This window comes from Kitasatospora sp. NPDC004240, from assembly GCF_053603215.1.
This window is the reverse complement of record NZ_JBSGFD010000047.1, coordinates 1-49,800: the sequence shown is the minus strand read 5'-3', so window position 1 is coordinate 49,800 and position 49,800 is coordinate 1. Positions and strand designations below refer to the sequence as shown.

Annotated in this window: 49 protein-coding genes and 3 pseudogenes; 38 read left to right on the top strand and 14 right to left on the bottom strand. The window is 73.3% G+C overall.

Annotated features, from left to right (window positions below; genetic code table 11):
* The 4 genes and pseudogenes from ACWEQL_RS15455 to ACWEQL_RS15440 all read left to right on the top strand — a co-directional run.
* Window positions 1-592, top strand: a pseudogene (locus tag ACWEQL_RS15455) (NYN domain-containing protein); the annotation flags it as partial.
* 126 nt (window positions 593-718) lie between these two features.
* Complete coding sequence (locus ACWEQL_RS15450; RefSeq protein ID WP_452150747.1) at window positions 719-1,717, top strand: ABC transporter ATP-binding protein; 999 nt, start codon at window positions 719-721, stop codon at window positions 1,715-1,717.
* Window positions 1,714-2,523 carry an ABC transporter permease gene (locus tag ACWEQL_RS15445; protein ID WP_452150746.1) on the top strand — a complete coding sequence of 270 codons (810 nt, stop codon included), beginning with the start codon at window positions 1,714-1,716 and terminating at the stop codon, window positions 2,521-2,523. The genes ACWEQL_RS15450 and ACWEQL_RS15445 overlap by 4 nt, the downstream gene beginning before the upstream one ends.
* 27 nt (window positions 2,524-2,550) lie before the next feature.
* Window positions 2,551-3,312, top strand: coding sequence for a hypothetical protein (locus tag ACWEQL_RS15440; RefSeq protein ID WP_452150745.1), 762 nt, complete (start codon window positions 2,551-2,553; stop codon window positions 3,310-3,312).
* A gap of 37 nt (window positions 3,313-3,349) precedes the next feature.
* Here ACWEQL_RS15440 and ybaK read toward each other — a convergent pair whose 3' ends face one another.
* The 3 genes from ybaK to ACWEQL_RS15425 form a co-directional block, all read right to left on the bottom strand.
* Entirely contained in the window at window positions 3,350-3,844 is a 495-nt protein-coding gene (ybaK, locus tag ACWEQL_RS15435) for a Cys-tRNA(Pro) deacylase (RefSeq protein WP_452150744.1), read from the bottom strand.
* A gap of 29 nt (window positions 3,845-3,873) precedes the next feature.
* Window positions 3,874-4,602, bottom strand: coding sequence for an LON peptidase substrate-binding domain-containing protein (locus ACWEQL_RS15430; RefSeq protein ID WP_452150743.1), 729 nt, complete (start codon window positions 4,600-4,602; stop codon window positions 3,874-3,876).
* A 71-nt stretch (window positions 4,603-4,673) separates the two neighbouring features.
* On the bottom strand, window positions 4,674-6,320 hold the full coding sequence (locus ACWEQL_RS15425) for an oxidoreductase (protein WP_452150742.1): 1,647 nt from the start codon (window positions 6,318-6,320) through the stop codon (window positions 4,674-4,676).
* Window positions 6,321-6,393: 73 nt separating this feature from the next.
* On the opposite strand from ACWEQL_RS15425, the gene hisD reads away from it, so the two are divergent.
* From hisD to hisF, 8 genes are read left to right on the top strand one after another with little or no spacing between them, the layout of a single operon-like run.
* Window positions 6,394-7,701: a histidinol dehydrogenase gene (gene hisD, locus ACWEQL_RS15420; RefSeq protein WP_452150741.1), complete on the top strand. Its 1,308-nt coding sequence runs from the start codon at window positions 6,394-6,396 to the stop codon at window positions 7,699-7,701.
* Window positions 7,698-8,798, top strand: a complete 1,101-nt coding sequence (locus ACWEQL_RS15415; RefSeq protein WP_452150740.1) for a histidinol-phosphate transaminase — start codon at window positions 7,698-7,700, stop codon at window positions 8,796-8,798. Before hisD ends, ACWEQL_RS15415 begins: the two co-directional genes overlap by 4 nt.
* 6 nt (window positions 8,799-8,804) lie before the next feature.
* A complete protein-coding gene (gene hisB, locus ACWEQL_RS15410) occupies window positions 8,805-9,398 on the top strand; it encodes an imidazoleglycerol-phosphate dehydratase HisB (RefSeq protein WP_452150739.1) in 594 nt (197 codons plus the stop codon).
* Window positions 9,398-9,541, top strand: a complete 144-nt coding sequence (locus tag ACWEQL_RS15405) for a hypothetical protein (protein WP_452150738.1) — start codon at window positions 9,398-9,400, stop codon at window positions 9,539-9,541. The genes hisB and ACWEQL_RS15405 overlap by 1 nt, the downstream gene beginning before the upstream one ends.
* Window positions 9,542-9,554: 13 nt before the next feature.
* Complete coding sequence (gene hisH / locus ACWEQL_RS15400; protein WP_452150737.1) at window positions 9,555-10,190, top strand: imidazole glycerol phosphate synthase subunit HisH; 636 nt, start codon at window positions 9,555-9,557, stop codon at window positions 10,188-10,190.
* Between the two features lie 20 nt (window positions 10,191-10,210).
* Window positions 10,211-10,936, top strand: coding sequence for a bifunctional 1-(5-phosphoribosyl)-5-((5-phosphoribosylamino)methylideneamino)imidazole-4-carboxamide isomerase/phosphoribosylanthranilate isomerase PriA (priA, locus tag ACWEQL_RS15395; RefSeq protein ID WP_452150736.1), 726 nt, complete (start codon window positions 10,211-10,213; stop codon window positions 10,934-10,936).
* Window positions 10,933-11,373, top strand: a complete 441-nt coding sequence (locus ACWEQL_RS15390) for a RidA family protein (protein ID WP_452150735.1) — start codon at window positions 10,933-10,935, stop codon at window positions 11,371-11,373. The genes priA and ACWEQL_RS15390 overlap by 4 nt, the downstream gene beginning before the upstream one ends.
* Complete coding sequence (gene hisF / locus ACWEQL_RS15385; protein ID WP_452150734.1) at window positions 11,370-12,140, top strand: imidazole glycerol phosphate synthase subunit HisF; 771 nt, start codon at window positions 11,370-11,372, stop codon at window positions 12,138-12,140. Before ACWEQL_RS15390 ends, hisF begins: the two co-directional genes overlap by 4 nt.
* Before the next feature lie 78 nt (window positions 12,141-12,218).
* On the opposite strand, the gene ACWEQL_RS15380 is transcribed toward hisF, so the two are convergent.
* From ACWEQL_RS15380 to ACWEQL_RS15370, 3 genes are all read right to left on the bottom strand, one after another.
* The gene (locus ACWEQL_RS15380; protein ID WP_452150733.1) at window positions 12,219-13,004 is read right to left on the bottom strand and encodes a VOC family protein; all 786 of its coding nucleotides are present in this window, start codon (window positions 13,002-13,004) and stop codon (window positions 12,219-12,221) included.
* Window positions 13,005-13,186: 182 nt separating this feature from the next.
* Window positions 13,187-13,825, bottom strand: coding sequence for a TIGR03085 family metal-binding protein (locus ACWEQL_RS15375; protein ID WP_452150732.1), 639 nt, complete (start codon window positions 13,823-13,825; stop codon window positions 13,187-13,189).
* A gap of 76 nt (window positions 13,826-13,901) precedes the next feature.
* A complete protein-coding gene (locus tag ACWEQL_RS15370; protein ID WP_452150731.1) occupies window positions 13,902-14,519 on the bottom strand; it encodes a hypothetical protein in 618 nt (205 codons plus the stop codon).
* A gap of 189 nt (window positions 14,520-14,708) precedes the next feature.
* On the opposite strand from ACWEQL_RS15370, the gene hisI reads away from it, so the two are divergent.
* From hisI to ACWEQL_RS15285, 17 genes are all read left to right on the top strand, one after another.
* Complete coding sequence (gene hisI / locus ACWEQL_RS15365; protein WP_452150730.1) at window positions 14,709-15,080, top strand: phosphoribosyl-AMP cyclohydrolase; 372 nt, start codon at window positions 14,709-14,711, stop codon at window positions 15,078-15,080.
* A gap of 38 nt (window positions 15,081-15,118) precedes the next feature.
* On the top strand, window positions 15,119-16,639 hold the full coding sequence (locus ACWEQL_RS15360) for an anthranilate synthase component I (protein WP_452150729.1): 1,521 nt from the start codon (window positions 15,119-15,121) through the stop codon (window positions 16,637-16,639).
* A gap of 20 nt (window positions 16,640-16,659) precedes the next feature.
* Window positions 16,660-17,220 carry a Uma2 family endonuclease gene (locus tag ACWEQL_RS15355; RefSeq protein WP_452150728.1) on the top strand — a complete coding sequence of 187 codons (561 nt, stop codon included), beginning with the start codon at window positions 16,660-16,662 and terminating at the stop codon, window positions 17,218-17,220.
* Between the two features lie 32 nt (window positions 17,221-17,252).
* A complete protein-coding gene (locus ACWEQL_RS15350) occupies window positions 17,253-17,885 on the top strand; it encodes a TIGR02234 family membrane protein (RefSeq protein WP_452150727.1) in 633 nt (210 codons plus the stop codon).
* Between the two features lie 138 nt (window positions 17,886-18,023).
* Window positions 18,024-18,275, top strand: coding sequence for an HGxxPAAW family protein (locus ACWEQL_RS15345; protein WP_452150726.1), 252 nt, complete (start codon window positions 18,024-18,026; stop codon window positions 18,273-18,275).
* Window positions 18,276-18,372: 97 nt separating this feature from the next.
* Complete coding sequence (locus ACWEQL_RS15340) at window positions 18,373-18,822, top strand: DUF2752 domain-containing protein (protein ID WP_452150725.1); 450 nt, start codon at window positions 18,373-18,375, stop codon at window positions 18,820-18,822.
* Between the two features lie 289 nt (window positions 18,823-19,111).
* A complete protein-coding gene (gene trpC / locus ACWEQL_RS15335) occupies window positions 19,112-19,918 on the top strand; it encodes an indole-3-glycerol phosphate synthase TrpC (protein ID WP_452150724.1) in 807 nt (268 codons plus the stop codon).
* A 9-nt stretch (window positions 19,919-19,927) separates the two neighbouring features.
* Window positions 19,928-20,077 (top strand): tryptophan biosynthesis modulator TrpM, encoded by a 150-nt coding sequence (gene trpM / locus ACWEQL_RS15330; RefSeq protein ID WP_452150723.1) that lies wholly within the window; start codon window positions 19,928-19,930, stop codon window positions 20,075-20,077.
* A 50-nt stretch (window positions 20,078-20,127) separates the two neighbouring features.
* Window positions 20,128-21,378, top strand: a complete 1,251-nt coding sequence (gene trpB, locus ACWEQL_RS15325) for a tryptophan synthase subunit beta (protein ID WP_452150749.1) — start codon at window positions 20,128-20,130, stop codon at window positions 21,376-21,378.
* A gap of 1 nt (window position 21,379) precedes the next feature.
* Entirely contained in the window at window positions 21,380-22,189 is an 810-nt protein-coding gene (trpA, locus tag ACWEQL_RS15320) for a tryptophan synthase subunit alpha (RefSeq protein WP_452150722.1), read from the top strand.
* Between the two features lie 211 nt (window positions 22,190-22,400).
* Window positions 22,401-22,649 carry a hypothetical protein gene (locus ACWEQL_RS15315; protein WP_452150721.1) on the top strand — a complete coding sequence of 83 codons (249 nt, stop codon included), beginning with the start codon at window positions 22,401-22,403 and terminating at the stop codon, window positions 22,647-22,649.
* A gap of 125 nt (window positions 22,650-22,774) precedes the next feature.
* Window positions 22,775-23,266, top strand: coding sequence for a MauE/DoxX family redox-associated membrane protein (locus tag ACWEQL_RS15310; protein WP_452150720.1), 492 nt, complete (start codon window positions 22,775-22,777; stop codon window positions 23,264-23,266).
* Between the two features lie 49 nt (window positions 23,267-23,315).
* On the top strand, window positions 23,316-24,251 hold the full coding sequence (locus tag ACWEQL_RS15305) for a DsbA family protein (protein WP_452150719.1): 936 nt from the start codon (window positions 23,316-23,318) through the stop codon (window positions 24,249-24,251).
* 149 nt (window positions 24,252-24,400) lie between these two features.
* Entirely contained in the window at window positions 24,401-25,405 is a 1,005-nt protein-coding gene (gene lgt / locus ACWEQL_RS15300) for a prolipoprotein diacylglyceryl transferase (protein ID WP_452150718.1), read from the top strand.
* Between the two features lie 205 nt (window positions 25,406-25,610).
* Entirely contained in the window at window positions 25,611-26,345 is a 735-nt protein-coding gene (locus ACWEQL_RS15295; RefSeq protein WP_452150717.1) for a VIT1/CCC1 transporter family protein, read from the top strand.
* A gap of 411 nt (window positions 26,346-26,756) precedes the next feature.
* Window positions 26,757-31,358 (top strand): glutamate synthase large subunit, encoded by a 4,602-nt coding sequence (gltB, locus tag ACWEQL_RS15290; RefSeq protein ID WP_452150748.1) that lies wholly within the window; start codon window positions 26,757-26,759, stop codon window positions 31,356-31,358.
* Window positions 31,351-32,811 carry a glutamate synthase subunit beta gene (locus ACWEQL_RS15285; RefSeq protein WP_452150716.1) on the top strand — a complete coding sequence of 487 codons (1,461 nt, stop codon included), beginning with the start codon at window positions 31,351-31,353 and terminating at the stop codon, window positions 32,809-32,811. Before gltB ends, ACWEQL_RS15285 begins: the two co-directional genes overlap by 8 nt.
* 190 nt (window positions 32,812-33,001) lie before the next feature.
* Here ACWEQL_RS15285 and ACWEQL_RS15280 read toward each other — a convergent pair whose 3' ends face one another.
* Entirely contained in the window at window positions 33,002-34,021 is a 1,020-nt protein-coding gene (locus tag ACWEQL_RS15280) for a DUF5937 family protein (RefSeq protein ID WP_452150715.1), read from the bottom strand.
* A 34-nt stretch (window positions 34,022-34,055) separates the two neighbouring features.
* On the opposite strand from ACWEQL_RS15280, the gene ACWEQL_RS15275 reads away from it, so the two are divergent.
* From ACWEQL_RS15275 to ACWEQL_RS15265, 3 genes are all read left to right on the top strand, one after another.
* Complete coding sequence (locus tag ACWEQL_RS15275; RefSeq protein ID WP_452150714.1) at window positions 34,056-35,345, top strand: MFS transporter; 1,290 nt, start codon at window positions 34,056-34,058, stop codon at window positions 35,343-35,345.
* A gap of 100 nt (window positions 35,346-35,445) precedes the next feature.
* Window positions 35,446-36,312, top strand: coding sequence for a helix-turn-helix domain-containing protein (locus ACWEQL_RS15270; RefSeq protein WP_452150713.1), 867 nt, complete (start codon window positions 35,446-35,448; stop codon window positions 36,310-36,312).
* Between the two features lie 91 nt (window positions 36,313-36,403).
* The gene (locus ACWEQL_RS15265; protein ID WP_452150712.1) at window positions 36,404-37,861 is read left to right on the top strand and encodes an aldehyde dehydrogenase family protein; all 1,458 of its coding nucleotides are present in this window, start codon (window positions 36,404-36,406) and stop codon (window positions 37,859-37,861) included.
* Window positions 37,862-37,922: 61 nt separating this feature from the next.
* Here the strand turns inward: ACWEQL_RS15265 and ACWEQL_RS15260 are convergent, their stop codons facing one another.
* Entirely contained in the window at window positions 37,923-38,840 is a 918-nt protein-coding gene (locus ACWEQL_RS15260) for a hypothetical protein (protein WP_452150711.1), read from the bottom strand.
* A gap of 103 nt (window positions 38,841-38,943) precedes the next feature.
* Here ACWEQL_RS15260 and ACWEQL_RS15255 point away from each other — a divergent pair, with 103 nt between their 5' ends.
* Window positions 38,944-39,498 (top strand): hypothetical protein, encoded by a 555-nt coding sequence (locus ACWEQL_RS15255; protein ID WP_452150710.1) that lies wholly within the window; start codon window positions 38,944-38,946, stop codon window positions 39,496-39,498.
* On the opposite strand, the pseudogene ACWEQL_RS15250 reads toward ACWEQL_RS15255, so the two are convergent.
* The 3 genes and pseudogenes from ACWEQL_RS15250 to ACWEQL_RS15240 form a co-directional block, all read right to left on the bottom strand.
* A pseudogene (locus ACWEQL_RS15250) lies at window positions 39,482-40,363 on the bottom strand (IS30 family transposase); the annotation flags it as partial. The gene ACWEQL_RS15255 and the pseudogene ACWEQL_RS15250 overlap by 17 nt on opposite strands.
* Window positions 40,364-40,412: 49 nt before the next feature.
* Window positions 40,413-40,583: pseudogene (locus ACWEQL_RS15245) on the bottom strand (IS3 family transposase); the annotation flags it as partial.
* A 120-nt stretch (window positions 40,584-40,703) separates the two neighbouring features.
* Window positions 40,704-40,988 carry a transposase gene (locus ACWEQL_RS15240; RefSeq protein ID WP_452150709.1) on the bottom strand — a complete coding sequence of 95 codons (285 nt, stop codon included), beginning with the start codon at window positions 40,986-40,988 and terminating at the stop codon, window positions 40,704-40,706.
* A gap of 354 nt (window positions 40,989-41,342) precedes the next feature.
* On the opposite strand from ACWEQL_RS15240, the gene ACWEQL_RS15235 reads away from it, so the two are divergent.
* On the top strand, window positions 41,343-42,263 hold the full coding sequence (locus ACWEQL_RS15235) for an LAETG motif-containing sortase-dependent surface protein (protein ID WP_452150708.1): 921 nt from the start codon (window positions 41,343-41,345) through the stop codon (window positions 42,261-42,263).
* Window positions 42,264-42,595: 332 nt separating this feature from the next.
* A complete protein-coding gene (locus ACWEQL_RS15230; RefSeq protein WP_452150707.1) occupies window positions 42,596-43,468 on the top strand; it encodes a hypothetical protein in 873 nt (290 codons plus the stop codon).
* Window positions 43,469-43,741: 273 nt separating this feature from the next.
* On the opposite strand, the gene ACWEQL_RS15225 is transcribed toward ACWEQL_RS15230, so the two are convergent.
* Together ACWEQL_RS15225 and ACWEQL_RS15220 are read right to left on the bottom strand one after the other, a co-directional pair.
* A complete protein-coding gene (locus ACWEQL_RS15225; protein WP_452150706.1) occupies window positions 43,742-43,870 on the bottom strand; it encodes a hypothetical protein in 129 nt (42 codons plus the stop codon).
* 298 nt (window positions 43,871-44,168) lie between these two features.
* Window positions 44,169-45,407 carry an acyltransferase family protein gene (locus ACWEQL_RS15220; protein WP_452150705.1) on the bottom strand — a complete coding sequence of 413 codons (1,239 nt, stop codon included), beginning with the start codon at window positions 45,405-45,407 and terminating at the stop codon, window positions 44,169-44,171.
* 635 nt (window positions 45,408-46,042) lie between these two features.
* On the opposite strand from ACWEQL_RS15220, the gene ACWEQL_RS15215 reads away from it, so the two are divergent.
* Both ACWEQL_RS15215 and ACWEQL_RS15210 read left to right on the top strand, forming a co-directional pair.
* The gene (locus ACWEQL_RS15215; RefSeq protein WP_452150704.1) at window positions 46,043-46,357 is read left to right on the top strand and encodes a transposase; all 315 of its coding nucleotides are present in this window, start codon (window positions 46,043-46,045) and stop codon (window positions 46,355-46,357) included.
* Between the two features lie 46 nt (window positions 46,358-46,403).
* Window positions 46,404-47,024: an IS3 family transposase gene (locus tag ACWEQL_RS15210; RefSeq protein ID WP_452150703.1), complete on the top strand. Its 621-nt coding sequence runs from the start codon at window positions 46,404-46,406 to the stop codon at window positions 47,022-47,024.
* Between the two features lie 52 nt (window positions 47,025-47,076).
* Here ACWEQL_RS15210 and ACWEQL_RS15205 read toward each other — a convergent pair whose 3' ends face one another.
* A complete protein-coding gene (locus tag ACWEQL_RS15205; RefSeq protein ID WP_452150702.1) occupies window positions 47,077-48,459 on the bottom strand; it encodes an FAD-dependent oxidoreductase in 1,383 nt (460 codons plus the stop codon).
* Between the two features lie 315 nt (window positions 48,460-48,774).
* Between ACWEQL_RS15205 and ACWEQL_RS15200 the strand changes: the two genes are divergently transcribed.
* On the top strand, window positions 48,775-49,800 hold a 1,026-nt coding region (locus ACWEQL_RS15200), incomplete at its 3' end, for a serine/threonine-protein kinase (protein WP_452150701.1).

Below are 49,800 nucleotides of genomic sequence, written 5' to 3'. Positions count from 1 at the left end.
CCCGCCCTCGGGCGTCGCGCCCGGGGGCCCCCCGCCCCCCGCCGTCGCCACCGCCACCGTCCCCGGACCCGCCGTCCGGCCCCAGCCGGCCGCCGCGCTCAAGGTCGTCCCCACCCCCAAGGACCTGGCCGGGCGCACCGCCGCCGTCCACCCGGTCACGGCGGCCAACGGCGGCCCGGTGCTGCGCTGGTCCTCCGACCGCGGCTGGGTGGACCGCCCGGCCCCGGACGGCGGCGGCGCCGGCGACGGCCTGCCCACCCTCGCCCAGCTCACCACCGCCGAGCAGCGCTGGGCGGACCGCGAGGAGGACATCACCAGCGTCGGCGGGGACGCCCACGAGGTCGGCCAGGTGTTCGCCCGCCGCTGGACCGAGCGGCTGGGCGACGCCGAGCGGCTCATCGTGCTCTGGCCCGACTACCCGCGCATCCCGCACCGGGTCGACGGCGAGCTGCTGCGCTACGCCGCCCGGTTCGGCCTGCTCGCGCACAAGGACGATCAGATCGACGAGCACGACCGGTACGCGATCCGGGCGGGCTTCTGGAAGGAGCTGGCCGCGAGGGTGCCCGGCGGCGACCTGGTGGTCGACGACTAGCCGCCCTGGTCGCCCTGGTCGCCCTGGTCCCCTGGTCGCCCGGTCGCCCTTGCGGGCCGGTGGCGCCTGTCGGGGAACGGGCCCCCTTGTCCGGTTCCGCCGTTCCACCGCGTAGAGTCTTCGGACGTGAGCGAGACCGCCGGGCGGGCACCCCAGGAGACCTCGCCGTGCTGTGCCGTACGCGACCTGGTCAAGACGTACCGCTCCGGGCGCGGCGCCGCCGCCACCGAGATCAGGGCCAACGACGGCGTCAGCCTGACCGTCCGGCAGGGTGAGATCTTCGGGCTGCTCGGCCCCAACGGCGCCGGCAAGTCCACCCTGGTCCGCCAGCTGACCGGACTGTCGCGGCCCGACTCCGGCTCCATCGACCTGCTCGGCCACGACGTGGTCCGCCACCCCGAGCGGGCCGCCCGGCTGCTCGGTTACCTCGGCCAGGAGTCCACCGCCCTGGACGAGCTGACCGTCGCCCTCGCCGCCGAGACCACCGGACGGCTGCGCGGCCTCGGCCGTGCGCAGGCCCGGGCCGAGACCGCCGAGGTGCTGACCGAGCTCGGTCTGGAACCGCTCGCCCGCCGCCCGCTGGCCAAGCTCTCCGGCGGCCAGCGCCGGCTCGCCTGCTTCGCCGCCGCGCTGGTGGGGGAGCGGCCGCTGCTCGTCCTCGACGAGCCCACCACCGGCATGGACCCGGTGGCCCGGCGGGCCGTGTGGTCCGCCGTCGACCGGCGCCGCCGCGAGCGGGGCACCACGGTGCTGCTGGTCACCCACAACGTGATCGAGGCGGAGACGGTGCTGGACCGGGTCGCCGTGGTGGACGAGGGCCGGGTGATCGCCTGCGACACGCCCGGCGGGCTCAAGGCCCTCGTCGACGGGGACGTCCGGCTCGACCTGGTGTGGCGCACCGAGGCCCCGGTCGAGGTGCCCGCCGTCGCCGAGCTGGCCGAACGCGCCGAGCGCACCGGCCGCCGCTGGACCGTGCGCACCAGCCCCGAGGAGGCCCGCGAGCTGGTCGCCGCCGTCACCAGCGGCCCGGCCTTCGCCGCCCTGGACGACTTCACCCTGGCCACCCCGAGTCTTGAGGACGCCTACCTCAAGCTGGGCGGCCGCCACGGAGGACTGGCGAAGTGACGCTGCTGTCTGTACGACCCCGGGCGGCCGCGACGGTGGCCGGCCCCACACCGCTGGCACCCGCCGCGCGGCTGCTGCCCGCCCTGGCCGCCGTCTACCGGGCCCAGCTGGCCCGGGCCCGGGTGGCCCGGATCCCGCTGCTGTTCGTGGCGACCTTCCAGTCGCTGGGCATCCTGGTGATGATGCGGGGCGTGGTGGAGCCGGGGGAGACCGCAGCCGCCCACTCGGTGGTCGCCGGCTCCAGCGTGCTGGTGGTGGCCTTCGTCGCGCTGAACCTGCTCGCCCAGTACTTCGGCCGGCTGCGGGCCACCGGCGGGCTCGACCACTACGCGACGCTGCCGGTGCCGGCGGCCTCGGTGGTGCTCGGGGCGGCCGCCGCGTACGCCTCGTTCACCCTGCCGGGCGCGCTGGTGACCGCGGTCGCCGGGGCGGTGATGTTCGGCCTGCCGCTGGGGCACCTGTGGGTGCTGCTGGCCGTGGTGCCGCTGGCCGGGGCGGCGCTGTCCGGGCTCGGCGCGGCCTGCGGGCTGCTCGCGCCCCGGCAGGAGATCGCCACCATGCTGGGCCAGCTCGGCATGTCGGCGGCGCTGCTCCTGGGCGTGCTGCCGGTGGAGCACCTGCCCTGGCCGGTGCTGCGGCTGCGCGACCTGCTGCCCTCCACGTACGGCGTGGAGGCCTTCGCCCGGACCTTCACCGCCGACCCCGACTGGGCGCTGGTCGCGGGGGACCTGGCGGTCTGCGCGGGCGTCGGCGTGGTCTCCCTCGCCGTGGCCACCTGGGCCTACCGGCGGGCGACCACCCGCTGACACCCCCGGACGTGAAACGATGGCCGGGTGACCGTACCGAACACACCTCCGGATCCCCACTCCTCGCCCGGCCCGGTGGCCGGGGACGAGCTGCGGGCCGCCGTTCCCCACCCGGTCGACCGGCTCCCGGTGCCGTCGGCCAAGCCGCGCCGGCAGACGGCGCAGGAGCTGCGGATCGGGGCGGCGACGGTGCTGGTCTGCCTGGTGCTCGGCCTGGTGATGGCCGCGCTCTGGGCCTGGCTGGCGCCCAAGGTGCCGCTGGTGGTGGACGGCAGGCGGGTGCTGTACGGCGACCCGGAGGGTGAGCAGCGGGCCGGCGCGGACTCCGTCTTCGCGCTGCTGGGCCTCGGCATGGGCCTGCTGACCGCGCTCGGCGCCTTCCTGCTGACCCGCTCGCGCGGCGGCGGCATCGCGGTCGCCGTCGGGCTGGCGGTCGGCGGGCTGCTCGGCTCGCTGGGCGCCTGCTGGCTGGGCGTACGGCTCGGCCCGGACGCGAATCTGCTGGCCCAGGCCTCCCGGGCCGGCGACGGCGGGCACTTCGACGCGGACCTGCGGCTGGGCGCGCAGGCGGCCCTGCTGGTCTGGCCGATGGCCGCGATGGTGCTGCTGCTGGCCCTCTCGGCGGCCTTCGGCAAGCGCGAGGAGGACCTGCCGCCGTACTGGGCCGGCCCGGACCCGGCGCGCGAGCACGCCGAGCCGTGGCAGGCGCAGGCGCCGCAGAGCGGCCAGGCCCAGCAGTCCGGCCCCGCCCCGCAGGACGCGCCCCCGCAGGGCCACGAAAGGCCCTAGCGACCTGCCCGAGCGCGACCTGCCCCGGCGACCCGCCTCAGCGGCCGATCGGGGCGGTGACCGCGCCGGTGAGGGTGACCAGGTCGGCCGGGGCGAGCTCGACCTCCAGGCCGCGGCGGCCGGCCGAGACGTAGACGGTCGGGTGGCCCAGGGCGCTGTCGTCCACCACGGTGCGCAGCGGGCGGCGCTGGCCGAGCGGGGAGATGCCGCCGCGCACGTAGCCGCTGCTGCGTTCGGCGGCGGCCGGGTCGGCCATCGCGGCGCGCTTGCCGCCGACGGCGGCGGCCAGCGCCTTGAGGTCCAGCTGCCCGGCGACCGGGACGACGCCGACGGTCAGCACGCCGTCGACGTCCGCGACCAGCGTCTTGAAGACCCGCTCGGGGGTGACGCCCAGCGCCTCGGCGGCCTCGCCGCCGTAGGAGGCGGCGGCCGGGTCGTGGTCGTAGGCGTGCACGGTGAAGGGGACGGCGGCGGTCTCCAGGGCGACGGTGGCGGGCGTGCCCTGGCCGCCCTTCTTGGTCTTCCTGGCCATGTGGGCGGCTCCGGCGGCTGGTGGTCGGGTCAGTTCGGGCTGAAGGACTGGCGGGTCAGCTCCACCGCGGGCAGCGACGGCAGCCAGGACAGCACGGCGGTCTCGCGGCGCAGCAGTTCGAGCTCGGTGGTGAGCCGCTGGGCGGTGTCCGGGCAGGCGAGCAGCTGCTGCTTGACCGGGGTTTCGAGGACCGAGGCGGCGGCGACCAGGTAGGAGAGCACCTGCGGGTCGTCCGGCAGCTCCTGGCGGCCCACGGTGCTGGCCTCGCGGGCCCCGGCGAGCCTCTGCTGGTACGCGCGGAAGGCCCGCTCCACGCCGGCGGCCAGCGCGCCCGCGCCCTCGCCGGAGCGCTCCTCGATCGGCTCGATGTCGCCGGTGAGGTACGGCCCGCCGGTGTCCACCGAGCGCAGCCGGAACCGGGTGGTGCCGGTGACCAGCAGCTCGTAGCGGCCGTCCGGCTGCGGCTGGACGGAGGTGAGGTCGGCGACGCACCCGACGTGGAACAGCGCGTCCAGCGGGTCGCCGTCGGCGGTGCCCAGCCCGTCCAGCGGCCCGGCGGGGCCGTCGGCCTCCCGGACCGGCGCGACCTCGCGGCCGTCCTTGATGGCGAGCACGCCGAAGCGGCGGGGCCGGTCCTCGGGGAGGGCGAGCAGGTCGGCGACCAGACGGCGGTAGCGCTCCTCGAAGACGTTCAGGGGCAGCACCAGGCCCGGGTAGAGCACCGTGTTCAGCGGGAAGAGCGGCAGCCGTTCTGTCACGGCGCACAGCGTAGTTGCCCGAGGGGTCCGTCCGCGCCGGGGTTGTTCCCGTCGGGCCGGGGTGTCCGGGATCACCCGCGTTGCAGCAGCCGGGTGGCGCCCGCCGCGACGGTGGTGGCGAGGATCCAGCCGACCAGGACCAGCGAGGTGGCGACCCACTGGGCGGTGCCGCCGGGGTTCCACCCCTTCTGGCCGAGGTCGACCACCGGCAGCAGCTGCCCGAGCGCGTAGATCACCGGGTTCCAGTGCGGCTTCTCGTCGGCCTTGAGCGGCTCCGGCGGGTGCTGCGCGAAGTAGAGGCTGCCGAGCGCCCAGGCGAGCAGCAGCCAGAGGGCGGCGCGGCCGGGGCGGAAGCCGTAGCCGACGGTGACGTCCTGGAGCCGGCCCCAGATCCGGGCGGGCGCCGGCAGGGCCTGGTGGCGGCGGCGCTGCTTGGCGTACAGCACCTCGCGGGCGTCGTCGTCGGCGCCGTCGCGGCGCAGGGCGGCGGCCAGCTGCTCGTACGACTCGGGCTGGAAGTCGACCGCGGAGCCCTCCAGCCAGGCGATCCGCTGGCGTATCGAGAACGGGGCGGCCGGGCGGAGGTTCTCGTAGGTGAAGCCGGTGAGCCGCACGTGCTTGCCGCGCGGCCAGCTGTCGGGGGCGTCGACCAGGTTGCCGACCCGGGCGCGGGAGAGCGAGACGGTGCCGGTGGGCGGGGCCGGGCAGGTGAAGCGCAGCTCGGGGGTCTGGATGCGGCGCAGCGAGAGCTCCTCGCCGGCCTCCAGGTGGAACTCGGCGCCGGTGATCAGGCAGGCGTTGTCGAAGCGGCCGTCGGAGAGCCGGACCTGCCCGTACGCGCGGAACGGGGTGCTGGGCGTGCCGGGCGGGGCGGTCTGGCCGTAGTTGGAGCCGTAGTAATTGCCCGAGCCGAACCAGCCGCCGTCGGCCGAGCCGCTCAGGTACAGCGTGTGGCCGACGGTGACCCGGGCCGCGTTCAGGCAGATCCGGTTGTCCGCGACGCCGCGCAGCTGGGCGCCGCGCAGCGAGAGCCGGCCGCCGATCCGGGCCGAGCGCAGGCTGACCTCGCCGGTGGAGTCCAGCCGGTCCGCCTCGAAGTCCTGGTTGACGCTCAGCCCGTCGGCGGACAGCGAACGGCCGAACCGGTCGCCGCCGAGGACCGCCTGGTTGAGCAGCAGGTCGGTGCCGATCCGGGCGTCGGTGAGCCGCACGCCCTGGGCGACCCGGCAGCGGGCCAGGTGCAGATCGCCCTCGGTGACCAGCCGGGACGCCTCGATCCGCGGGATCAGACAGGTCACCAGGCGCAGCGTGCCGGCCTGCGCCTCGGACATCAGCAGCTTCTCCTCGAAGCGGCAGCCGTGCAGCTCGACGTAGACCTCGATCCGGCCGCCGGCCAGCTGGACCGGGCCGGTGATCAGGGCCCCGGTCAGCCGCAGCGAGGCCACCCGGTCCGGGACGGCCGCCGGCCCGTTCAGCAGCAGCCGGGAGATCACCTCGGCGCGGACGGTGCGCTCCGGACCCCACACCGCTGGGCCGAACGGGTCGTCCTCGCCGCCGTACAGCCGGCTGGCGCCGCTGTCGTTGCTCTCCTGGCCGCCGGCGCCGCCCGCCCGCAGGTCGTACACCCTGCCGTGGCGGAACGCCTCCCAGAGCCCCTGCTCGGCCCGCGTCCAGCCGTCCGGCGCCTGCTCCACCGAGCCCTCCCCCGTGCTCACCATGGTCGTCTCGCCTTTCGTATCACGGACTGAAATGCGGGACCGCCGGTTCCGGCCACTCCTTACACTGGACCGCGTGATCTCTCGAATCGACCTGCGCGGCTCCGACCAGGACCCGCGCTCCGTGCTGCCCCGTGCCGAGTTCGACGTGGAAGCCGCCCTGGAGAAGGTGCGGCCGATCGCCGAGGACGTACGCCATCGCGGGGTCGAGGCGCTGATCGAGATCACGGAGCGCTTCGACGGGGTGCGGCTGGAGTCCACCCGGGTGCCCGCCGGGCAGATCGCCGAGGCGCTGGAGGGGCTGGACCCCAAGGTGCGCGCCGCGCTGGAGGAGTCGATCCGCCGCGCCCGGATCGTCCACGCCGACCAGCGCCGCGAGGGGCACACCACCCAGGTGGTGCCCGGCGGCACGGTCACCCAGCGCTGGGTGCCGGTGGACCGCGTCGGCCTGTACGTGCCGGGCGGCCTGGCCGTCTACCCGTCCTCCGTGGTGATGAACGTGGTGCCCGCCCAGGAGGCCGGCGTCACCGGCATCGCGGTCACCTCCCCGCCGCAGAAGGCCTTCGGCGGCCGGGTCCACCCGACCATCCTGGCGGCCTGCGCGCTGCTCGGCGTCACCGAGGTGTACGCGGTCGGCGGCGCCCAGGCGGTCGCCATGTTCGCCCTCGGCACCGAGGAGTGCGAGCCGGTGACCATGGTCACCGGCCCCGGCAACATCTACGTCGCCGCCGCCAAGCGGCTGTTCGCCGGCCGGATCGGCATCGACTCCGAGGCCGGCCCGACCGAGATCGCCGTCCTCGCCGACGACAGCGCCGACCCGGTCGACGTCGCCGCCGACCTGATCAGCCAGGCCGAGCACGGCCCGACCTCCGGCTCGGTGCTGGTCACCGACTCGGCGGCGCTCGCCGACGCGGTCGAGGCCGAGCTGAAGACCCAGGTCGCCCGGACCCGCCACAGCGAGCGGGTCGCCGAGGCGCTGGGCGGCCGGCAGTCCGGGATCATCCTGGTCGACGATCTCGACCAGGGCCTCGACGTGGTCAACGCCTACGCCGCCGAGCACCTGGAGATCCAGACCCGGGACGCCCACGCGGTCGCCGCCCGGGTGCGCAACGCCGGCGCGATCTTCATCGGCCGGTACACCCCGGTCTCGCTGGGCGACTACGCGGCGGGCTCCAACCACGTGCTGCCCACCGGCGGCTGCGCCTGCCACTCCTCCGGCCTGTCCGTGCAGACCTTCCTGCGCGGCGTGCAGGTCGTCGAGTACGACCGGGAGGCGCTGGCGGGCATCGCCGCGCACGTGGTCAACCTCGCGGACGCCGAGGACCTGCCCGGCCACGGCGACGCCATCAAGGCCCGATTCGACTGGACGGTACCCGGCGCGTGACCAGGATCGACGACCTCCCCATCCGTGCCGAGCTGCGCGGCCAGTCCCCGTACGGGGCCCCGCAGCTGGACGTCCCCGTCCAGCTGAACACCAACGAGAACCCCTACCCGCTGCCCGAGGAACTGGTCGCCCGGATCGCCGAGCGGGTCGCCGAGGCCGCCCGCGGCCTCAACCGGTACCCGGACCGCGACGCGGTCGAGCTGCGCGAGGGCCTCGCCGGCTACCTCACCCGGACCACCGGCCACCCGCTCACCCGCGCCAACGTCTGGGCCGCCAACGGCTCCAACGAGGTGCTCCAGCAGCTGCTGCAGACCTTCGGCGGGCCCGGCCGCACCGCGATCGGCTTCGAGCCCTCGTACTCGATGCACGCGCTGATCTCCCGGGGCACCGGCACCGGCTGGATCTCCGGCCCCCGCAACGAGGACTTCACCGTCGACCTCGACGCGGCCGTCGCGGCGATCGCCGAGCACCGGCCGAACGTGGTCTTCGTCTGCTCGCCGAACAACCCGACCGGCACCGCCGTCGCCGCCGACACCGTGCTCGCGCTGTACGAGGCCGCGCAGGCGGCCCGGCCCTGCCTGGTGGTCGTGGACGAGGCGTACGTCGAGTTCTCGCACCGCGAGTCGCTGCTGCCGCTGATCGAGGGCCGCCCCAACCTGGTGGTCACCCGCACCATGTCCAAGGCCTTCGGCGCGGCCGGGCTGCGCCTGGGCTACCTCGCGGCCGACCCGGCCGTGGTCGACGCGGTGCAGCTGGTCCGGCTGCCGTACCACCTGTCGGCCGTCACCCAGGCGACCGCGCTGGCCTGCCTGGAGCACACCGACACCCTGCTCGGCTACGTCGGCCGGCTCAAGGTGGAGCGCGACCGGCTGGTCGCCTCGCTGCGGGCGCTGGGCCTGGAGGTGACCGACTCGGACGCCAACTTCGTCCAGTTCGGCCGCTTCGACGACACCCACGCCGTCTGGCGGTCGATCCTCGACCACGGCGTCCTGGTCCGGGACAACGGTGTGCCCGGGTGGCTGCGCGTCACCGCCGGCACCCCCGCCGAGAACGACGCCTTCCTGGACGCCGTCCGACTTGTGATCAAGGAGCTGTAACCCCGTATGTCCCGTATCGGACGCATCGAGCGCACCACCAAGGAGACCGCGGTCCTCGTCGAGATAGACCTCGACGGCACCGGCAAGACCGACATCTCCACGGGCGTCGGGTTCTACGACCACATGCTCGACCAGCTCGGCCGCCACGGCCTCTTCGACCTCACCGTGAAGACCGACGGCGACCTGCACATCGACACCCACCACACCATCGAGGACACCGCCCTCGCCCTCGGCGCCGCCTTCAAGCAGGCGCTCGGCGACAAGGTCGGCATCTACCGCTTCGGCAACTGCACGGTGCCGCTGGACGAGTCGCTCGCCCAGGTCACCGTGGACCTCTCCGGCCGCCCGTACCTGGTGCACACCGAGCCGGAGAACATGGCGCCGATGATCGGCGCCTACGACACCACCATGACCCGGCACATCCTGGAGTCCTTCGTGGCCCAGGCCCAGATCGCGCTGCACGTCCACGTCCCGTACGGGCGCAACGCGCACCACATCGTGGAGTGCCAGTTCAAGGCGCTGGCCCGGGCCCTGCGCTACGCCTCCGAGCGCGACCCGCGCGCGGCCGGCATCCTCCCGTCGACCAAGGGCGCGCTCTGATGGCGAACGTACTGATCTTCTGCGGACTCTTCCTCGGTGCGGGGGTGTACTCCTTCTGGAAGCAGAAGAAGCCGCGGAGCGTCGTCACGCTGCTCGCCGTCAGCTCGGCCATGCTGCTGGCCGCCGGCCTCATGCGCCTCTAAGGGGAAGCCGTCCATGACCAAGAACGTCGTCGTCCTCGACTACGGCTCCGGCAACCTCCGTTCGGCGCAGCGCGCCGTGGAGCGCACCGGGGCGAACGTCACCGTCACCTCCGACTACCAGGCCGCGATGGACGCGGACGGGCTGCTGGTGCCCGGCGTCGGCGCCTTCGAGGCCTGCATGCGCGGGCTCAAGGGCGTGCGCGGGGACTGGATCATCGGCCGCCGGCTCGCCGGGGGCCGCCCGGTGCTCGGCATCTGCGTCGGCATGCAGATCCTCTTCGAGAAGGGGGTCGAGCACGGCGTGGAGAGCGCCGGCTGCGACGAGTGGCCCGGCACCGTCGAGCCGCTGGACGCCCCGGTCGTCCCCCACATGGGCTGGAACACCGTGGACGTCTCCGAGGGGAGCCGGATGTTCGCCGGCCTCGACCCGCAGACCCGGTTCTACTTCGTGCACTCCTACGGGGTGCGCCGCTGGGAGCTGGAACTGCACAGCGAGCGGCTGAACGCCCCGCTGGTCACCTGGGCCACGCACGGTCAGCCGTTCGTCGCCGCCGTCGAGAACGGCCCGCTCTGGGCCACCCAGTTCCACCCCGAGAAGTCCGGCGACGCCGGCGCCGCCCTGCTGACCAACTGGGTCAACACCCTCTGACAGTCTGAGAGTCGTTTTCGATGAGTCGCCTCGAACTCCTCCCCGCCGTCGACGTCCGCGACGGCCAGGCCGTCCGGCTGGTCAAGGGCGCCTCCGGCACCGAGACCTCCTTCGGCGAGCCGCTCGCCGCCGCCCTCGCCTGGCAGAACGCCGGCGCCGAGTGGCTGCACCTGGTCGACCTCGACGCCGCGTTCGGCACCGGCTCCAACCGCGAGCTGGTGCGCGAGGTCACCCGCACCCTCGACATCAAGGTCGAGCTGTCCGGCGGCATCCGCGACGACGAGTCGCTGGCCGCCGCCCTGGCGACCGGCTGCACCCGGGTCAACCTCGGCACCGCCGCCCTGGAGAGCCCCGAGTGGGTCGCCAAGGTCATCGCCGAGCACGGTGACAGGATCGCCGTCGGCCTGGACGTCGTCGGCACCACCCTGCGAGGCCGCGGCTGGACCAGCGACGGCGGCCAGCTCTTCGACGTGCTGGCCCGCCTCGACTCCGAGGGCTGCGCCCGCTACGTGGTCACCGACGTCAACCGGGACGGCACCCTGACCGGCCCCAACCTCCAGCTGCTGCGCGACGTCTGCGCCGCCACCGACCGGCCCGTCGTCGCCTCCGGCGGCGTCTCCTCCCTCGACGACCTGCGGGCCATCGCCACCCTCGTCGGCGAGGGTGTCGAGGGCGCCATCGTGGGCAAGGCACTCTACGAGCAGAAGTTCACCCTCGGAGAGGCCCTGGAGGCGGTTTCAGGATGACCGGACGTCGGATCGTACGCGGCAGGGTCGCCGGATTCTCCCCCTGGGAGGAGGAGTTCGGCTATTCGCGGGCGGTCGCCGCCGGGGACCACGTCCACGTGGCGGGCTCCACCGCCTGGGTGGACGGGAGGATCGAGCACGAGGGCGATCCGTACCACCAGACCCTGGCCGCGTTCGGCGTGGGCCTCAACGCCCTGGCCGCGTACGGTCTGACGGCGGACGACGTGGTCCGCACCCGGATGTACATCACCCATGTCCGCGACGCGGAGGAGGTGGGCCGCGCCCACCGCACGCTCTTCGCCGCGGCCCGCCCGGTCGCCACCATGGTGGTGGTGGAGGGCCTGATCGACTCCCGGATGATGGTCGAGATCGAGCTCGACGCCTACCGCGCCGGGCTCGCAGACACCGTGGAAGCTCTGGAAGGCAAACAGCCGTGACCCTCGCAGTACGTGTCATCCCCTGCCTGGACGTCGACGCCGGCCGGGTGGTCAAGGGCGTCAACTTCCAGAACCTGCGCGACGCCGGCGACCCGGTCGAGATGGCCAAGCTCTACGACGCCGAGGGCGCCGACGAGTTGACCTTCCTCGACATCACCGCCTCCTCCGGCGACCGCGAGACCACCTACGACGTGGTGCGCCGCACCGCCGAGCAGGTCTTCATCCCGCTCACCGTCGGCGGCGGCGTCCGCGCCGTCGAGGACGTCGACAAGCTGCTGCGGGCCGGCGCCGACAAGGTCGGCGTCAACACCGCCGCCATCGCCCGGCCCGAGCTGGTCCGCGAGATCGCGAAGCGCTTCGGCCGCCAGGTGCTGGTCCTCTCGGTGGACGCCCGGCGCTGCCCGGAGGGCACCGAGACGGCCTCCGGTTTCGAGGTCACCACGCACGGCGGGCGCAAGGGCACCGGCCTGGACGCCGTCGAGTGGGCCGGCCGCGCGGCGGAGCTGGGCGCGGGCGAGATCCTGCTCAACTCGATGGACGCGGACGGCACCAAGGACGGCTACGACCTGGAGCTGATCCGGGCCGTCCGCAAGACCGTCTCCGTCCCGGTGATCGCCTCCGGCGGCGCCGGCAAGCTCGCCGACTTCGCCCCGGCCGTCGAGGCGGGCGCGGACGCGGTGCTCGCGGCCAGCGTCTTCCACTTCGGCGACCTGCGGATCGGCGAGGTCAAGGGCGCGCTGCGCGAGGCAGGTCACCCCGTCCGCTGAGCCGCACGGGCCTGCCCGCTGAGCCGTACGGGCCCGTCCGCGTCCGCCCGTACGGGGACGCGTACGGGCCCGGTGCCGTCAGGACTCCTGCGGCTCACCCTTGATCAGCGCGAACGGCGCGCCGAACGGGTCCGCCAGCCAGGCGATCCGGCCGACCTCCGGCAGGTCCTCCGCGGGCATCAGCACCGTGCCGCCGGCCGCCTGGGCCCTGGCGACCACCGCGTCCACGTCGGCGGCCGCGAAGTACGGCGTCCAGGCGGGCGGCCGGCCCTCCTCCATGACCGGCGCCACGCCGCCGAAGCTCGCCTCGCGGAGGTCCTCGCCCTCGGCGGTGGCCAGCACGTGGTAGGTCATCCCCGGCGCCGGCATGGCCTCGGAGCGCCAGCCGAACAGCCCGCCGTAGAAGGCGAGCGCCGCCGCCTGGTCGGAGGTGTGCAGCTCGGACCAGATCAGCGCGTCGTCCTCCTGGACGGCGTCCAGCCCCGTGACCGTGTTGGGCTGCCAGACGGCGAACCGGGCGCCCTGCGGGTCGGTGAGCTGGGCCATCCGGCCGGCGTCGAACACGTCGTCCGGCTGGACCCGGACCGCGCCGCCGCCCTCCAGCGTGGCCTTGGTGGTGGCGTCCGCGTCGGGCACGCTGAAGTACGTCGTCCAGGCGGACCGGGCGCCCTCCTCGGTGAGCCGGCCGATCGCGCCGACCGTCCGGCCGTCCAGCTGCAGGAAGCCGTAGTCGCCGGCCTCGGGGCCGGCCGACTGGAAGGTCCAGCCGAAGACCTTGCCGTAGAACGCGGCGGCCGCGGCCGGGTCCGGGCTGCCGAGGTCGATCCAGCAGGGCGCGCCGGGGGAGAAGTCGGTGGAGGGCATGGGGTGGTTGCTCCTTCTTCGACGGTGGGTGGCCAGGCGGCCCCCGCCGGGGGCGGGGGCAGGGCCACTTGAGAGTGTGCCCCCCGCCACCGACAACCGCCGGTCGGGCGGGCGTCCTCGCAGCTCGGGGCGTCCCGGTGCGCGCGTCGGGGCACGGGGTGTCGCAGGAGGAGCGGGCCCGGTCAGGGCAGCGGCAGCACGTGGCGCAGCGCGGTCACGGCGTCCGGCGGGCCGTCGACGGTGAGCTCGGTGCGCTCGCCGCGCCCGTACACGAAGAGGATCAGCTCGCCGGGCTCACCGGTGATCCGGACGACCGGCGAGCCGGCCGGGCCGACGGTCACCGCGCGCCCGTCCGGGTGACACAGCTCCAGCCGGACCGGCGAGCGGCGGCCCGCCTCCAGCTTCGCGATCAGCGGCAGCCGCCGCCAGAGCCGCTCGGCCCGCCCCGGCGGCAGCGGCTGCGGCCGCCAGTCGTCCCCGGCCCGGCGGACGTCCTCGGCGTGCACGAAGTACTCCACGGTGTTCGCCGCTTCGTCGGCGCCGGGCAGCGCGAACAGCGACAGCGCGGGCGGGCCGCCCCGGAACAGCCGCACCAGCTCCTCGTACGGGCGCTCGGCGTAGCCGGACTGCACCCGGGCCGTCCAGCCGGCCATCCCCTGGATCCGGATGCCGGCCGCGGCGTCGGGCCGGCGCTCGCGCAGCACCAGGTGGGCGGCGAGGTCCCGGGTGGTCCATCCGGCGCACAGGGTGGGCGCGTCCGGCCCGGCGGCGAGCAGGAGTTCGGTCAGCCGGTGGCGCTCCGCGAGGGCATGGTTCGACATGAGGTCAGCGTACGGCCTGTCAGGTACCCGCACGGGAGCGGGCGCAGGGCCGGCTCCGGCATCCGGGCGCAGGGCCTCAGCGGACGTGCCCGGTGAGCTTGGTGCCGCCCTGGCGGTTGCTGGCCGTCAGGGTGCAGCTGTAGTCGCGCCAGCCCTGCTGGTACCAGGTCATGGCCGGGCCCATCGGGTAGCCGTACCAGGTGCCGCCGCCCTGGCGGGCCTGCGCGGCGGCCATCGGCTCCTTGCAGCCCTCGCGCATCGCCCGGCCGATCTGGGCGTCCCCGGTCAGCCCCTCCGGCAGCTGCAGCACCGCGAAGGACTCGCCGTCGTGCTCGCCCTCGCACGGCCGCGCCTCCGGCTTGGTGATCGCCCTGCTCAGCTGCGGGTGGTCGAAGCAGGCGCCGACCACGAAGTGCGGGTACGGCACCTCCCGGGTCGGGGTGGGGGTCGGCGTGGGCGTCGGGGACGGCGTGGCGGTGGGCGCCGGCGGCGGCAGGGCGGCGGGCTTCTCCTCCGGCCACAGCAGCACGGTGGCCAGCACGGCGAGCAGGACGGCGAGCACGCCCACGACGGAGAGCACCAGGGCGCGCGAGGGGCGGGCGTCCGGTGCCGCGGCCCCGTCGGGGCCGGTGACGGCGTCCGGGCCGGCCCCGGGGGCCTCGTCGGACGGGGACGGCGGCTCGGCGGAGGTCATGCTCACGAGAATGGCCCAACGGAGGCCGCTCCGGCAGGCGGTTGGCACAACTCGCCCCGGCCCGCCCGGCCCGGACCGAACCGCCGCGCGGCCCCCGCCGCCACCGCGCGCCCCCGGGGCCCTCCCGGCCGCCGCCCACGGGCCGGACGGCGCGGCCGGGGGCTCCGACCGCCCTGACACAATGGCCCCATGTCCACCTCACCCGCCGCCCCCGGCACCACCGCCCTGGACCCCGCGATCGCCGCCCGGCTCAAGCGGACCGCCGACGGCCTGCTCCCCGCCATCGCCCAGCAGTACGACACCGGCGAGGTGCTGATGCTCGGGTGGATGGACGACGAGGCGCTGCACCGCACCCTCACCACCGGCCGCTGCACCTACTGGTCCCGCAGCCGACGCGAGTACTGGGTCAAGGGCGGCACCTCCGGGCACGTCCAGGCGGTCAGGTCGGTGGCGCTGGACTGCGACGGCGACACCCTGCTGGTCAAGGTCGACCAGACCGGCGCCGCCTGCCACACGGGCGAGCGCACCTGCTTCGACGCCGACGTGCTGCCCCTCGGCTGACCCCACCCACCCACGACTCCAGAACGGTGCCGCGCCCCATGGACCTCGAAGCCTTCCGCAAGCTCGCCGTCGACACCCGGGTCATCCCGGTCACCCGCAGGCTCCTCGCGGACGGTCTCACCCCCATCGGCCTCTACCGCGGCCTCGCGGCCGAGCGCCCCGGGACCTTCCTGCTGGAGTCCGCCGAACAGGGGCGCAGCTGGTCGCGCTACTCCTTCGTCGGCGTCCGCAGCGCCGCCGTGCTGACCGCCGACCCCGACGGCGGGGCCCGCTGGCACGGCACCCCGCCGGTCGGCATCCCCACCGGCGGCGACCCGCTGGAGGTGCTGCGCGCCGCCCTCACCGCGCTGCACACCCCCCGGCACACCGACGACGGCCTGCCGCCGCTGACCGGCGGCCTGGTCGGTTACCTCGGCTACGACATCGTCCGCCGGCTGGAGAAGCTGCCCGACCTCAACCCGGACGACCTGCGCCTGCCCGAGCTGACCATGCTGCTCGCCACCGACCTCGCGGTGCTCGACCACGCCGACGGCACGGTGCTGCTGATCGCCAACGCGGTCAACCACAACGACCTGGCCACCGGGGTGGACGAGGCGTACGCCGACGCCGTGGCCCGCCTCGACGCGATGGAGGCCGACCTGCTGAAGCCGGTCGACCCCGGGCTGGCCACCTTCACCCCGACCGCCCCCGGCGACGTGCGCTCGCCGTTCGGCGGGGAGCCGTACCGGGCCGCCGTCGAGGAGATCAAGGAGCGGATCCGGGCCGGCGAGGCCTTCCAGGTGGTGCCCTCGCAGCGCTTCGAGGCCCCCTGCCCGGCCTCCGCGCTCGACGTCTACCGGGTGCTGCGCACCACCAACCCCAGCCCGTACATGTACCTGTTCCGCTTCCCCGGGCCGGACGGCAGCGCGGACGGCGGCTTCGACGTGGTCGGCTCCAGCCCCGAGGCGCTGGTCAAGGTCACCGACGGCGAGGCCATGCTGCACCCGATCGCCGGCACCCGGCACCGCGGCGCCACCCCGCACGAGGACGCCGACCTGGCCGCCGAACTGCTCGCCGACCCCAAGGAGCGGGCCGAGCACCTGATGCTGGTCGACCTCGGCCGCAACGACCTCGGCCGGGTCTGCGAGCCGGGCAGCGTCGAGGTCGTCGACTTCATGCAGATCGAGCGGTACAGCCACGTGATGCACATCGTCTCCACCGTCACCGGCCGGGTCGCGCCCGGGCGCACCGCCTTCGACGTGCTCACCGCCTGCTTCCCGGCCGGCACCCTGTCCGGTGCCCCCAAGCCCCGGGCCATGCGGATCATCGAGGAGCTGGAGCCCACCCGCCGCGGACTGTACGGCGGCTGCGTCGGCTACCTGGACTTCGCCGGCGACTCCGACACCGCCATCGCCATCCGCACCGCCGTGCTGCGCGACGGCACCGCCTACGTCCAGGCCGGCGCCGGCGTCGTCGCCGACTCCGACCCGCACGGCGAGGACACCGAGTGCCGCAACAAGGCCGCCGCCGTGCTGCGCGCGGTCGCCACGGCGAATACGCTGCGCACGCCGACGGTGTGAGAGCGCGGGAGACGGCGGGCATGATCGTGACGAGGACGGAGAGTGCCTGGGAGGCGCTCGAAGGCGCGAACCTTCCGAGCGGCTATCAGGTGGAGATCACGGACGGGAAGATCATCATGACGCCTCGGCGGGAGAGCCGGTGGGAGATCGTCCTCAGCGCGGCGCCGCAGATCAAGGAGCAGCTCGCCGGCCACGGCCGGGTGCTCTCGGACGTCATGATCGACTTTCCGTCCACGCTCTTCGGCTACGCACCCGACCTGGCCGTCGTCGCTCCGGGAGCGGAGCGCAACGACCGGGGGCGGTTCGAGTGGCACGACCTGGAGGCGGTCCTCGAAGTGGTCTCGCCGTCCGGTCACGACGAGCGTCATGCGAAGAAGGTCCGCACCTACGCCGAATGCGGGATCCCGTTGTACGTCGTGATCGATCCGGCCGAGGAGGTCTGCACGGTGCACGGTCACCCGCAGCGCGGCGGGGCGTACCGCGAGGCGGAGCGGGTTCCGTTCGGGAACGATCTCTTCCTGCCGCTGGGCGAGCGGACGCTGGTGCTGTCCACCGACGGGTTTCCCGCCGACCCGGCGTAGGGGACCGGCGTCGGGTCGGGGATAGTGGACGGGTGAGTGCTCTTCCCCAGCCCCGGACCGAAGCCGTGCCCGCCGCCGCCCCCGCCGCGGGGGGCGGGCGGCGCACGCTCGGCGTGATGCTGCTGCTGACCGCGCTGGGCGCCGTCCTGGTGCTGACCGCCGTCGGGCGGGTGTGGGCCGAGGGGCGGGTCGCCGGTTCGCAGGGCGCCACCCTGGAGGTGTCCGCGACCGGCAGCCGGATCTCGGAGCTGCCCGGCGGGCTCGCCCTGGTGGCGCTGGCCGCGGCGGTCGCCCTGTTCGCGGTGCGCGGCGCCGGCCGGGTCGCGGTCGGCGTGCTGGCCCTGCTGGCCGGCCTCGGGACCGCCGCCGCGTCGGCCGTCGGTGCCGGGGACAGCGCGGCGCTGCACACCGAGGCGGCCCGCAAGCTGGCGCTGTCCGGCACCCGCGCCACCGAGGTGAGCCACACCCTCTGGCCGTGGCTGGCCCTGGTCGGCGGGGTGCTGCTGGCCGCGGCCGGGCTGCTCACCGTCCGGTACGGGCGGAGCTGGCCCACCATGGGCAGCCGCTACGACGCCCCGACCCGCAAGGCGCCCGCCCGGGCCGCCGACACCCCGGCCGACCTGTGGAAGGCGCTGGACCGCGGCGAGGACCCGACGGCGGGCTGACCGGCCCGGCCGCGGTGTGACGGGAGAGACCACCACCCCCTTTGGGGTACCGGTGTGTGGCCCGGCACAATGGAACGCGTCAACCCGTCTGGCCCCCGCCGGCCCGGCCGGGATCCGGAGAACAAGGAGCACGATCAGATGTCGAAGGCTGCACACGGCCACAACCCCGCCGCCTGGACTGGCGTCACCATCTCCTTCATCGGCTTCTGTGTCGCGGGCGTGGCCATGATCCTCCCGTCGGTGCCGCTGGTGGTGGCCGGCCTCGTGGTCGTCGTGGTCGGCGGCGTGGTCGGCAAGGCCATGTCGATGGCGGGCATGGGCAAGCAGCCCAGCCCGTACGTCGAGACCGCCGAGGACCGTGCGGCCGCCCTGGCCTCCGCCTCGGCCTGATCCGGGCACTCACGCGGACGGCCCACGGCCGGACGGAACGGCGGGCGAAACGCCCGCCGTTCCCGTTTTCCCGCCGGACGCCGCCGCAGGGAGCAGAATGCGGGGCGTGAACGCCGTCTCCACCGCCTCCGCCCGGCCGTCCGTCCTGCGCCGGCTCGGCCCGCCCCTGGCCGCCCTGGCCGCCGTGGCCGCCCCCTGCGCGTACGTCGCCACGGTGGACCCCAACGCCCCCGGCCACTACCCGGACTGCCCCGTCCTGACGGCCACCGGCTGGTGGTGCCCCGGCTGCGGCGGGCTGCGCTGCGTGCACGCGCTCACCCACGGCGACGTCTTCACCGCCCTGCAGGACAACGCGCCGGCGGTGCTGCTGTTCGTGGTGCTGTCGGTGTTCTGGGCGCGCTGGCTCTGGGCCGCGGTGCGCGGCGGGCCGGCGCCGAGGGTGGTGCTGGGGCTGCGGCAGACCGTCCTGGTGGCCCTCCTGCTGCTGGTCTTCACGGTGGTGCGCAACCTCCCCGTGGGCGCCGCCCTGGCCCCGCCGCTGCTCTGACCTCCCCGGGCGTCCGCCGGTGGCCCCGGGCGGTCCGGTGGGCGGCCCGGTGGGCGGTCCGTCGGACGGTCCGTTCCGCGAGACGCGCGCCGGGTGGATGCGCTGCGCGCCCCCCGGTGCCGATACCATCGAAGGGCCAACGGGGGAGCGGGAGCACAGCATCGTCACCGGTCTGCGTGAATCCTCCACCGTCGGCCCGACCGGACTGCCAGGCCGGAAGCCCCGCGGATCGCAGCGTCGAACCCCGGGGGGACCGGCTCCTAGCCAGAAGAATGATGGGGGCGCTCGCGTGAGTGTGCTCGACGAGATCATCGACGGGGTCCGGGAGGACCTCGCCGAGCGGCAGGCCCGGGTCTCCTTGGACGAGCTCAAGGAGCTCGCCGCCAAGGCACCGGACGCCAAGGACGGCGTCGCCGCCCTCAAGGGCGACGGGGTACGGGTCATCTGCGAGGTCAAGCGCTCCAGCCCGTCCAAGGGCGCGCTGGCCGCGATCGCCGATCCGGCCGCCCTGGCGCTCGACTACGCGGCCGGCGGGGCCGCCGCGATCAGCGTGCTGACCGAGCAGCGCCGCTTCGGCGGTTCGCTCGCCGACCTGGACGCCGTCCGTGCGGCGGTGGACACCCCGGTCCTGCGCAAGGACTTCATCGTCACCGCCTACCAGCTGTGGGAGGCCCGCGCCCACGGCGCCGACCTCGCGCTGCTGATCGTCGCGGCCCTCGACCAGCCGGCCCTGGTGTCGCTGATCGAGCGCGCCGAGTCGATCGGCCTCACCCCGCTGGTCGAGGTGCACGACGAGGAGGAGATCGCCCGCGCGGTCGACGCCGGCGCGCGGATCATCGGGGTCAACGCCCGCAACCTGAAGACCCTCGAGGTCGACCGGAACACCTTCGGCAACGTCGTCCACGCGATCCCGGACGGTGTCGTCAAGGTCGCCGAGTCCGGTGTCCGCGGCCCGCTGGACGTCATCCAGTACGCCAACCTCGGCGCCGACGCGGTGCTGGTCGGCGAGTCGCTGGTGACCGGCAAGGACCCGCGCGCCGCCGTCGCCGACCTGGTCGCGGCCGGTGCCCACCCGGCCCTGCGCCACAAGGGCTGACCGAAGACCATGTCCCTCGACCCCCGTCTCGCGCCCGGCTGCCGCCCGCGCGGCTGCCGCGCGCCCGCGCGCCGGGTGCTCGGACGGAGGGTGCGGTACGTGATCGGCTGCGAACCGGGCCAGGTGCAGGGCCGCCGATGGCGCAGGACGTCCGGCTGACCACAGCCGTTCCGACGTCAACTGCCGTCATCACCCAGAAGGACTTCACCATGTCCGAGAAGGACTACCTGCCCGGGGCCGAGGTGCCGGACGCCCGTGGCTACTTCGGCGCCTACGGCGGCCGATTCATCCCGGAGGCGCTGGTCGCCGCCGTGGAGCAGGTCGCCGAGGAGTACGAGAAGGCCAAGACCGACCCGGCGTTCGTCGCCGAGCTCGACGCGCTGCTCAAGGACTACACCGGCCGGCCCAGCCCGCTGACCGACGTCCGCCGCTTCTCCGCCGAGGCGGGCGGCGCGCGGATCCTGCTCAAGCGCGAGGACCTCAACCACACCGGCTCGCACAAGATCAACAACGTGCTGGGCCAGGCGCTGCTCACCAAGCGGATGGGCAAGACCCGGATCATCGCCGAGACCGGCGCCGGCCAGCACGGCGTGGCCACCGCCACCGCCTGCGCCCTGTTCGGCTTCGACTGCACCATCTACATGGGCGAGGTCGACACCCAGCGCCAGGCGCTCAACGTCGCCCGGATGCGGATGCTCGGCGCCGAGGTGGTCGCCGTGAAGTCCGGCAGCCGCACCCTCAAGGACGCCATCAACGAGGCGTTCCGCGACTGGGTCGCCAACGTCGACGACACCCACTACCTGTTCGGCACCGTGGCCGGCCCGCACCCCTTCCCGATGATGGTCCGCGACTTCCACCGGGTCATCGGCGTGGAGGCCCGCCAGCAGGTCCTCGACCGCACCGGGCGGCTGCCCGACGCGGTGGTCGCCTGCGTCGGCGGCGGCTCCAACGCGATGGGCATCTTCCACGAGTTCATCCCGGACGCCGGGGTGCGCCTGATCGGCTGCGAGGCGGCCGGCGAGGGCGCCGAGACCCCGCGGCACGCCGCCACCCTCACCAAGGGCGACCCCGGCGTGCTGCACGGCTCCCGCACCTACGTCCTCCAGGACGAGGACGGCCAGACCATCGAGTCGCACTCGATCTCGGCCGGCCTCGACTACCCCGGCGTCGGCCCCGAGCACGCCTGGCTGAAGGACACCGGCCGGGCCGAGTACCGTCCGGTCACCGACGACGCCGCCATGCAGGCGCTGCGGCTGCTGTCCCGCACCGAGGGCATCATCCCGGCCATCGAGAGCGCCCACGCGCTCGCCGGCGCCCTGGAGCTGGGCCGCGAGCTCGGACCGGAGGCCACCATCCTGGTCTCGCTCTCCGGGCGCGGCGACAAGGACATGCACACCGCGGCCGAGTACTTCGGCCTGTACGACCAGGGCGCGGGCGACGACGCCGACGGGGGTAAGTGAGATGGCTTCGAAGCTCAGCGACATCCTGGCCGGCACCCGGGCGGAGAACCGCGCCGCGCTGATCGGCTACCTGCCGGCCGGCTTCCCCAGCGTGGACGGCGGCGTGCGCGCGATCAACGCGCTGATCGAGGGCGGCTGCGACCTGGTCGAGGTCGGCCTGCCGCACTCCGACCCGGTGCTCGACGGCCCGACCATCCAGACCGCCGACGACATCGCGCTGCGCTCCGGCGTGCGGATCAAGGACGTGCTGCGCACCGTCCGCGAGGTGGCCGAGGCGCACCCCGCGGCGGGGGTGCTGGTCATGACGTACTGGAACCCGGTCGAGCGCTACGGCACCGCGCGCTTCGCCGCGGACCTGGCCGCCGCGGGCGGCGTGGGCTGCATCCTGCCGGACCTTCCGGTGGAGGAGTCCGAGGAGTGGCGCAAGGCGGCGGAGGAGCACGGCCTGGACACCGTGTTCGTGGTCGCCCCGAGCAGCAAGGACAAGCGCCTGGCCGAGGTGACCGCGGCCGGCACCGGCTTCGTGTACGCGGCCGCGGTGATGGGCGTGACCGGCAGCCGGGCCCAGGTCGGCGAGCTCGCCGAGGACCTGGTCGCCCGCACCCGGGCCACCACCGAGCTGCCGGTCTGCGTGGGCCTCGGCGTCTCGACGGCCGACCAGGCCGCCGAGGTGGCCGGGTTCGCCGACGGGGTCATCGTCGGTTCGGCCTTCGTGCAGCGGATCCTGGACGCCGCCGGTGACGAGGAGGCCGCGCTGGCGGCGGTCCGCGCGTTGGCCGGCGAGCTGGCGCAGGGCGTCCGCCGGCGGTAGCCGCCACCCGTCCGCACCGCGCCGACGGCCCGTCACCCCGCCCGGGGTGGCGGGCCGTCGGCGTTCCCGCGCGCCGTACGGCGGCCCGCCGGAACCCGAACGGGTGAACAGTGACGCCTTCACGCATCAAGGGGGATTGACCGGCGTTGAGTGGAGGGACGGGTGCACGAACGAGGTACTCGGGGGAGTGCGGGAACGAAGGGGTGTGCCGGTGCCGGGTGTCCAACGAGCCGTCCTGCTGCGGGCCGCCGCGGCCGTCCTGGTGCTGGGTGCCGCGGTGGGGGCGGACCACACCGTGGTGGGGGACGCGCTGGCCAGGCGGGGCGCGGCGGAACGGGCCGAGCGGGAGGCCTCCGTGTGCGCCGGGGCGGCCAGGGCGGACGCCGTGGCCCGGGCGGCCCGTCTGGTGGGTGCCGGCGGGCCGCGGCGTCCGCCCGGCTGCGGCCCGAACAATCATTAGGGCCGAATCGGACAGAAGCCGCCAAGGCGTCACTCTTTCGGCTTAATTCCTGAATACGGAGGAACCGTCCCCCATCCCCTGCGGTTCATCAGCAGGTGAAGGTGTTTTCCGAGGGGGTTACCTCTATGGCGGCCGGTCCGGCGGTCTCGCGCGGCAGCGGTGCGGTGTGGACGGAGTGGATCGGCCTGGCGGCGCGGCTCGGCCTCGCCGTGGTCTGGGGCTGGGCCGGGCTGGCGAAGATCGCCGACCCGGCGGAGGCCGCCCAGGCGGTGCGCGCGTACGAGATCCTGCCCGAGTCCCTGGTCAAGCCGGTCGGCCACGCGCTGCCGTTCCTGGAGCTGGCGCTGGCCGCGCTGCTGGTCATCGGCTTCGGCGTCCGCCTGGTGGCGATCGTCTCCGCGCTGCTGCTGCTCCTGTTCATCGCCGGGATCGCCTCGGCCTGGGCGCGCGGCATCTCGATCGACTGCGGCTGCTTCGGCGGCGGCGGGACGGTCGACGCGTCGAAGACCGAGTACCTGCAGGAGATCCTGCGCGACACCGGGTTCCTGTTGCTCGCCGGCTGGCTGATCCGGTGGCCCCGGACCAAGTTCTCCGTGGACAACTGGCTGGCGAGCTGAACCCCGCCGCACACTCCCACTCCACCCCCGACCCTGGATGTCCTAGGCAATGAGCGAGAAGAACCGAGAAGGCAAGCGCACCGCCCGCGAGCGGATGCTGGCGGACCGGGCGGCCGACGAGGCCCGCGCCCGGCGCAAGAAGAAGCTGATCATCGGTGGGGTGGTGCTGGCGGTGATCGCCGTCGCCGTGGTCACCGGCGTGGTGGTGCAGAACGAACGCTCCCAGCCGGAGACCCCGACCGCCCACCCGGCCGGCACCATCGGCGACAAGAACCTGGTCATCCCGGTCGGCGCGGCCGAAGCGCCGTCCACCCTCACCATCTACGAGGACCCGCGCTGCCCGGCCTGCGCGCAGTTCGAGAAGGAGTTCGCGACGACCATCGCGCAGCTGGAGGACCAGGGCAAGGTCTACGGCAACTACCACGTCGTCTCGTTCATCGACCGGGCGGTGGGCGGCAAGGGCTCCAAGCTCGGGGCCAACGCGCTGGCCTGCGCCCAGGACGCCGGGCACTTCCGCGCGTACCACGACGTGCTCTACCGGAACCAGCCGGCGGAGACCGACGACGCGTACGGCAAGAACTCCACCCTGATCGAGCTGGCCGAGCAGGTGCCGGGGCTGGACACGCCGGAGTTCCAGGCGTGCGTCAACGAGAACCGGTACAGCGGATGGGTGTCGGCGGTCCAGCAGGACTTCGACAAGTCCCCCTACAAGTCGACCCCGACGGTGCTGCTCAACGGGCAGCCGGTCTACCCGAAGAACGGCAACGAGGAGATCACCCCGGAGAACCTGGTGAAGTGGGTGGACGCCGCCAACCAGGGCAAGCCGCTCGGCACCCCGGCCGCGGGCACCCAGGCCTCGCCGCCCCCGGCCTCCCCCGTGCCCACCGGCCCGGCGCCCACCGGTCCGGCCCAGACCTCGCCCGCCCAGACCTCCCCGGCGCAGACCACCAGGCCCGCCGGCACCGCCACGCCGACGGCCGGCTGAGCCCGTACCGGTCGGATCCCCGCCGTCCCCTCCCCGTCCGGAGGGGGCGGCGGCGTCGCGTCCGGGGGCCGTCCGCCGTCCGTCGTTCGGGATCTGTGACCCGCGGGGTGTCCAGGGCGGGCGCCGGACCCTGTAGCGTCGGTGCTGCCATGGATATCGCCTTCATTCCCAGCCCCTCGCGCGGGGTCCTGCCCCTCGGACCCGTACCGCTGCGCGCCTATGCCTTCTGCATCATCCTCGGTGTCGTCGTCGCCGTCTGGCTCGGCAGCAAGCGATGGGTCGCCCGGGGCGGTGCCAAGCACACGGTCGGTGACATCGCCGTCTGGGCCGTGCCGTTCGGCCTGGTCGGCGGCCGGCTGTACCACGTGATCACCGACAACCAGCTGTACTTCGGCGAGGGCAGGAACCCCTGGAACGCCTTCAAGATCTGGGAGGGCGGCCTCGGCATCTGGGGCGCGATCGCGCTGGGCGCGGTCGGCGCCTGGATCGGCGCCCGCCGCCGGGGCGTGCCGCTGCCCGCGTACGCCGACGCGATCGCGCCGGGCATCGCGCTCGCCCAGGCCATCGGCCGCTGGGGCAACTGGTTCAACCAGGAGCTGTACGGGCGGGAGACCGACCTGCCGTGGGGCCTGGAGATCAAGAAGACGCTGCCGAGCGGTGAGATGGTCACCGGGATCTACCACCCGACCTTCCTCTACGAGTCGCTCTGGTGCGTCGGCGTCGCCCTGCTGGTGATCTGGGCGGACCGCCGCTTCACCCTGGGCCACGGCCGGGCGTTCGCGGTGTACGTGGCCGCGTACACGGTGGGCCGGTTCTGGACCGAGTACCTGCGGATCGACGACGCGCACCACGTGCTCGGCCTGCGCCTGAACGGCTGGACGGCGGTCCTGCTGTTCATCGCCGCGGTCGCGTACTTCGTGATCGTCGGCAAGAAGCGCCCCGGCCGGGAGGACCCGGCCACCCTCGACCCGGCGGCGCACGGCCCCGAGGACGGCGCGGCGGACGCGGCCCCGGAGCCGGCCGACGCCCCGAAGGGGGCGGCGAAGGCCGTGAAGAGCGGGGAGCCGTCCCGGTCCGTGGACGGATCGCCGGAGGGCGAGACGGACGGGAAGGCCGCCGACGCCGCCGAGAAGGACGCGAAGCACCTCACCTGACCTGCTGTTCCACCGAATTCCGGCCGCTCCCGCCGACCTGGCGCAGGGCGGCCGGAGTGCTGTTCGGACAGCCTTACTTTGCTGGAAACGCCCCCGCTGACCGGACTACGTTCGAATCGGAAGAGGAGCAGGGCGACGCCCACGGACGCCGCGCAGAGTCGCGCGCGGCCGGGCGGCGCGACGGATCCGGGGAGGTCCGAGGACCGTGACGACCGTACGGGAACCCGACGCGGCGCATCCGCCGCGGATACCGGCCGAGGGGCACCACCGCGACGTGAACGGCGGCTGGCTGCGGCCGGCGGTGTTCGGCGCGATGGACGGGCTGGTGTCCAACTTCGCCCTGATGACCGGCGTGGTCGGCGGCGCGGCCTCCAGCGGCACGGTCGTCCTGACCGGTCTCGCGGGCCTGGCCGCCGGCGCCTGCTCGATGGCGGCGGGCGAGTACACCTCGGTGGCCTCGCAGCGCGAGCTGGTGCAGGCCGAGATCGAGGCCGAGCGGCTGGAGCTGAGCCGCAACCCCCACGGCGAGCTGGCCGAGCTGACCCAGCTCTACGTGGCGCGCGGGGTGGAGCCGGGGCTGGCCCGCGAGGTGGCGCGCCAGCTGTCCGAGGACCCGGACCAAACCCTGGAGATCCACGCCCGCGAGGAGCTGGGCGTGGACCCGGGCGACCTGCCCTCGCCGGTGGTGGCCGCGGCGTCCTCGTTCGTCTGCTTCGCGGCGGGCGCGCTGCTGCCGCTGCTGCCGTACCTGCTGGGCGCGGACTCGCTGCTGCCGGCGCTGCTGCTGGCGGTGGCGGGGCTGTTCGCCTGCGGGGCCGTGGTGGCCCGGGTGACGGCGCGCAGCTGGTGGTTCAGCGGGCTGCGGCAGCTGGTGCTGGGCGGGGCGGCGGCCGGGGTGACGTACCTGCTGGGGTCGCTGATCGGCGGCACTGTGGGATGACACGGACTCCTGCATGGTTATGCTCACTACTGCGTGACATTCCACACATGGGCCCCGAGGGGCCACCTGCCCTAGTCTCAGCATTCGAGCCCGGGCACCGCTGATTCGCATCCCCGGGCCCGCTCCGGGGATGGATTCCCAGGCGGTCTTGATCGGTTTCTGTAGCCGGGGCGTTTCGCCCCTGTTTCAGGCGGCCGACCGCCGGGCACAATCGACTGGACGCGCACCGTTGCGCGTCCTCCCACCCGGCCCGTGACCTGCGGATCTGTCCGGCATCTGGACGGCATATTCCGCTTCCCGGGAACTTGGGCATCATGTAACTTGCACGAAATCGCATCAGGGCCAGCGTCGTCCCTACTGCACCGCACCTGCTGAAAGACGACGACGGGAGAGCCGATGCTGTCTGCATCCATGCACTCCGCCAACGAGCCCCAGGCCGGCGCAGCGCGCCCGCCGTACGCGCTCGTTCCGGATGCGCGACCTGCTGCTCAGGGCCTGTACGACCCGCGTAACGAGCACGACGCCTGCGGCGTCGGTTTCGTCGCCACGCTGACCGGCATCGCCGACCACACCATCGTCGAGCAGGCGCTCACCGTCCTGCGCAACCTGGAGCACCGCGGCGCCACCGGCGCCGAGCCGGACTCCGGTGACGGCGCCGGCATCCTGACGCAGATCCCCGACGCGTTCCTGCGCTCCAAGGTCTCCTTCGAGCTGCCCGCGGCCGGCTCGTACGCGGTCGGCATCGCCTTCCTCCCCGACGAGGACGCCGCCGACGTCGAGGCTGTCGCCCGCATCGAGGCCATCGCCGCCGAGGAGGGCCTGACCGTCCTCGGCTGGCGCGACGTGCCGGTCACCCCCGACCTGCTCGGCGCCACCGCCCGCAGCGTCATGCCGCGCTTCCGCCAGGTCTTCCTCGCCGCGGACGGCGCGAGCGGCATCGCGCTGGACCGGACCGCCTTCGTCGTCCGCAAGCGCTCCGAGCGCGAGGCCGGCGTGTACTTCCCGTCGCTCTCCGCCCGCACCATCGTCTACAAGGGCATGCTGACCACCGGCCAGCTGGAGCCCTTCTTCCCCGACCTGTCGGACCGGCTCTACGCCTCCGCGCTCGGCCTGGTGCACTCGCGTTTCTCCACCAACACCTTCCCGAGCTGGCCGCTCGCCCACCCGTACCGCTTCGTCGCGCACAACGGCGAGATCAACACGGTCAAGGGCAACCGGAACTGGATGACCGCCCGCGAGTCCCAGCTCGCCACCGACCTCATCCCGGCCAACCGCGACGGGCGGGGCCTGGAGCGGATCTTCCCGATCTGCACCCCGGACCACTCCGACTCCGCCTCCTTCGACGAGGTCCTGGAGCTGCTCCACCTCGGCGGCCGCTCGCTGCCGCACTCGGTGCTGATGATGATCCCGGAGGCGTGGGAGAACCACGCCACCATGGACCCGGCCCGCCGCGCGTTCTACCAGTACCACTCCAACCTGATGGAGCCCTGGGACGGCCCGGCCTGCGTCACCTTCACCGACGGCACCCAGATCGGCGCCGTGCTGGACCGCAACGGCCTGCGCCCGGCCCGCTACTGGATCACCGAGGACGGCCTGGTCGTCCTCTCCTCCGAGGTCGGCGTGCTCGACATCGACCAGGAGAAGGTCGCCAAGAAGGGCCGCCTGCAGCCCGGCAGGATGTTCCTCATCGACACCGCGGAGCACCGCATCGTCGAGGACGAGGAGATCAAGTCCGCGCTGGCCGCCGAGCACCCCTACGAGGAGTGGGTCGCCGCCGGGCAGATCCAGCTCGCCAAGCTGCCCGAGCGCGAGCACATCGCGCACACCCACGCCTCGGTCACCCGCCGCCAGCAGACCTTCGGTTACACCGAGGAGGAGCTGCGGGTCATCCTGGCGCCGATGGCGAAGACCGCCGGCGAGGCGCTCGGCTCGATGGGCACCGACTCGCCCATCGCCGCGCTGTCCGAGAAGCCGCGCCTGCTGTTCGACTACTTCGTGCAGCTCTTCGCGCAGGTCACCAACCCGCCGCTGGACGCCATCCGCGAGGAGCTCGTCACCTCGCTGCTGTCCAACCTCGGCCCCGAGGGCAACCTGCTGGCCGCCGAGGCCGCGTCCTGCCGCTCGGTCGGCATCACCTTCCCGGTGATCGACAACGACGAGCTGGCCAAGCTCGTCCACATCAACGCCGACGGCGACCAGCCCGGCCTGAAGGCGGTCACGCTCTCCGGCCTCTACAAGGTCACCACCGGCGGCGCCGGCCTGGCCGCCCGCCTGGCCGAGATCGCCACCGAGGCCGACGCCGCGATCGCCGACGGCGCCCGGATCATCGTGCTCTCCGACCGGCACTCCGACGCCGAGCACGCCCCGATCCCCTCGCTGCTGCTCACCTCCGCGATCCACCACCACCTCATCCGCACCAAGCAGCGCACCCAGGTGTCGCTGCTGGTCGAGGCCGGTGACGTCCGCGAGGTGCACCACGTCGCGCTGCTGATCGGCTACGGCGCCGGCGCGGTCAACCCGTACCTGGCCATGGAGTCGGTCGAGGACCTGGTCGCCCAGGGCACCTTCCTGACCGGCGTCGAGGCCGAGAAGGCCATCAAGAACCTGATCAAGGCGCTCGGCAAGGGCGTGCTCAAGGTCATGTCCAAGATGGGCATCTCCACCGTCGCCTCCTACCGCGGCGCCCAGGTCTTCGAGGCCATCGGCCTCTCCCAGGAGCTGGTGGACGGCTACTTCGCCGGCACCACCACCAAGCTCGGCGGCATCGGCCTGGACGAGATCGCCAAGGAGGTGGCCGCCCGCCACGCCAAGGCGTACCCGGCCTCCGGCATCCCCGCCGCGCACCGCGCGCTGGAGATCGGCGGCGAGTACCAGTGGCGCCGCGAGGGCGAGCCGCACCTGTTCGACCCGGACACGGTCTTCCGCCTGCAGCACTCCACCCGCAACCGCCGGTACGACATCTTCAAGCAGTACACGGACCGGGTGAACGAGCAGTCCGAGCGCCTGATGACGCTGCGCGGCCTGTTCCAGCTGGACGGCCTCGGCCGCACCCCGGTGCCCGTCGAGGAGGTCGAGTCGGTCTCCGAGATCGTCAAGCGCTTCTCCACCGGCGCCATGTCGTACGGCTCCATCTCCCGCGAGGCGCACGAGACCCTGGCCATCGCGATGAACCGCCTCGGCGGCAAGTCCAACACCGGTGAGGGCGGCGAGGACCCGGACCGCCTGTACGACCCGGAGCGCCGCTCGGCGATCAAGCAGGTCGCCTCCGGCCGCTTCGGCGTCACCTCCGAGTACCTGGTCAACGCGGACGACATCCAGATCAAGATGGCCCAGGGCGCCAAGCCCGGCGAGGGCGGCCAGCTGCCCGGCCACAAGGTCTACCCGTGGGTCGCCAAGACCCGGCACTCCACTCCGGGCGTCGGCCTGATCTCCCCGCCGCCGCACCACGACATCTACTCCATCGAGGACCTCGCCCAGCTGATCCACGACCTCAAGAACGCCAACCCGGCGGCCCGCATCCACGTGAAGCTGGTCTCCGAGGTCGGTGTCGGCACGGTCGCCGCGGGCGTCTCCAAGGCGCACGCGGACGTGGTCCTGGTCTCCGGCCACGACGGCGGCACCGGTGCCTCGCCGCTCACCTCGCTCAAGCACGCGGGCGGCCCCTGGGAGCTCGGCCTCGCCGAGACCCAGCAGACCCTGCTGCTCAACGGCCTGCGCGACCGCATCGTGGTGCAGACCGACGGCCAGCTGAAGACCGGCCGCGACGTCGTCATCGCGGCGCTGCTCGGCGCCGAGGAGTTCGGCTTCGCGACCGCCCCGCTGGTGGTCTCCGGCTGCATCATGATGCGCGTCTGCCACCTGGACACCTGCCCGGTCGGCGTCGCCACCCAGAACCCGGTGCTGCGCGACCGCTTCTCCGGCAAGCCCGAGTTCGTGGTGAACTTCTTCGAGTTCATCGCGGAGGAGGTCCGGGAGATCCTGGCCTCGCTGGGCTTCCGCTCCATCGAGGAGGCCGTCGGCCACGCCGAGCACATCAACGCCCGGGCCGCGATCGACCACTGGAAGGCCGCCGGCCTCGACCTGGCCCCGCTCTTCCACGTCCCCGAGCTGCCCGAGGGCGCGTCCCTGCACTGCACCACCACGCAGGACCACGCGCTCGACAAGGCCCTGGACAACCAGCTGATCGACCTGGCCCAGGACGCCCTGGAGAACGGCGAGACCGTCCGCATCCAGCTGCCGATCCGCAACGTCAACCGCACGGTCGGCACCATGCTCGGCCACGAGGTGACCAAGCGGTACCGCGGTGCGGGCCTGCCCGAGGGCACCATCGACGTGACCTTCACCGGCTCGGCCGGCCAGTCCTTCGGCGCCTTCGTCCCGAACGGCGTCACCCTGCGCCTGGAGGGCGACGCCAACGACTACGTCGGCAAGGGCCTCTCCGGCGGTGTGGTGATCGTCCGCCCGGCGCGCGACGCCGCCGCCATCGGCAACGACGCGCAGAACCACGTGATCGCCGGCAACACCATCGGGTACGGTGCCACCAGCGGCCGGATCCACCTGCGCGGCAAGGCCGGTGAGCGCTTCGCCGTCCGCAACTCCGGTGCCACCCTGGTCGTCGAGGGCGTGGGCGACCACGGCCTGGAGTACATGACCGGCGGCCGGGTCGTCATCCTCGGTGAGACCGGGCGCAACCTGGCGGCGGGCATGTCCGGCGGCATCGCCTACGTGCTGGACCTGCGTCCGGCCAACGTGAACAGCGGCATGGTGGGCATCGAGGCCCCGACCGCCGCCGACCGCGACTGGCTGCGCGAGACCGTGCAGCAGCACTACGAGGAGACCGGCTCCACCGTCGCCGCCGAGCTCCTGGCGGACTGGGGCAGCGGGGTCTCCCGCTTCTCCAAGATCATGCCGACCGACTACAAGGCTGTGCTCGCCGCCAAGGACGCCGCTGAGCGCGATGGCCTCTCCGAGGCCGAGACCACTCGCAAGATGATGGAGGCGGCACATGGCTGACCCCAAGGGCTTCCTGACCACGCCCAAGCAGCTGGCGGAGCGCCGCCCGGTCGACGTTCGTCTCCGTGACTGGAACGAGGTCTACGTCGAGCGCAGCCTCCTGCCGATCATCACCAAGCAGGCCGGCCGCTGCATGGACTGCGGCATCCCGTTCTGCCACAACGGCTGCCCGCTCGGGAACCTCATCCCCGAGTGGAACGACCTGGCCTACCGGGACGACTGGTCCGGCGCCATCGAGCGCCTGCACGCCACCAACAACTTCCCGGAGTTCACCGGGCGGCTCTGCCCGGCCCCGTGCGAGTCGGCGTGCGTCCTGGGGATCAACCAGGACGCGGTGACCATCAAGAACGTCGAGGTCACCATCATCGACAAGGCCTGGGACCGGGGCGGCGTCACCGCGCAGGTCCCCGAGCGCCTGTCCGGCAAGACCGTCGCCGTCATCGGCTCCGGCCCGGCCGGCCTCGCCGCCGCCCAGCAGCTCACCCGCGCCGGGCACACCGTCGTGGTGTACGAGCGGGCCGACCGCGTCGGCGGGCTGCTGCGCTACGGCATCCCCGAGTTCAAGATGGAGAAGCGCCACATCAACCGCCGCATCGAGCAGATGCGCGCGGAGGGCACCCGGTTCCGCACCGGTGTGCACGTGGGCGAGGACATCACCGGCCAGCAGCTGCGCGAGCGCTTCGACGCGGTGGTCGTGGCGGCCGGCGCCACCACGGCCCGCGACCTGCCGGTGCCCGGGCGCGAGTTCAAGGGCGTCTACCAGGCCATGGAGTACCTGCCGCTGGCCAACAAGGTCCAGGAGGGCGACTTCGTCGACTCCCCGATCAGCGCCAAGGGCAAGCACGTGGTCGTCATCGGCGGCGGCGACACCGGCGCGGACTGCGTCGGCACCGCCCACCGCCAGGGCGCGGCCTCGGTCACCCAGCTGGAGATCATGCCGCAGCCCAGCGAGAGCCGCCCCGGCCACCAGCCCTGGCCGACCATGCCGATGACCTACAAGGTCACCTCGGCCCACGAGGAGGGCGGCGAGCGGATCTACTCCGTCAACACCACCCACTTCACCGGCGACGAGGACGGCAACGTCCAGGAGCTGCACCTGGTCGAGGTGGAGTTCAAGGACGGCCGCTTCGAGCCGGTGCCGGGCACCGAGCGGGCCATCCCGGCGCAGCTGGTCACCCTGGCCATGGGCTTCACCGGGACGGACGTGAAGAACGGCCTGGTCGAGCAGCTGGGCGTGGACCTCGACGCTCGGGGTAACATCGCTCGTGACGGGAAGTTCGCCACCAATGTCGATGGCGTCTACGTCTGTGGCGATGCCGGCCGTGGCCAGTCGCTGATCGTCTGGGCGATCGCGGAGGGCCGTTCGGCCGCCGCCGCGGTCGACCGGTACCTGGGCGGCAAGACCCCGCTGCCCGCCCCGATCCGTCCCACGGACCGCCCGCTGGTGGTCTGAACCACCCCTGAACGCCCCGGCGCCGCATCGCCGGGTTGCACCATCCGCTTCTCCGTCAGTGTCGCCGGGCCATAGCGGTCTCCTGGCGCCCGTCCTCTCCCCGACCAAGTTGAGGACGGGCGCCGTCATGTTCAGGGGGAGCGGCAGAGGACGACGGATCCCCGGGACGGGACGGCGGTCGTGTCAGGTGTCAGGTGCGGAGCAGGAGTTCGGCGGCCTCGGCGCGGGCGTACAGGACCGTACGGCCGGTGCGGTGGCGGGCGAGCAGGCCGGCGTCGCGCAGGGCGGTGAGGTGGTGGGAGACGGTGGCGGGGGAGAGGGCGGTACGGGCGGCGAGCTCGGTGGTGGAGGCGGGGGCGTCCAGCTCGGCGAGCAGCCGGGCCCGGGTACGGCCGATCACCCGTGCCAGGCCCTCGGGGACGGCGGCGCCCGCGCCCTCCCAGAGCGTGGCCACCCCGCGCGGCGGGTAGACCAGGCCGGGCTGCCAGGCCGCGCCGGTCTGGGAGAACACGCCCGGCCAGGCGAACACGGTCGGCACCAGGACCAGGCCCCGCTCGCCCTCCAGCCGGTGCCGCTCCTCGAACATCCGGTGGCCGATCCGCAGGGTGTCGCGCTCCCAGCTCACCAGCGGGTGCAGGTCGGCGAAGAGCGCGGCCGGGCCGCCCGCCGACATCTGCCGGGCCCGCCGCAGGATCTCGCCCTCGGCCAGCCGCCGCATCCGCGGCCAGTGCGGGGCGATCGCCGCCGTCCAGTACGCCTGGATCTCGGCCACCAGCCGGGCCGTCCCGGCCTTCGGGTCCTCGTACAACTCCTGGACCAGTGGCGGGAGTTCCGGGCCGAACTTGACCAGGTCGCGGCGGATCGAGGCCGGGGCGGCGGCCGCCAGCGCGGCGAGCTCCTGCTCGATGGTGCGGGTGGAGTCGGCGGGCACCGGGGTCAGGAAGTCCGGGATGTACACCGTGGGCAGCCGCACCAGCGCGGAGAGCAGCTCCCAGTCGACCCCCGCCAGTGCCCGCCGGGCCTGCCGGACCCAGGGCAGGTGGACGGCGCTGCGGCCCGGGTCCTTCAGCACCTCGACGCTGGTGGTGACCTCGCACAGCGGTGAGCAGGCGAAGCGGGTGCGGGCGAGGTCCTGGGCGGAGAACTCCCAGGTGAGCATGGTGGCCTCCGGGCGGCCTTCGGGCGAGGATTCGACCGGCGTCGAATCCATGGGCAGGGACGATCATGCCCGGGAGGCTCCTGCCATGACCACAGCGACCCTCCCCCCGCTCCGCGACCGCCTCGGCCTGCCGGACGTCACCGGCCGGATCCGGCTGGTCGGGGCCCACCTGATCGACAGCCTCGGCACCGGGTTGATCCTCGCCTTCACCGTCGTCTACTTCACCCGTACCACCACCCTGGCCGTCGCCGCGGTCGGCGCCGCCATCACCGCCGCCCGGCTGCTCGCCCTGCCCACCGCGATCGTCGTCGGCCCGCTGATCGACCGCTACGGCGCCCGGACCGTCGCCACCTGCGGCAACCTGCTCTCCGCGCTGGCGTACGGGGGCTTCCTGCTCGCCGGGCGGGCCTGGCAGATCGTGCTGGTCTGCCTGCTGGCCCAGGTCGGCCACGTCGCGTACTGGACCTCCAGCACCGGCCTGGTGGTGCTCGCCGCCGCCGAGGGGGAGCGGCCGCGCTGGTTCGCGCTGGTGCAGACGCTGCGCAACACCGGGCTGGGGCTGGGCGGGGCGTTGGGCTCCGTCCTGGTCGCGGGCGGCGGCACCGGGGCGCTGCGGCTGCTGGTGGTGCTGAACGCGGCCAGCTACGCGCTGGCGGCCGGGCTGCTGGCCTCCTGGCGGCCGTCGCCCGCCGCTGCCGCCGAGCGCCCGGGGACGGGGACGGGGACGGGGTCGGGGACGGGGGAGGAGGGCCCGGCGGACGGCGCCCCGGAGCGCGGGGGCTACCGCACGGTGCTGCGCGACCGCCGCTACCTGCTGCTGGTGACGGTCAACCTGGCCAACGTCTTCGGCTCGATGATCATCAGCATGCTGCTCGCCGTCTACCTGACCGAGGGGCTGCACCGGGAGGCCTGGGTGGCCGGCTCGCTGCTGGTGCTCAACGGGGTGCAGGTGGTGCTCACCCAGAACGTCGTGGCCGGCCGGCTGGAACGGTTCCGGCCGACCCGGGTGATCGCGGCCGCCTCGCTGCTGAACGCGTTCGCCTTCGGCCTGTTCGCGTTGCTCGCGACCGCCCCCGGCTGGACCGTCCTGGCCGGACTGTACGTGGCGATGTCCCTCTACAACCTCGCCGAGACCATGGCCACCCCCTTCGCCGAGGACCTCAGCGTCTCGCTCGCCGATCCCGCGCTGCGCGGCCGCTACCTGGCCGTCTACCAGCTCTCCTGGAACCTCGGCCAGGCCGTCGCGCCCGGCCTGCTCACCCTGCTGCTCGGCGGCGGGGCCGCCCGGCCGTGGGCGTTCCTCGCCCTGCTCAGCCTGGCCGCCGTCCCCGGACTGCTGAAGCTGGAGCGGATGGGTCGGCCGCCGCGGCCGTGACCCGGCCGATACCCGCGCTGACGGACTGTTGTTTGTCGGTGGCAGATGGCAGACTGCCGCCGACGGTCGGGGGGCTGCGCGGGACGCGGAGGTTGACACGATGGGCACGACTCAGCCGGGCGGGGGTGCCACCATACGGCGCCTGCTGCTGGGATCCCAGCTGCGCCGGCTGAGGGAGGCCAGGGGCGTCAGCCGCGAGGAGGCGGGCTACTCGATCCGCGCCTCGGAGTCGAAGATCAGCCGTATGGAGCTCGGCCGGGTCGGCTTCAAGGAGCGTGACGTCGCCGACCTGCTGACGCTCTACGGGGTCGAGGGGGAGCAGGAGCGGGCCGCCGTGCTCGGGCTGGTCCGGGAGGCCAACGCGACCTCCTGGTGGCACGGTTACGGCGATGTGCTGCCCGGCTGGTTCCAGACCTACGTCGGGCTGGAGGAGGCCGCCGCCGAGATCCGCAGCTACGAGGTCCAGTTCGTCCACGGGCTGCTGCAGACCGCCGACTACGCCCGCGCCGTGATCCAGCTGGGCGGCCACGTCACCGCCGGGGCGGAGGTCGAGCGCCGGGTGGAGGTCCGGCTCCGGCGCCAGGAGCTGCTCCGCTCCGACCGGGCGCCGCGGCTGCTCGCGGTGCTGGACGAGGCGGCGCTGCGCCGCCCCTGGTGCGGGCCCGAGGTGATGCGCGGGCAGATCGACCGGCTGCTGGAGCTGTCCGAGCTGCCCGATGTGGAGCTCCAGGTGATGCCGTTGGGCTTCGGCGGGCTGCGGGCCGAGGGCGGCGCGTTCTCGGTGCTGCGCTTCGCCTCGACCGAACTGCCGGACGTGGTCTACCTGGAGCAGTTCACCAGCGCGCTCTACCTGGACAAGCCGGCCGAGCTCGCCGAGTACTCCGCGGCGATGGACGGCCTGGCCGCCGACAGCCTCTCCCCCGAGAAGACACGGGAACTTCTCCACTCCGTACGCCAAGAGCTGTGACGCATAAGTACGATGAGCGTCGATCAGATTCGGACGTGAACAACCGCTGATCCGATCGAGGCGTTTCCCGAACTGGCACGAGAGGGATCAGATGTCGTACTTCTCCGAGTTGGCGCTGCAGTACATCGACGGCGAGTGGCTGACCGGCGGCGGCTCCTGGGACATCGTCGACGTCGACCCGTACAGCGGTGACAAGCTCGCCACCATCACCGTCGCCACCGTGGACGAGGTCGACCGCGCCTACCGGGCCTCCGAGCGGGCCCAGCGGGAGTGGGCGGCGACCAGCCCGTACGAGCGCCGGCTGGTCTTCGAGCGGGCGCTGCGGATCGTGGAGGAGCGCGAGGCCGAGATCACCGAGGCGATCATCGCCGAGCTCGGCGGCACCGCGCTGAAGGCCGGCTTCGAACTCGCCCTCACCAGGGACATGCTGCGCGAGTCGATGGCCCTGGCGCTGCGCTCCGAGGGCCGGATCCTGCCCTCGCCGGTGCCCGGCAAGGAGAACCGCCTCTACCGGCTGCCGGTCGGCGTGGTCGGCGTGATCAGCCCGTTCAACTTCCCGCTGTTCCTGTCGCTCAAGGCCGTCGCCCCGGCCCTGGCGCTCGGCAACGGTGTGGTGCTCAAGCCGCACCAGGAGACCCCGGTGGTCGGCGGCACCCTGATCGCCAAGATCTTCGAGGACGCGGGCCTGCCGGCCGGCCTGCTCAACGTGGTGGTCACCGACATCGCCGAGATCGGCGACGCCTTCATCGAGCACCCCGTGCCCAAGGTGATCTCCTTCACCGGCTCCGACAAGATCGGCCGGCACGTCGCCACCGTCGCCGCCTCGCACTTCAAGCGGACCGTGCTGGAGCTCGGCGGCAACAGCGCGCTGATCGTCCTCGACGACGCCGACCTCGACTACGCCGTCGACGCCGCCGTCTTCAGCCGCTTCGCCCACCAGGGCCAGGTCTGCATGGCCGCCAACCGCGTGCTGGTGGACCGCTCCGTGGCCCGGGAGTTCACCGAGAAGTTCGTCGCCAAGACCGCCTCGCTGCGGGTCGGCGACCCCAAGGACCCGGCCACCCAGATCGGCCCGCTGATCAACTCCGTCCAGGCCGACAACATCACCTCCCAGGTCGACCAGGCCATCGCCGCCGGCGCCACCGCCCTGCTGCGCGGCCGGACGGCCGGCAGCCTGATGGACCCGGTGGTCCTCGGCGACGTGCCCGCCGACGCGCCGATACTGCGGCGCGAACTGTTCGGCCCGGTGGTGCTGGTGGTGCCGTTCGACGGCGAGGACGAGGCCGTCCGGATCGCCAACGACACGCCCTTCGGGCTCAGCGGCGCGGTGCACACCGCCGACGTGGAGCGCGGCGTCCGGGTGGCCCAGCGGATCGACACCGGCATGATCCACGTCAACGACGGCACCATCGCGGACGAGCCGGTGGTGCCCTTCGGCGGCGAGAAGAACTCCGGCGTCGGCCGCCTCAACGGCGAGTCCACGGTGGACGCGTTCACCACGGTGAAGTGGATATCCGTCCAGCACGGGCGCAGCCGCTTCCCGTTCTGACGGCCCTGACGGCCCTGACGGCGCGGGCCGCCCCCTCGGTGGGAGCGGCCCGCGCCGTGCGTCACCCGGCGTCCCGAAGCCCGCGCAGGATCGTCATCAGCTCCTCGGGCGGGACGATCGAGAACGAGCGCGTCGCGTCGTCGATGACCGTCAGCGAGACGATGCCGCCCTTGTGCCACCAGTAGAGCCGGGGCGAGAGCGGGCCCGGGTTGTCCTGGTACGCGCCGAGGCCGAAGGCCGCCAGATCGTTGATCGCGCCGACCGCCTCGGGCCCGGCCACCGGGTGGAACACCAGGAAGTGCCGGCTCGGCACGGTGAACAGCGCGCCCGCCTCCGGCAGCTCACGCCCGGTCAGGGCGCGCGCCACCTCGTCCAGCACCAGCGCCTTGCTGGCCACGAACATCGAGTCGCCCGACACGATGTGCAGCGGCGCGCCGCCCTCGCGGCCCTCGACGACCTCGTACGTCACCGGCTCCCGGACCAGGTTGGCCCGCCCGGCGGCCCGCAGCCGCTCCAGGCCCACCGGGGCGACGGCCCGGTCGTCCAGCAGCCGCACCGCGTCCGGGAGGTCCAGCGCCAGCGCCTCCCGCAGGCCCTGCGCCACCGGCCGGACGTAGCTGAACGCCGCCTCGGCCTCCGGCGGGAACGCGTCGTCGGGGACCAGCCGCAGGTAGGCCGTGCGCAGCATCCCGTCGGCGTCGTCCGGCGTCGCCCCGACCGCCCCGTCCAGCGCCCGGAAGTGCTGCTCCACCACCTGCGGCCAGGCGCGCGGGTCGGAGCGCCGGCACAGCTCGGCGAGGTTGTAGAGGTTCCGGGTGCCCTGCGGGGCGTGGACGGTGTCCCCGGCGACGGTCACCTGCGGGCCGGCGCCCGCGTGGTACTGGCGGACCAGCTCGCGCAGGTACTCGGCCTGTTCGACGGTCAGATTGGTCAGGTGCGGGTCGTGCTGGGCGGCTGCCCTGGAACGGAAGAACTTCATGGGGGTCGACTCTATGTGCGAATCGGGTGATTCGTGACATCGGCTCAGGACGGCCGCCCGGGGTGACCGTTCGACCGGTCGCCGGCGGCGCCATCGTCCGGGCATGACCCGTCGTACCCCGCCGCGCCCGCTGGACGTGGAGCGGCTGTTCCCCGAGGTGGCCGGCCTGCGCCGGGAGGCCGTCCGGCTGCACCCGCGCGCCGGGAGCCCGACGTCCCGGGACAGTTCGGTCGGTGGCCCGCTGCTCTGGCCGGCCGCGGAGCCCTGGCCGACCTGCCCCGAGCACTTCGGCTCGCCCATGGTCGGCGTGGTCCAGCTGTACGCGGCCGACCTGCCGGACCTGGTGCCCTTCCCGGACGGCCACGACCTGCTGCAGCTGCTCTGGTGCCCGCTGCGGTACGACGGCTGCTGGGTGCTCCCGGAGCTGCGGTGGCGCTCGTCCGCGGCGGTCGGTCCGGTGCGGACCGCCCCGCCGGTGCCGGCGGGGGCCGGGCGGGGCCACGTACCGCGCCCCTGCGTGGTGCACCCGGAGCTGGTGACGGAGTACCCGAGCTGGGACCTGGCGGACGAGGTCTGGGACGCGCTGGAGGGCCGCTTCGAGCGGGTCGAGCGGGAGACCGGCTGGGACTACCAGGGCGGATTCAATCAGTGGACGTAACACCGGCTTCCTGCAGTGATAGTAGGTGCTCGTCGAGGGCTTCGGCGGGTGTCTTCCAACCGAGGCTCTTGCGGGGTCGGCTGTTGAGCGTGGCAGCGGCCGCCTCGATATCGTCCGCCGCCCATCGGGACAGGTCGGTGCCCTTCGGGAAGTACTGCCGCAGCAGGCCGTTCGTGTTCTCGTCGGTGCCGCGCTGCCATGGGCTGTGCGGGTCGGCGGAGTAGACCGGAACGCCGGTCTCGATCGTGAACCGGGTCGTGCGCTCGACCAGTGTGCCGATCGCCGACCGCTCGAGTCCGATCAGGAGGTCGCCCTCCCAGTGTCCCGGCACGGCGCGGTCGTCGGCTTCGGCCGGCCGTGCGCTGATCAATACCTCGGGCGTGACGTGCGCCCACGCCTTCCGCCTGGCCCGGGCCCGGGGCACTCGCAGAGCCCTTCCGATGCGCAGGCAGGCGACGACCTCGCGCTGGAGCGCTCCCCGGCCTTCGATGAACAGGGCCTGGTAGATCGCCTCGTGCGAGATGCGCAGGGACTCATCATCGGGGAAGTCGACCTTCAGCCGGTTCGCGATCTGCTCCGGGCTCCATGCCGTGGCCCACCGGCGGTCGCCGCGGTGCGGCTTGTTCCGTCCCTTCCACGGCGCGGCCTGCGGCCCCAGGGCCGTCCCGTCCAAGCGGCTGACCTGGCCTGAAAGCCTTTCCTGCACGTAGTTTCGCAGCCGATCGTTCGCGGCCGGCTTCGCTGCCTTCGGACGCTGGGCCACGAGGTCGGCCTTCCACTGCGCGACCGAGGCCCGGTACTCCAGTCGGCCGCCTCGGGTCGCAGCGTTGCGCCGCGGCTCCCGGGATATCGTCGACGGGTGGCGCACTCCTGTCATGGACGGTGGTGCGGCAGCGGATGCGCAGGTGACGGCCCACGATGCCGTGCTCGCGCATCAGGCGGGCCATCCGCTTGCGGCTGACCACGCGGCCCCGGGCCCGCAGTTCCGCGTGCACCCTCGGCACCCCCGTAAGCGCCCTGGGTCTCCCGGTGGACTTCGCGGATCTCACCCACGAGCGCAGCCTCGGCCGCCGCCCGATCGGCATGGGCCCGAGCCTCGGCCTGCCAGGCGTAGTACCCGGAACAGGCGACACCCACGACCTCACACAACCGCCGGACGCCGAACCCGGCGGCGTGGGCGGAGATGAAGTCCCAGCGGCGGGCCCTCACCTCATCTCCCGTGCGAAATAGGCCGCTGCCCGACGCAGGATCTCCTTCTCCACCTGCCACTCGCGCTCAGCCTTGCGCAAACGAGTGAGCTCGGCCCGTTCGTCAGCGCTCAGCGCCTGCCCGGTCGACGCCGGCTCGGCATCGGCGGCCCTCACCCAGTTCCGCAGGGTCTCATGGTTGACCCCGATCTCCTTCGCGACCGCCGCGAACGTGCGCCGGCCCTTCGCGGCCCTGGTACAGCGCGACGGCATCACGACGCAACTCGTCAACGGACGTCCCACCTGGACTTCCCTTCCTGGATCAACCAGATCCAAGTGTCAGGGTGTCCACGTCGCGGGGCAAAGCTCAGGTCCGGTGAGGTCCGCAAGTGCCGCCTCCGTGAGCGTGGGGCTGCCCGGGAACTGCCACCGGACAGCAACGCCGGCATGCAGCTGGTCGCCCGCCCCGGCCTCGGCGCCGGACGCGGCCGCCCCCATCCGTGCGGGGCAACCCTTGTCGTGCTGCAGGAGTCGCGGGCTGCCGGGTCGGCTGTCCTGGCGGGCGGATACAGTGCGGGCACGACCCTGCGAGGCCACCGGCCCCTCAAGTCGTTTGAAATCAGACATACTTCACGCCTATTCGTGGGAGCAATGACCTTGCGTTCTTCCCGCCTGCTGGCCGCCGCCGCGCTGGTCGCGCTGTCCGCCGGTGCCACCGTCGGGGCCCCGGCCACGTTCGCGTCGCCCGCCCCGAGTAGCTCCGCGACCGCTGCGCCCGGCACCTCGGCACCGGCCTCTCCGTCGGCCTCCGTCCCGGCACCGACAAGCAGCGCCACCTCCAAGCCTTCGCCCCACCCGACGGCCACGGCCACCGCCGAGCCGACGGCGCCGCTGCCGAAGCCGTCCGGTACCTGCACCGGCAACCACCTCCTGCAGGACATCAAGGTCACCGGCACCGGACTGGTCGGCAGCACCCTGGCCAAGGGCGGCCCCGCCCAGGAGACCTCGGTGACGTTCGAGAACACCGGCCGGATGGACATCAAGGAGTTCAGCACCTACCTGTTCATCACGGACATCGGCGAGGAGCCCGTCACCAACCCCGTGACCTGGGGCTCCGAGGCCTTCACCGTCCAGGTGAAGACGCCCGGCTCCGACTGGAAGCCCGTCACCGTGGAAGGCTCCAGGCCGGCCGTGCTCGGCATCCTGAAGATCGCCAAGGGCGAGAAGGTCACCATCCAGGTGAAGATCGCCGCCACCGACAAGGCCCTCACCGCCCTCTACCACGGTGAGGTGACCGGCCAGTCCGAGACCTTCGACAACGCGACCACCACCGGCGGCCGACCCGGCTGCCTCAGCTACGGCGCAAGCTACCGCGGCCGCTTCACCATCCCCGGCCCCGGCACCCCCACCACCACGGCCGCGAACACCACCCCGGCCTCCTCCGGGCCGCACCTGGCCGAGACCGGATCCAGCTCCTCCACCCTGCCGATCGCCGCCACGGGCGCCGCAGTCCTGGCCGCAGGCGCCACCACCCTCGTCGCCCTGCGCCGCCGCAAGGCCGCCGCCTCACACCGCTGATCCACCCGGCCTCCGGGGGACGCAGGCGGCCTCCGTCCCCGCACCGCCCGGACGACGCGACAGCAAGGGTCCGTGCTCAGTAGGCGCTGAACACCAGTGCGATTGTCGGTGAAGGCCGGTAGGTTGCGCCCGACCCCGAGAAGGTCATCGACACGGCCCCCGCTGTGCACAGCACGCCGGGGGCCGCTGTCGTCCGGTTTCGGCCCGACGCGGTCCATCCACTTCCGCCCGGCGGATTGCCGACGGACGCCGCTGGCCGAGGCCGCTCAGCGGCCGGAGGTTCCCCGACCTGGAGGTCAGGGCGCCTACGGTCGCCTCGGACTGCCGGGCACGTGACGCTCTCGGTGATCACCGCGTACCTGGGCGCGCTGCGGCGGCTGCCGGATGCGCAGCGCCTCGGAGACGGCGAAGGACTGCGACCACCTTCGAAGGGAAGACTGCTCGGATCCTGGGATACCACCCCGTGCGGACCCTCACCTAACACCGTCCCCGACGCCGGACCGCTGGACGGCCAGGGAAGCCGGCAACTCGTCGACGCAAACGTGATGCCGGCCATGTCACTGAAGTCCCCGACCGCGCCTACCCGTCCCTGGCAGCGGATCGACGTCCCCCTTGTACGCCACCATGGTTCCGTAGCGGGTCAGATCGACCAGGAGGACGACGACGTGGCGCTCTTGCAGGAACACCGCACCGAAGCCAGGCCCGACCACGGCCTGATCGAGGTGTACGACGCCGACGCCTACCTCACGGACTCCGCCGCGGTCCGGCGAAGCCGGGAGACGATCGTCGCCGGAACGGGGACGCAGCTCTATCTGCACAGTCCTCAAGGCATCGCGCCCGCCGAACTGACCCTCCTGGTCTGGGACGGTCCGGCCCGGGAGGACACGGCCTGGGAAGAGGAAGGACACAGCCGGCAGATCCTGGACCTCCCCACCGGAATGGTCGTCATCCGGGCCTTCTCACCGGAAATCGCCGGCTGCTACGAACTCCCCCGGCCGGGCGCGTACGCCGCCCGCGTCGCCTGGAAAGGCCGCCGGGCCGCGGCCGATCAAGAAGCGAGCTTCCTGAAACAGCTCGCCACCCCCGAGGGAGAGCTGAACCCCGACCCCGTGTTCGCCGCACACCGCCGGGCACTCGAGTCCTACCGGATCGACCTCTGGTGGACCGCGGAGTCGGACCCCGAGGAGGACGACGAAGACCAGTGACACAAACGGCGGGCGGCTGGAGACATCCGTGGCTCCGCCCGCCCGCTCTATGCGCCGCTTCCAGCCCCGGTGACAGAGCCGTCCAACAGGCCGCCAGCACCCTTCGACATACGCTCCACGTCTGTTCGTGCCCCGGGGCACACCATGTTGACCGCGGACAACATGAAGCCCTCAGGGGTGCGGCCACCGTGGGGTGGCGCCGGGCGACTCGTACCGGCCCTGGCTCGGCAGGCTGGCGGGTGCCGGCCTGCAGCCGTTCGCGGCGCGCTGGGGTCACACCGTGATCGTGCAGACGGAGCCGAGACCGGTCGGTCCTTCGGCCTGGCGGAGCCGGTCGGAGGCGCCGCCGGCGGCGGTCTGCAGAAGTCGGTAGTCGGCGCCGCTGGTGCTGCTCCAGTGCATGGCCGCGCGCCATGGCCGGCGGCCGAGCCCGAGACCGCGGCAGCTCACGCGGCCCCACCTCGGTCACCACACGCGGGCGCGGTGGCAACCGAGGCGGCCGCGGCCGCCGGTTCGACCTCGACCGGCGCGGCGACGGAGACGAGCCGCTCAGGATGATCGGAAGATCGCGAAATGGGTCCCGTTCGGCCCGCCGATCAGCGGTCGGCTCTCACCCGTCGCCGACATGAGGGGGTGCCGTATCAGATGGTGGCGGGCTCACGCCGCTCGTCGAGCCCTACTGATCGCCGGCATCACGGTTTCAACCCGAGTAGCGGTCCCCGACTGCGACCGGGGTCGCCGGAGCAGGCAGCACGACCTTGGCCGAACCGTTCGTCGGCTTGTTCCGGTCGCCCCGGTTCCGCTGGGGCAGCCGGATGTTCTTGAGCTTGAGTGCGGGCTTCTCCACCGCGTGCCAGGACAGGAAGGCGGCGACCACCGAGAGGAGTACCGCGGCTCCGGTGTAGACCGCGTACCCGTGGCGGGGCACCTGCCACAACGCCAGGCTCTGCTGGATCGGGAACGCGTAGATGTAGACGCCGTAGGAGAGGTCCACCTTGGTGCCGACCTTGGTCAGCGGGTGCGGCATGTAGGCGGCCAGCCAGATCAGCAGGTAGGCGAGCGCCGGCAGTCCGATGACGTAGAACCCGCCGTACCGGGCACTCCCGACGAACAGGCCCAACGACAGCAGGGCCGCCACCCCGTTCATCCGCAGGCGCTCCTTGTAGAGCTCGGCGAGCGCACCGAGGCCGAACATGAGCCCGAGCGGGACGAGCATGTCCATGCTGAGCGTGCCGAGGAGGGGTAGGCGCCAGCCGGGCAGCGTCGTCGGCCCGTAGCCGGGGGCGCGCAGGTGCGGGTAGTCGATCGCGATGTAGACCATGTAGCCGTACAGGGCGGCCACGATGGCCAGGACTGCCCAGCGCGCCCGCTGGAGGATGCCGACGGCCGCGAGGGCCGCCACCGCGAGGTAGCAGAGAACCTCATAGGCGAGCGACCAGATCGAACCGTTGAAGGAACCGCCCTGCAGGTTGTGCGCCATCAGCCCGGATATCGACCACTGGTTCACCCCGACCGACCAGTTGGCCTTGATGTACTCCCACGGGCCCTGCGGGTGCGACCAGAACGTGCCGAGCAGGTGCTCGTGGTGCGCGACGACCGGCGCGATGACGAAGGCCGTGATCAGCAGGCAGGCCCAGAGGCCGGGCAGGATGCGGATCGCCCTGTTCCACAGGAATCGGGCGGTGCTGAGCCGGACTCCGCTGCGCGTGATGAGCAGACCGGAGAGCACGAAGAACCCGGCGACGGCCACGGCGCCGAGTCCCGTCTGCCCGCGCGACCACGTCGTACCGGGATCGCCCTTGCCCATGCCGAGCGGCATGGCGTGGGCGAAGATCACCGAGACCGCGAGCAGAAGCCGCAGGAGACCGAAGCCGTTCGTCTTCCCGAGGGCTTCCGACAGCGGCCGGAAGGCCAGAACTGCGGACCGTGTACGGGTCATGCGTGACATGTCGGGCTGACTCCGGAGCGATGTTGAGGAGTGGACGCCTGGCGCGCTCTGCAGGCGTTGTCAGGACTGGGAGGTGCGGTTGGTCACGGGCGCGTTTCCCGGCCCGGCACAGGTAGGTGATGCCGGGCCGGGCCGTACGGGGACACAGGACGGCGCCGGTGGCGTGGTCCGGATCGGCCCACGAGGGCGTCACGGCGGCATTCCGCCCAAGCGACTTGAGCAGGTCGAACGGCGAAACAGGGAGGAGGGCGCTGCCGCGATCGAACGCTAACCACCGCGGCGGTCGATGCCACTCCTCGCCCAGAGCGACCGGGGAGAACATCGCATCAGGCTGCGGGCCGGCAGGCCGATCGCCGGGATCCCTGCAGTCAAGGCCGGCCTCTGGTCGCCGGTCTCGAACGTGGCGGCAGGAGGTCGTCGGTACCGCCTGGACGCCCGGGCGCGTACGTCATGTGACCTCCATCGAAGGGTCGGGACACAACCCATCGCTGGCCCCCGCGTTTACGACACATTTAATCTCATTATTGGTGCGGCGCAGACGGCGGGGTATGGCCGGGCGTGAGGTGATTCCTACGTTGTGGACACACCTTCCTGGATCTTGTAGATCCAGGAAGGTGAAGATCCGCGTGGCAAGGCCATCGAAGTACAGTCCGGAGTTCAGAGCCGATGCGGTCGCGTTGTGGCGGGCCTCGGCGGGCAGGCGGACGTTCAAGTCCGTCGCCGACGACCTCAACATCAACCACGAGACCTCGCGCACCTGGGTGCGCGAGGCCGAGGGGGCGGCGTCCTGCGGTGGCGGAGCGCAGGCCGGCGGGGCCGAGGACGAGCCGGCCCGGTTGCGGGCGGAGAACACCCGGCTGATCAAGGCGGAGAAGGAGTGGCAGCCGGAGCGGGAGATCCTGCGCCGGGCAGCCGCCTATTTTGCCAAGGAGATGAAGTGACACCCCGCCGCTGGGACTTCATCTCCGACAACGCCGGGGCCTCGGCGTGCAGCGGCTGTGCCAGGTGCTCGGCGTCTCCCGCTCGGGCTACTACCGCCGGCAGGCCGGCGCCGGGACCCGTGCCGCGCGCCAGGAGGACGAGGACGCCCTGGTCGAGGAGACCCGCGAGATCCACGCCGAACACAAGGAGACCTACGGCGCGCTGCGGGTCCACGCCGAACTGCGTGGCTTCGGGTACACCGTCAACCGCAAGCGCGTGGCACGGCTGATGCGCAAGCACCGCATCGTCGGCCGCCACCTGCGCCGCAGGAAGACCACCACGATTCCCGATCCGATCGCGCCCCGGTCCCCGATCCGGTCCAGCGCGACTTCACCGCCACCGACCTCGACGAACGCCGGTGCGGCGACATCACGTACATCCAGGTCGGCGCGACGTGGCCCTACCTCGCCTGCGTCGTCGACATCCACCCTGCCGGCCTGCCCATCAACACCTCCGGGGACGAGGTGTTGCAACGACCGGTTGAATCCGCCCACCTGGACCCCGGTCGAGGACGCGGACGACCGGATCGAAGGACCGGAGCTGGTGCTGGGCGATCTCGGCGGCGTGTGCCTCTTCGAGTGCCGTACCTGCCCGGGGCGGCCGTTCACCGAGCGCTTCGACGCCTGAGCCGGGGTCAGGTGCCGAAGCGCCCGGGGCGGGCGTGCCGGCTCCGGCGTGCTCAGGCGCCGCTGTGGCGCAGCATCTCCTCGCGCTCGACCACCTTGACCCGCTCGCGGCCCTCCGCGGCGCCGAGCGCGCGCTCGTGGGCGTCCAGCTCGTGCCACCCCTCCCAGGTGGTGTACCGGGACCCGCGGGCCCGCAGGTGGGCGGCGACCGCCTCGGGGTCGGGTTCGGCCGCCCCCGGCAGCCGGCTGGCCGCGTGGTCGGCGAGCAGGCAGGCGACGGTCTCGTTGGCGTCGCCCTTGGTGTGGCCGATCAGGCCGACCGGGCCGCGCTTGATCCAGCCGGTGACGTAGGTGGCGTCCTGGTGCGAGCCGTCGGCCGCCAGCACCCGGCCGGCCTCGTTGGGGACGGTGCCGGAGACCGGGTCGAAGGGCAGCTTGGGCAGCTCGTCGGAGTAGTAGCCGACCGCCCGGTACACGGCCTGGACGTCCCAGTCGCGGAACCGGCCGGTGCCGCGGACGTTGCCGGTGCCGTCCAGCTCGGTGCGCTCGGTGCGCAGCCCGGTCACCCGGCCGTCCTCGCCCAGCACCTCCGCCGGGGACTCGAAGAAGTGCAGGAAGATCCGGTGCGGGCGGCTGCCGGGGTCGCGGATCGCCCAGTTCTCCAGCGTCGAGGCGACCATGTCGACGTGCTTGGCCGCGCGCCGCTGGGCGATCGAGCCGTCGTCGTACTCGATGTCCTCCGGGTCGACGATGACCTCGATGGTCGGCGAGTGGTCGAGTTCGCGCAGCTCCATCGGGCTGAACTTGGCCTGCGCCGGCCCGCGCCGGCCGAAGACGTGCACGTCCACGGCCCGGTTGCGCAGCAGCCCGGCGTGCACGTTCGGCGGGATCTCGGTCGCCAGCAGCTCGTCCGCGGTCTTGGCGAGGATCCGGGCCACGTCCAGCGCGACGTTGCCCACGCCGAGCACCGCGACCTGCTCGGCCTCCAGCGGCCAGGTCCGCGGGACGTCCGGGTGGCCGTCGTACCAGGAGACGAAGTCGGCGGCCCCGTACGAGCCGTCCAGGTGGATGCCCGGGAGGTCCAGCGCCCGGTCGGCCGTCGCGCCGGTGGAGAAGACCACGGCGTCGTAGAAGCGGTGCAGGTCGTCCAGGGTGAGGTCGTTCGGGTAGTCGACGTTGCCGAACAGCCGGATCTGCGGCTTGTCCAGCACCTGGTGCAGCGCGGTCACGATGCCCTTGATCCGCGGGTGGTCGGGCGCCACCCCGTACCGGATCAGCCCGAACGGCGCCGGCATCCGCTCGAACAGGTCGATGGACACCCCCGGGCCCCCCTCCTGGGCGGCATCGGACTTCAGCAGCGCGTCGGCGGCGTAGATGCCGGCGGGGCCGGCTCCGACGATCGCGACGCGGACGGGACGTGCGGCGGCACCTGGCATGGCGGAACGTTCCTCCGGTCGGGCGGCGGGTGGGCGGTCGTCGCCCCAGCAAATCCCGCCGCACGGGGTGGCGGGTAGGTGGTCTGAACCTATGAGGTCATAGAGCCGACCTATGGGCGGACGGCCCGCCGTCCGCGCACCCGGCGGGCCCGCCCGTCCCGGCCCCCCGCCCCGTGCGGACGGTCGTTCGTGTGACGACCCGCGGAGGGCCGTCCGGCCCGGGCACCCCACCGCGGGTCAGGGGCGGGGCGGCCGTCGAGGCGGTGGGCGCGGCGGCTGTACGCTCGGGTCGCCCGAACGGGAGGGACCCTGAGCATGCAGCCGCTGGAAGCCGGCGATCCGACGCGGATCGGCACGTACGACCTGGTGGGACGCCTCGGCAGCGGTGGCATGGGGGAGGTGTTCCTCGGCCGGTCGGACGCCGGGCGGCTCGCCGCCATCAAGGCCGCCCGCACCGAGTACGCCCAGGACCCCGAGTTCCGGCGCCGCTTCGCCCGCGAGGTCGAGGCCGCCCGCCGCGTCGACGGCCGGTTCACCGCCGCCGTGCTCGACGCCGACCCCGGGGCGCGGCGCCCGTGGCTGGCCACCGAGTACATCCCCGGTGTCTCCGTCACCGAGGCCGTCTCCACCGCCGGCCCCCTCCCCGAGAGCGCCCAGCGCGCCCTGATCGCCGGCATCGCCGCCGCCCTGGACGCCATCCACCGGGCCGGCATCACCCACCGCGACCTCAAGCCGTCCAACGTGCTGCTCGCCGACGACGGCCCGCGCGTCATCGACTTCGGCATCGCCCGCGCCGGCGACCACACCCAGATCACCGTCACCGGCATGGCCCCCGGCACCCCCGGCTACATGGCCCCCGAGCAGCTCCGCGGCGCCGACATCGGCCCCGCCACCGACGTGTACGCCCTCGGCGCCACCCTCGTCTACGCGGCCACCGGCCACGGCCCGTACGGGCACGGCGACCCGATCGCCATGATGTACCGCACGATGGAGGACGAACCCCGGCTCGACGGCGTCCCCGCCGGGCTGCGACCCACCCTCGCCCGCTGCCTCGCCAAGGACCCCGCCGACCGCCCCACGGTCGCCGAACTCCGGGCCGCCCACGCCGTCGGCTCCACCCTCCCGCACGGGCGGTGGCTGCCGCCGCAGCACAGCACCATGGTGCTGGGGCGGCGGGAGGCCGCGGACGCGGCGGCCACGGCGACGGCGCTCCCGGTCGGCGGCGCGGCCACGACGCCGCCGCAGCAGCCGCCGCCGGTGCCGCCGACGCCGCCGGTCCGGCCGCCCGGGTTCTCGCGGCGCTCGGTGCTGTTCGCGGGCGCGGGCGGCGCCCTGGCCGTG

Coding starts and splice junctions, on each gene's coding strand:
- ACWEQL_RS15270 (WP_452150713.1), top strand. CDS start 35,446: ATGGGCACGACTCAGCCGGGCGGGGGTGCCACCATACGGCGCCTGCTG.
- ACWEQL_RS15405 (WP_452150738.1), top strand. CDS start 9,398: ATGGCGAACGTACTGATCTTCTGCGGACTCTTCCTCGGTGCGGGGGTG.
- ACWEQL_RS15360 (WP_452150729.1), top strand. CDS start 15,119: ATGGACCTCGAAGCCTTCCGCAAGCTCGCCGTCGACACCCGGGTCATC.
- lgt (WP_452150718.1), top strand. CDS start 24,401: ATGGATATCGCCTTCATTCCCAGCCCCTCGCGCGGGGTCCTGCCCCTC.
- ybaK (WP_452150744.1), bottom strand. CDS start 3,844: ATGGCCAGGAAGACCAAGAAGGGCGGCCAGGGCACGCCCGCCACCGTC.
- trpA (WP_452150722.1), top strand. CDS start 21,380: ATGGCTTCGAAGCTCAGCGACATCCTGGCCGGCACCCGGGCGGAGAAC.
- ACWEQL_RS15370 (WP_452150731.1), bottom strand. CDS start 14,519: ATGACCTCCGCCGAGCCGCCGTCCCCGTCCGACGAGGCCCCCGGGGCC.
- ACWEQL_RS15220 (WP_452150705.1), bottom strand. CDS start 45,407: ATGACCCGTACACGGTCCGCAGTTCTGGCCTTCCGGCCGCTGTCGGAA.
- ACWEQL_RS15225 (WP_452150706.1), bottom strand. CDS start 43,870: ATGCACTGGAGCAGCACCAGCGGCGCCGACTACCGACTTCTGCAGACC.
- ACWEQL_RS15275 (WP_452150714.1), top strand. CDS start 34,056: ATGACCACAGCGACCCTCCCCCCGCTCCGCGACCGCCTCGGCCTGCCG.
- ACWEQL_RS15260 (WP_452150711.1), bottom strand. CDS start 38,840: ATGAAGTTCTTCCGTTCCAGGGCAGCCGCCCAGCACGACCCGCACCTG.
- ACWEQL_RS15380 (WP_452150733.1), bottom strand. CDS start 13,004: ATGCCCTCCACCGACTTCTCCCCCGGCGCGCCCTGCTGGATCGACCTC.
- hisI (WP_452150730.1), top strand. CDS start 14,709: ATGTCCACCTCACCCGCCGCCCCCGGCACCACCGCCCTGGACCCCGCG.
- ACWEQL_RS15375 (WP_452150732.1), bottom strand. CDS start 13,825: ATGTCGAACCATGCCCTCGCGGAGCGCCACCGGCTGACCGAACTCCTG.
- priA (WP_452150736.1), top strand. CDS start 10,211: ATGAGTCGCCTCGAACTCCTCCCCGCCGTCGACGTCCGCGACGGCCAG.
- ACWEQL_RS15285 (WP_452150716.1), top strand. CDS start 31,351: ATGGCTGACCCCAAGGGCTTCCTGACCACGCCCAAGCAGCTGGCGGAG.
- hisH (WP_452150737.1), top strand. CDS start 9,555: ATGACCAAGAACGTCGTCGTCCTCGACTACGGCTCCGGCAACCTCCGT.
- ACWEQL_RS15205 (WP_452150702.1), bottom strand. CDS start 48,459: ATGCCAGGTGCCGCCGCACGTCCCGTCCGCGTCGCGATCGTCGGAGCC.
- ACWEQL_RS15355 (WP_452150728.1), top strand. CDS start 16,660: ATGATCGTGACGAGGACGGAGAGTGCCTGGGAGGCGCTCGAAGGCGCG.
- ACWEQL_RS15390 (WP_452150735.1), top strand. CDS start 10,933: ATGACCGGACGTCGGATCGTACGCGGCAGGGTCGCCGGATTCTCCCCC.
- ACWEQL_RS15310 (WP_452150720.1), top strand. CDS start 22,775: ATGGCGGCCGGTCCGGCGGTCTCGCGCGGCAGCGGTGCGGTGTGGACG.
- ACWEQL_RS15265 (WP_452150712.1), top strand. CDS start 36,404: ATGTCGTACTTCTCCGAGTTGGCGCTGCAGTACATCGACGGCGAGTGG.
- ACWEQL_RS15305 (WP_452150719.1), top strand. CDS start 23,316: ATGAGCGAGAAGAACCGAGAAGGCAAGCGCACCGCCCGCGAGCGGATG.
- trpB (WP_452150749.1), top strand. CDS start 20,128: ATGTCCGAGAAGGACTACCTGCCCGGGGCCGAGGTGCCGGACGCCCGT.
- ACWEQL_RS15345 (WP_452150726.1), top strand. CDS start 18,024: ATGTCGAAGGCTGCACACGGCCACAACCCCGCCGCCTGGACTGGCGTC.
- ACWEQL_RS15280 (WP_452150715.1), bottom strand. CDS start 34,021: ATGGATTCGACGCCGGTCGAATCCTCGCCCGAAGGCCGCCCGGAGGCC.
- ACWEQL_RS15340 (WP_452150725.1), top strand. CDS start 18,373: ATGCGGGGCGTGAACGCCGTCTCCACCGCCTCCGCCCGGCCGTCCGTC.
- ACWEQL_RS15255 (WP_452150710.1), top strand. CDS start 38,944: ATGACCCGTCGTACCCCGCCGCGCCCGCTGGACGTGGAGCGGCTGTTC.
- trpM (WP_452150723.1), top strand. CDS start 19,928: ATGTCCCTCGACCCCCGTCTCGCGCCCGGCTGCCGCCCGCGCGGCTGC.
- gltB (WP_452150748.1), top strand. CDS start 26,757: ATGCACTCCGCCAACGAGCCCCAGGCCGGCGCAGCGCGCCCGCCGTAC.
- hisB (WP_452150739.1), top strand. CDS start 8,805: ATGTCCCGTATCGGACGCATCGAGCGCACCACCAAGGAGACCGCGGTC.
- ACWEQL_RS15425 (WP_452150742.1), bottom strand. CDS start 6,320: ATGGTGAGCACGGGGGAGGGCTCGGTGGAGCAGGCGCCGGACGGCTGG.